The organism is Altererythrobacter sp. CAU 1778 (assembly GCF_054482795.1).
This window is the reverse complement of the sequence record NZ_JBTLRP010000001.1, coordinates 489990-545238: the sequence shown is the minus strand read 5'-3', so window position 1 is coordinate 545238 and position 55249 is coordinate 489990. Positions and strand designations below refer to the sequence as shown.

General features: G+C 64.8%; 57 protein-coding genes (2 of these 57 only partly in view). 27 read left to right on the top strand and 30 right to left on the bottom strand.

What is annotated here, in order from left to right:
- Positions 1-760, bottom strand: partial view of a S8 family peptidase gene (locus tag ACXYN8_RS02380; protein WP_458887697.1) — the start only. The gene continues 1640 nt to the left of window position 1, outside the view; only the first 760 of its 2400 coding nucleotides appear in the window; the start codon lies at positions 758-760; its stop codon lies off the left edge, out of view.
- A 146-nt stretch (positions 761-906) separates the two neighbouring features.
- Between ACXYN8_RS02380 and dapD the strand changes: the two genes are divergently transcribed.
- The 5 genes from dapD (at position 907) to ACXYN8_RS02355 (ending at position 2939) form a co-directional block, all read left to right on the top strand.
- Entirely contained in the window at positions 907-1746 is an 840-nt protein-coding gene (dapD, locus tag ACXYN8_RS02375) for a 2,3,4,5-tetrahydropyridine-2,6-dicarboxylate N-succinyltransferase (protein WP_458887696.1), read from the top strand.
- A gap of 91 nt (positions 1747-1837) precedes the next feature.
- A complete protein-coding gene (locus tag ACXYN8_RS02370) occupies positions 1838-2137 on the top strand; it encodes a hypothetical protein (protein ID WP_458887695.1) in 300 nt (99 codons plus the stop codon).
- 48 nt (positions 2138-2185) lie between these two features.
- A complete protein-coding gene (locus ACXYN8_RS02365) occupies positions 2186-2413 on the top strand; it encodes a hypervirulence associated TUDOR domain-containing protein (protein ID WP_458887694.1) in 228 nt (75 codons plus the stop codon).
- Positions 2413-2604: a DUF3008 family protein gene (locus ACXYN8_RS02360; protein ID WP_458887693.1), complete on the top strand. Its 192-nt coding sequence runs from the start codon at positions 2413-2415 to the stop codon at positions 2602-2604. The genes ACXYN8_RS02365 and ACXYN8_RS02360 overlap by 1 nt, the downstream gene beginning before the upstream one ends.
- A complete protein-coding gene (locus ACXYN8_RS02355; RefSeq protein ID WP_458887692.1) occupies positions 2604-2939 on the top strand; it encodes a DUF3140 domain-containing protein in 336 nt (111 codons plus the stop codon). The genes ACXYN8_RS02360 and ACXYN8_RS02355 overlap by 1 nt, the downstream gene beginning before the upstream one ends.
- A gap of 3 nt (positions 2940-2942) precedes the next feature.
- Here ACXYN8_RS02355 and ACXYN8_RS02350 read toward each other — a convergent pair whose 3' ends face one another.
- A complete protein-coding gene (locus ACXYN8_RS02350; RefSeq protein ID WP_458887691.1) occupies positions 2943-4208 on the bottom strand; it encodes a dipeptidase in 1266 nt (421 codons plus the stop codon).
- Positions 4209-4262: 54 nt separating this feature from the next.
- Between ACXYN8_RS02350 and ACXYN8_RS02345 the strand changes: the two genes are divergently transcribed.
- On the top strand, positions 4263-4700 hold the full coding sequence (locus ACXYN8_RS02345) for a DoxX family protein (protein ID WP_458887690.1): 438 nt from the start codon (positions 4263-4265) through the stop codon (positions 4698-4700).
- Here the strand turns inward: ACXYN8_RS02345 and ACXYN8_RS02340 are convergent.
- From ACXYN8_RS02340 to ACXYN8_RS02325, 4 genes are all read right to left on the bottom strand, one after another.
- The gene (locus ACXYN8_RS02340; RefSeq protein ID WP_458887689.1) at positions 4693-4938 is read right to left on the bottom strand and encodes an SWIB/MDM2 domain-containing protein; all 246 of its coding nucleotides are present in this window, start codon (positions 4936-4938) and stop codon (positions 4693-4695) included. The genes ACXYN8_RS02345 and ACXYN8_RS02340 overlap by 8 nt on opposite strands.
- Positions 4939-4961: 23 nt before the next feature.
- Positions 4962-5519 carry a YbhB/YbcL family Raf kinase inhibitor-like protein gene (locus ACXYN8_RS02335; RefSeq protein ID WP_458887688.1) on the bottom strand — a complete coding sequence of 186 codons (558 nt, stop codon included), beginning with the start codon at positions 5517-5519 and terminating at the stop codon, positions 4962-4964.
- A 138-nt stretch (positions 5520-5657) separates the two neighbouring features.
- The gene (locus ACXYN8_RS02330) at positions 5658-5873 is read right to left on the bottom strand and encodes a hypothetical protein (protein ID WP_458887687.1); all 216 of its coding nucleotides are present in this window, start codon (positions 5871-5873) and stop codon (positions 5658-5660) included.
- A gap of 89 nt (positions 5874-5962) precedes the next feature.
- Complete coding sequence (locus ACXYN8_RS02325; RefSeq protein WP_458887685.1) at positions 5963-6175, bottom strand: cold-shock protein; 213 nt, start codon at positions 6173-6175, stop codon at positions 5963-5965.
- Positions 6176-6467: 292 nt separating this feature from the next.
- On the opposite strand from ACXYN8_RS02325, the gene ACXYN8_RS02320 reads away from it, so the two are divergent.
- Positions 6468-7037: a hypothetical protein gene (locus tag ACXYN8_RS02320; protein ID WP_458887683.1), complete on the top strand. Its 570-nt coding sequence runs from the start codon at positions 6468-6470 to the stop codon at positions 7035-7037.
- Between the two features lie 9 nt (positions 7038-7046).
- Here ACXYN8_RS02320 and ACXYN8_RS02315 read toward each other — a convergent pair whose 3' ends face one another.
- Positions 7047-7664, bottom strand: coding sequence for a hypothetical protein (locus tag ACXYN8_RS02315; RefSeq protein ID WP_458887681.1), 618 nt, complete (start codon positions 7662-7664; stop codon positions 7047-7049).
- A 102-nt stretch (positions 7665-7766) separates the two neighbouring features.
- Here ACXYN8_RS02315 and ACXYN8_RS02310 point away from each other — a divergent pair, with 102 nt between their 5' ends.
- The 4 genes from ACXYN8_RS02310 to ACXYN8_RS02295 all read left to right on the top strand — a co-directional run bounded on the left by ACXYN8_RS02310 (position 7767) and on the right by ACXYN8_RS02295 (position 9705).
- The gene (locus ACXYN8_RS02310) at positions 7767-8033 is read left to right on the top strand and encodes a hypothetical protein (protein WP_458887679.1); all 267 of its coding nucleotides are present in this window, start codon (positions 7767-7769) and stop codon (positions 8031-8033) included.
- Positions 8034-8104: 71 nt separating this feature from the next.
- Entirely contained in the window at positions 8105-8554 is a 450-nt protein-coding gene (locus ACXYN8_RS02305; RefSeq protein WP_458887677.1) for a pyridoxamine 5'-phosphate oxidase family protein, read from the top strand.
- Between the two features lie 30 nt (positions 8555-8584).
- Entirely contained in the window at positions 8585-9043 is a 459-nt protein-coding gene (locus tag ACXYN8_RS02300; RefSeq protein ID WP_458887675.1) for a YaiI/YqxD family protein, read from the top strand.
- 86 nt (positions 9044-9129) lie between these two features.
- Entirely contained in the window at positions 9130-9705 is a 576-nt protein-coding gene (locus ACXYN8_RS02295; protein WP_458887673.1) for a DUF2726 domain-containing protein, read from the top strand.
- Between the two features lie 334 nt (positions 9706-10039).
- Here ACXYN8_RS02295 and ACXYN8_RS02290 read toward each other — a convergent pair whose 3' ends face one another.
- The 3 genes from ACXYN8_RS02290 to thiC all read right to left on the bottom strand — a co-directional run bounded on the left by ACXYN8_RS02290 (position 10040) and on the right by thiC (position 13159).
- The gene (locus tag ACXYN8_RS02290) at positions 10040-10633 is read right to left on the bottom strand and encodes a fasciclin domain-containing protein (RefSeq protein WP_458887672.1); all 594 of its coding nucleotides are present in this window, start codon (positions 10631-10633) and stop codon (positions 10040-10042) included.
- A 144-nt stretch (positions 10634-10777) separates the two neighbouring features.
- On the bottom strand, positions 10778-11185 hold the full coding sequence (locus tag ACXYN8_RS02285; protein WP_458887670.1) for a DUF6632 domain-containing protein: 408 nt from the start codon (positions 11183-11185) through the stop codon (positions 10778-10780).
- Between the two features lie 66 nt (positions 11186-11251).
- Entirely contained in the window at positions 11252-13159 is a 1908-nt protein-coding gene (gene thiC / locus ACXYN8_RS02280) for a phosphomethylpyrimidine synthase ThiC (RefSeq protein WP_458887668.1), read from the bottom strand.
- Positions 13160-13423: 264 nt separating this feature from the next.
- Between thiC and ACXYN8_RS02275 the strand changes: the two genes are divergently transcribed.
- From ACXYN8_RS02275 to ACXYN8_RS02250, 6 genes are all read left to right on the top strand, one after another.
- Entirely contained in the window at positions 13424-13549 is a 126-nt protein-coding gene (locus ACXYN8_RS02275) for a hypothetical protein (protein ID WP_458887666.1), read from the top strand.
- A gap of 345 nt (positions 13550-13894) precedes the next feature.
- Positions 13895-15766: a YadA-like family protein gene (locus ACXYN8_RS02270; RefSeq protein ID WP_458887665.1), complete on the top strand. Its 1872-nt coding sequence runs from the start codon at positions 13895-13897 to the stop codon at positions 15764-15766.
- A gap of 88 nt (positions 15767-15854) precedes the next feature.
- On the top strand, positions 15855-16481 hold the full coding sequence (locus ACXYN8_RS02265; protein WP_458887663.1) for an SOS response-associated peptidase family protein: 627 nt from the start codon (positions 15855-15857) through the stop codon (positions 16479-16481).
- A gap of 94 nt (positions 16482-16575) precedes the next feature.
- The gene (locus tag ACXYN8_RS02260; protein WP_458887661.1) at positions 16576-18609 is read left to right on the top strand and encodes a prolyl oligopeptidase family serine peptidase; all 2034 of its coding nucleotides are present in this window, start codon (positions 16576-16578) and stop codon (positions 18607-18609) included.
- Positions 18610-18700: 91 nt separating this feature from the next.
- Positions 18701-19150: a hypothetical protein gene (locus ACXYN8_RS02255; RefSeq protein ID WP_458887660.1), complete on the top strand. Its 450-nt coding sequence runs from the start codon at positions 18701-18703 to the stop codon at positions 19148-19150.
- Positions 19147-19464: a transcriptional regulator gene (locus ACXYN8_RS02250; RefSeq protein ID WP_458887659.1), complete on the top strand. Its 318-nt coding sequence runs from the start codon at positions 19147-19149 to the stop codon at positions 19462-19464. Before ACXYN8_RS02255 ends, ACXYN8_RS02250 begins: the two co-directional genes overlap by 4 nt.
- A 3-nt stretch (positions 19465-19467) precedes the next feature.
- On the opposite strand, the gene ACXYN8_RS02245 is transcribed toward ACXYN8_RS02250, so the two are convergent.
- Both ACXYN8_RS02245 and ACXYN8_RS02240 read right to left on the bottom strand, forming a co-directional pair.
- Entirely contained in the window at positions 19468-20352 is an 885-nt protein-coding gene (locus ACXYN8_RS02245; RefSeq protein ID WP_458887658.1) for a MipA/OmpV family protein, read from the bottom strand.
- Positions 20353-20424: 72 nt separating this feature from the next.
- Positions 20425-21021 (bottom strand): DUF2585 domain-containing protein, encoded by a 597-nt coding sequence (locus ACXYN8_RS02240; protein WP_458887657.1) that lies wholly within the window; start codon positions 21019-21021, stop codon positions 20425-20427.
- 161 nt (positions 21022-21182) lie between these two features.
- On the opposite strand from ACXYN8_RS02240, the gene ACXYN8_RS02235 reads away from it, so the two are divergent.
- From ACXYN8_RS02235 to ACXYN8_RS02210, 6 genes are all read left to right on the top strand, one after another.
- Positions 21183-22622, top strand: a complete 1440-nt coding sequence (locus ACXYN8_RS02235) for a hypothetical protein (protein WP_458887656.1) — start codon at positions 21183-21185, stop codon at positions 22620-22622.
- Between the two features lie 99 nt (positions 22623-22721).
- Positions 22722-23909, top strand: a complete 1188-nt coding sequence (gene crtY / locus ACXYN8_RS02230; RefSeq protein WP_458887655.1) for a lycopene beta-cyclase CrtY — start codon at positions 22722-22724, stop codon at positions 23907-23909.
- Positions 23910-23938: 29 nt separating this feature from the next.
- A complete protein-coding gene (locus ACXYN8_RS02225) occupies positions 23939-25447 on the top strand; it encodes a phytoene desaturase (protein ID WP_458888889.1) in 1509 nt (502 codons plus the stop codon).
- An 11-nt stretch (positions 25448-25458) separates the two neighbouring features.
- Entirely contained in the window at positions 25459-26040 is a 582-nt protein-coding gene (locus ACXYN8_RS02220) for an LOG family protein (RefSeq protein WP_458888888.1), read from the top strand.
- A complete protein-coding gene (locus tag ACXYN8_RS02215) occupies positions 26037-27140 on the top strand; it encodes a phytoene/squalene synthase family protein (RefSeq protein WP_458887654.1) in 1104 nt (367 codons plus the stop codon). The genes ACXYN8_RS02220 and ACXYN8_RS02215 overlap by 4 nt, the downstream gene beginning before the upstream one ends.
- A gap of 41 nt (positions 27141-27181) precedes the next feature.
- A complete protein-coding gene (locus ACXYN8_RS02210; RefSeq protein WP_458887653.1) occupies positions 27182-29119 on the top strand; it encodes an acetyl/propionyl/methylcrotonyl-CoA carboxylase subunit alpha in 1938 nt (645 codons plus the stop codon).
- 55 nt (positions 29120-29174) lie between these two features.
- Here the strand turns inward: ACXYN8_RS02210 and ACXYN8_RS02205 are convergent, their stop codons facing one another.
- Complete coding sequence (locus ACXYN8_RS02205) at positions 29175-30443, bottom strand: multidrug effflux MFS transporter (protein WP_458887652.1); 1269 nt, start codon at positions 30441-30443, stop codon at positions 29175-29177.
- A gap of 65 nt (positions 30444-30508) precedes the next feature.
- Between ACXYN8_RS02205 and dinB the strand changes: the two genes are divergently transcribed.
- Positions 30509-31648, top strand: coding sequence for a DNA polymerase IV (dinB, locus tag ACXYN8_RS02200; protein WP_458887651.1), 1140 nt, complete (start codon positions 30509-30511; stop codon positions 31646-31648).
- On the opposite strand, the gene ACXYN8_RS02195 is transcribed toward dinB, so the two are convergent.
- From ACXYN8_RS02195 to ACXYN8_RS02170, 6 genes are all read right to left on the bottom strand, one after another.
- On the bottom strand, positions 31634-32119 hold the full coding sequence (locus ACXYN8_RS02195; protein ID WP_458887649.1) for an NUDIX domain-containing protein: 486 nt from the start codon (positions 32117-32119) through the stop codon (positions 31634-31636). The two genes, dinB and ACXYN8_RS02195, sit on opposite strands and share 15 nt — an antisense overlap.
- Positions 32107-32730: a 6-phosphogluconolactonase gene (locus ACXYN8_RS02190; protein ID WP_458887648.1), complete on the bottom strand. Its 624-nt coding sequence runs from the start codon at positions 32728-32730 to the stop codon at positions 32107-32109. The genes ACXYN8_RS02195 and ACXYN8_RS02190 overlap by 13 nt, the downstream gene beginning before the upstream one ends.
- 74 nt (positions 32731-32804) lie before the next feature.
- Positions 32805-33266: a Dps family protein gene (locus ACXYN8_RS02185; protein ID WP_458887647.1), complete on the bottom strand. Its 462-nt coding sequence runs from the start codon at positions 33264-33266 to the stop codon at positions 32805-32807.
- 90 nt (positions 33267-33356) lie between these two features.
- Positions 33357-33920 carry a TMEM165/GDT1 family protein gene (locus ACXYN8_RS02180; RefSeq protein WP_458887646.1) on the bottom strand — a complete coding sequence of 188 codons (564 nt, stop codon included), beginning with the start codon at positions 33918-33920 and terminating at the stop codon, positions 33357-33359.
- A gap of 53 nt (positions 33921-33973) precedes the next feature.
- Positions 33974-35830, bottom strand: a complete 1857-nt coding sequence (locus tag ACXYN8_RS02175) for an AMP-binding protein (RefSeq protein ID WP_458887645.1) — start codon at positions 35828-35830, stop codon at positions 33974-33976.
- An 84-nt stretch (positions 35831-35914) separates the two neighbouring features.
- Positions 35915-37315 (bottom strand): DcaP family trimeric outer membrane transporter, encoded by a 1401-nt coding sequence (locus ACXYN8_RS02170; protein WP_458887644.1) that lies wholly within the window; start codon positions 37313-37315, stop codon positions 35915-35917.
- A gap of 169 nt (positions 37316-37484) precedes the next feature.
- On the opposite strand from ACXYN8_RS02170, the gene acs reads away from it, so the two are divergent.
- Positions 37485-39434, top strand: a complete 1950-nt coding sequence (gene acs / locus ACXYN8_RS02165; protein WP_458887643.1) for an acetate--CoA ligase — start codon at positions 37485-37487, stop codon at positions 39432-39434.
- A 4-nt stretch (positions 39435-39438) separates the two neighbouring features.
- Positions 39439-40071, top strand: a complete 633-nt coding sequence (locus ACXYN8_RS02160) for a LuxR C-terminal-related transcriptional regulator (protein ID WP_458887642.1) — start codon at positions 39439-39441, stop codon at positions 40069-40071.
- Here the strand turns inward: ACXYN8_RS02160 and ACXYN8_RS02155 are convergent.
- From ACXYN8_RS02155 to ACXYN8_RS02105, 11 genes are all read right to left on the bottom strand, one after another.
- On the bottom strand, positions 40054-43419 hold the full coding sequence (locus ACXYN8_RS02155) for a hybrid sensor histidine kinase/response regulator (protein ID WP_458887641.1): 3366 nt from the start codon (positions 43417-43419) through the stop codon (positions 40054-40056). The genes ACXYN8_RS02160 and ACXYN8_RS02155 overlap by 18 nt on opposite strands.
- A 104-nt stretch (positions 43420-43523) precedes the next feature.
- The gene (locus ACXYN8_RS02150) at positions 43524-45302 is read right to left on the bottom strand and encodes a sodium:solute symporter family protein (RefSeq protein WP_458887640.1); all 1779 of its coding nucleotides are present in this window, start codon (positions 45300-45302) and stop codon (positions 43524-43526) included.
- 10 nt (positions 45303-45312) lie between these two features.
- Positions 45313-45597: a DUF4212 domain-containing protein gene (locus ACXYN8_RS02145; protein ID WP_458887639.1), complete on the bottom strand. Its 285-nt coding sequence runs from the start codon at positions 45595-45597 to the stop codon at positions 45313-45315.
- Between the two features lie 143 nt (positions 45598-45740).
- Positions 45741-46433 carry an exonuclease domain-containing protein gene (locus tag ACXYN8_RS02140; RefSeq protein ID WP_458887638.1) on the bottom strand — a complete coding sequence of 231 codons (693 nt, stop codon included), beginning with the start codon at positions 46431-46433 and terminating at the stop codon, positions 45741-45743.
- 1 nt (position 46434) lies between these two features.
- Positions 46435-48324 (bottom strand): putative nucleotidyltransferase substrate binding domain-containing protein, encoded by a 1890-nt coding sequence (locus ACXYN8_RS02135; protein ID WP_458887637.1) that lies wholly within the window; start codon positions 48322-48324, stop codon positions 46435-46437.
- 57 nt (positions 48325-48381) lie between these two features.
- Entirely contained in the window at positions 48382-48786 is a 405-nt protein-coding gene (locus ACXYN8_RS02130; RefSeq protein ID WP_458887636.1) for a DUF779 domain-containing protein, read from the bottom strand.
- A gap of 2 nt (positions 48787-48788) precedes the next feature.
- On the bottom strand, positions 48789-49520 hold the full coding sequence (locus tag ACXYN8_RS02125) for a TorF family putative porin (protein ID WP_458887635.1): 732 nt from the start codon (positions 49518-49520) through the stop codon (positions 48789-48791).
- Positions 49521-49669: 149 nt separating this feature from the next.
- Complete coding sequence (adh, locus tag ACXYN8_RS02120; RefSeq protein WP_458887634.1) at positions 49670-51190, bottom strand: aldehyde dehydrogenase; 1521 nt, start codon at positions 51188-51190, stop codon at positions 49670-49672.
- Positions 51191-51333: 143 nt separating this feature from the next.
- Positions 51334-52281 (bottom strand): GAF domain-containing protein, encoded by a 948-nt coding sequence (locus ACXYN8_RS02115; RefSeq protein ID WP_458887633.1) that lies wholly within the window; start codon positions 52279-52281, stop codon positions 51334-51336.
- A 99-nt stretch (positions 52282-52380) separates the two neighbouring features.
- Positions 52381-53310 (bottom strand): alpha/beta hydrolase, encoded by a 930-nt coding sequence (locus tag ACXYN8_RS02110; RefSeq protein ID WP_458887632.1) that lies wholly within the window; start codon positions 53308-53310, stop codon positions 52381-52383.
- Between the two features lie 43 nt (positions 53311-53353).
- Positions 53354-54883, bottom strand: coding sequence for an alpha-N-arabinofuranosidase (locus ACXYN8_RS02105; RefSeq protein WP_458887631.1), 1530 nt, complete (start codon positions 54881-54883; stop codon positions 53354-53356).
- 108 nt (positions 54884-54991) lie between these two features.
- Here ACXYN8_RS02105 and ACXYN8_RS02100 point away from each other — a divergent pair, with 108 nt between their 5' ends.
- A protein-coding gene (locus ACXYN8_RS02100; RefSeq protein WP_458887630.1) for an aldose epimerase family protein crosses the window boundary here: on the top strand, positions 54992-55249 show its 5' end (the start). Its footprint extends 891 nt past the window's final position; 258 of the gene's 1149 nt are visible here — the first part of the coding sequence; the start codon lies at positions 54992-54994; its stop codon lies off the right edge, out of view.

The following is a 55249-nucleotide window of genomic DNA, read 5'->3' as shown; positions in this document are numbered from 1 at the left end:
GGTTGATCGTGGTGTCGTCGGTCGCGCCGTCATTTCCGGCGGATACGATAACCACCACTCCGCGCGAGGCGGCATTGCGGACCGCGTTCAGCACGGTGGAACTGGTCCGTCCGCCGCCGAGAGACAGGTTGACCACCGCCGCGCCGTTGCTGACGGCATGGTTGATACCAGCCGCAATGTCCCGGTCCTGGAACTTGCAGCCGCCATCCTCGTCATCGGTGCCTTCGGTCGCGCAGGATCCCGGTTCGTCGGCACGGATAGCGAGGATATTGGCCTGGAAGGCAATGCCCATGACGCCGGTGTTGTCGCGCGCCGCTGCGGCGACCAGGGCGACATTGGTGCCGTGATCGTCCTCCGCCTCGACCGTGCCATTGCCAGCGACATCGCGCGACGCCGAGGACACGCGCCCGGCGAATTCGGGACTGTCGGTGTCGATGCCGCTGTCGACGATCGCCAGCGTGACTCCGGCACCGGCATAGCCGCGCGTCCAAGCCTCGATCGCGTTGTGAAATTCCGGCCCGTCGCTGCGGCGGTATTCCCCGGTCTGGTAGGCAGCGGGATCGCTTGGTGGAGCGGCAGGCGCGGGCGTCGGGCTGGGGGCGGGTGTGGGTGCCGGCGGCGGTGGGGGCGGCGGCGGCGCAGGAGTGCTGCGGGTCGATCCACCGCCTCCCCCGCAGGCCGAAAGCACCGCCAGCGCAGTCAGCGCCGTTCCCAGCCGCAGACCGCGAAGGCCGCGCAAAATCGCCAGATTTGTCGTCATTTTGCCAATCCCTATACCGCAAGCTATGCCGAATCGCCTAAAGCTTTGCTGAACGGGCAAATCGGGTCCGCACGCGCTTGAACCGCTGCGCCTGTGCGATTAGTCGCAGGCGACCCGGCCATCGGGTGCCACCAACTGGGGAAGTTATGAGCGCAGAATTGCAGTCCGCCATCGACGCCGCGTGGGAACGCCGCGACGAGATCTCGCCCGCCGACCGCGAGACCGACCAGCTGGTGGACGAAGCGCTGGCGCTTCTCGACACCGGCGAAGCGCGCGTGGCGCAGCCAGACGGCAATGGCGGCTGGACCGTGAACCAGTGGCTCAAGAAAGCAGTCCTGCTGTCCTTCCGCACCAACAACAACGTCAGGATGGAAGGCGCCTGTGGCGGCGCGCCCGGTTTCGACAAGGTGCCGCTGAAGTTCGCCGGCTGGGGCGACGATCGGTTCAAGGATGCGGGCTTCCGCGCGGTTCCGGGCGCGATCGTCCGCCGGGGCAGCCACATCGGCAAGGGCGTGGTGCTGATGCCCAGCTTCGTCAACATCGGTGCCTTCGTCGACGAAGGCACGATGGTGGATACCTGGGCCACCGTGGGCAGCTGCGCGCAGATCGGCAAGAACGTGCATATCTCCGGCGGAGCGGGCATCGGAGGCGTGCTGGAGCCGCTCCAGGCCGATCCGGTCATCATCGGTGACGGCGCCTTCATCGGCGCACGCAGCGAAGTCGCGGAAGGCGTGCGCGTGGGCGAAGGCGCGGTCCTTTCCATGGGCGTCTACCTCGGTGCCTCCACCAAGATCGTGAATCGCGAGACCGGCGAAGTGCATCGCGGCCAGGTGCCGCCCTACTCCGTGGTCGTACCCGGCGCGCTGCCCGGAAAGTCGCCGGCGGACGGGAGCCCCGGCCCCTCGCTCTACTGCGCGGTCATCGTGAAGACCGTGGACGCGCAAACCCGCTCCAAGACCGGCATCAACGATCTGTTGCGCGACTGATCCTACCTCCGGCTTTGCGGAACCAAGCCGCCGAACGGCGGTTTTGAACCCGTAACAAGGGTCGCAAACCTTGCCCGGAGGGAAAGTCGTCATGCATAAAGAAAACAACGAAGTTCACATCAACGACACCGAGGCTAGCGGTGGCTCGAAAGAAGGCGTCGTTCGCTACATTCTGGCAATCAGCCTTGTGCTCGGCGTCGTGGTGTTGTCGCTCGTCTGGATCGTCCCCGCGCTGACCAACGATCCGGAGGCGGACTACGCCAACGTGACCGACCGCGTCCGCGCCGAAAGCAATGGCGAGTCGACCGACAGTGTCGTCGGCCTGGAAGACGACGCAGCGACGATCGATACGCGAAGCGACGATCCGGCCAACCTGCCGCCCGCGGACTGAACTGCCAATTCGGGAGGGACAAACGCCATCAATGCGAAGGACCTACCGATGAGCAATTCCAACAGTTTCCAGACCAGCCAGCACGTCGAGTGGAGCTGGGGCAACGGGTCTGCCAAGGGCCAGATAAAGGAACGCTTCGAACGTGAAGTGACCCGCACGCTGAAGGGCAACGAGGTCACGCGCGACGGTTCGGAGGACAATCCGGCCTACCTGATCAAGCAGGAAGACGGTGACGAGGTGCTCAAGCTCGGCTCCGAACTGAAGGCCGCGAACTGATGCCGGCCAAAAGCAAGGCGCAGCAGCGCGCCGCCGGGGCCGCGCTGTCTGCCAAGCGCGGCGATACCAAGGTCGGCGATTTGCAGGGCGCATCGAAGGACATGTATAATTCCATGTCCGAGGACGAGTTGGAGGACTTCGCCTCCACCGATCTCGACGGCCTGCCCGACCATGTCGACAAAGACGACTGATGAGCGAAGACGAGCAGGAGAAGGTCTGGTCCGATTTCCGCGATTGCGTGAACATGCAGCCGCAGGAACTGGAAGACTGGCTTGAAACGGATGAATCGAAGTCAGTCGGCGACAGCGATTCCGGCGAGAGCACGGGTCACAAGTCCGGCCGCAGGATCGTCGAGATCAAGCGAACCAAGAAGGCGGACCTGACGGACGGGCAATACGATCACATGAAAAAGGTCGTCGGCTACGTCCATCGCCATCTCGCACAGAAGCCATCGGGCGATGTCGAGGAGAGCAACTGGCGCTACAGCCTGATGAACTGGGGCCACGATCCGACCAAGAGCGACTGACCGCTATTCAGCGAAACTGTTGGCCGGATTTTCAATCGGCGGATCGACTCGCCGGGTTTCGGCAATCGCTTCCGCTGCGCGCATCGCGCGAAGAACGTTCCTCATGGAAATCTTCTCGAGGTCGGCCTGCGAATAGCCGCGCCGTGCCAGTTCGGTGAACAGCGCCGGATAGCCGGAGACGTCTTCCATCCCCACAGGACCGCTCGGCATACCGTCGTAATCTCCGCCGATGCCGATGTGATCGATACCCGCAACCTTGCGGACATGGTCGATATGGTCGGCCATGTCCGAAACGGTCGCGTCAGGTGTCGCATTGTCCGCATCCCAGGCGAGCATGAGCGTCGCAACCGCATCCGGCTGGCCCTGCCACAGGCTTTCGAGCCGCGCTTGCTCCGCCTGCCGGGCGGCATACCACTGCCGCTGCGCCTCACTGAGAAAGCCAGGGAGGCCGACCACCATCACGACCCCGCCATTCTCCGGCAGACGCCGCAGCACGCTGTCGGGCACGTTGCGGGCATGGCCGTTGACCGCGCGCGCGCCGGAGTGGCTGAAGATGACCGGCGCATCTGCCACGTCCAGCACGTCGAGCATCGTCGCTTCGCTGACGTGACTGAGGTCGACCAGCATCCCGAGCCGGTTCATTTCCCGCACAACGTCCCTGCCCAGATCGGTCAGCCCGTCATGCGCTGGCGTATCGGTGGCGCTGTCGGCCCAGGGCGTGTTCTTCGAATGAGTGAGCGTCATGTAGCGCGCGCCCAGTTCGTACATCTGGCGCAGCACGGCGAGGCTCGAGCCGATCGAATGGCCCCCCTCCATCCCCATCAGCGACGCAATCTTCCCGTTCGCCAGCGCGCTCTCCACCCCGTCCGCGTCAAGCGCCAGTTGCAGCGTGCCCGTGTTCTCGTCGATCAGGCGGCGGGTGACGTCGATCTGCTCCAGCGTGGCAAGCACCGCCTGCGGTTCGTTCAGCGATGCCGGCACGTAGACCGACCAGAACTGCGCCCCGACCTTCCCTTCGCGCAGCCGCGCGAGGTCGGTGTGCATCACGCCGCGATCCTCGCCGCCGGTATCGTGCGTGTCGGCGAAGTCGAAATCCGCGATCACGTTGCCGAACCGTCCGCGCAGCTGCCACGGCACATCGTTGTGCCCGTCGAACACCGGAGCGGCATCGAGCGCGGCAGCGGCAGTATCCTCCGCCGATTGCGCGGTGAGCGTCAGGGGAAAGAGCGCAGCGGAAGCGGCGAGTAGGGTAGCAAGGCGATGGGTCATGACGAAGGCTCCGGAAGCTGGCCGCGACAGTGCAACAGGATTACACGCGCTTCAATGACCCATACCTCTGAACCATCCCGCTGGCGCGCCGTCTGGCGCGTGGTGCTGGCGCTGCTTTACGGCTTGGCAGGCTACATGCACCTCGCCCGGCCGGAGCCGTTCCTGTCGATCACGCCTGACTGGGTGCCGCTCGCGCCGGAGGTGATCTTCTGGACGGGGGTGGCCGAGCTGCTCGGCGCCGCGGCATTGCTCCAGCCGTGGTCTGCGCCGGTTCGGCGCGCGGCGGCATGGGGATTGGCGGCCTACGCAGTCTGCGTGTTCCCTGCCAACATCAATCATTTCGCAATGGATATGGCGCGTCCGGACGGCGGGCTGGGCCTCGCCTATCATGTCCCGCGCATGTTCGCTCAGCCGGTCGTCGTGTGGCTGGCGTTGTGGAGCGGCGGCGTCACGGATTGGCCGTGGCGCCGCCGTCCGGATCAGATCAGCTGAGGTGCTTGGAAACCGCAGCAGTCATCTTGAACATCGAAATCTGGTCCTTGCCGATTACGGCGCCCAGCTTCGCGTCGGGATTGATCTGGCGCTTGTCCTTGCTGTCCTGAAGGTCGTTCGCCTTGATGTATTCCCACACCTTGGAGGTAACCTGAGCGCGCGTCATCGGGCCTTTGCCGACCACGTTTTCCAGGTCAGCCGACAGGGTGACGGGTTTCTGAAGTGCATTGCCAGCCATAGTAGTAGATCCTTTCCTCTGGCTTATTCGAATTCGATATCGTCTTCGTTCTCGTCCCAGCCGTCCTCTCCGTCGCCGTCCTGGCGCTGGTAGGTGGCGGTCAGTATCGCCGCAGACAGCACATGCCCTGCCATCGCGTCAATCAGTGTATCTCGGTCGATCCCCGGCATTTCCACAAGGGGGAGATCGAGGGCGAACAGCTGGAATACGTAAGTGTGCGGCTCGTCGCCCTTCGGCGGGGCGGGCAAAAGCCATTCCGAATTGCCGAATGCGTTCTTGCCGACGCGCGGGGGAACCTCCCCCTCGAGCAGTTTGCCCTGTTGCGGTGACAGCCCCCAGACCAGCCAGTGAACGAAGGGTTCGCCCTTGGGCCCGGCAGGATCTTCGACGATCAGGACCATGTCCTGCGTCCCGGGAGGCGGTGCCGTCCATTCGAGCGGCGGAGCGACTGCGTCTTCCTCGTCCGCGGTGAAGCATGGGTCTAGGTCGTCGCCATCGGCGAACGCAGGGCTGCTCAGCTTGAGCCCGCCCTTGCCGAGAAATTCACGGCCGCCAAGCCGTGCGATCGCCATTTCACCCATGACGCGCCGCCGTATCGTTATTCGAAGTCATGCGGGGGCCATAGACGGGGGCAGCACGCAGGGGCAATGCGTATGGCGGCAACTTGTGGATAGTGCGCGTCGAGGCACTATTTGAAAGTCCCGGCCGCGCAGGCCGGTTCAACCTTCTGCGGTCAGTTCCGCTTCGCGCTTCTCGGCCTTTTCCCGCTCCACCTTCTCGCGCTGCACGGCGACCGCGCGCGCCTGATCCGCAAGACCGCGCCAGGTCTTTTCCGCCCGCTCGTGCCGTTCGCGCACATTGGCGAGTTGGGCCTTCCCAGCCAAAACGGCAGCCTCGTCGGCGCGTTCGTTATAGAATTCGTAAGTCTGGGCCATGGGATGCTCCTGCCGGCGGGTGGGAGGTGACGGGGGCCGGATGTCCGGCCCCCGCAGATGAAAGTGACGCCCGAAAGCGTCTTTCAGGTTCAGTCAGCAGCCGACAGGTTGATGGCGCTTTCCTTGCCATTGCGGCCGGTTTCGACTTCGTAGTTCAGGCGCTGGTCCTTATCGAGCGAGTGCATGCCCGCTGCCTGGACCGCCGTGATGTGAACGAAGCTGTCGGCCGAACCGTCGTCGGGCTGGATGAAGCCATAGCCCTTGTCGGTGTTGAAGAATTTTACTGTTCCGGTCTTGCTCATGATTGTTTCCTTTCGAGAAACGAAGTTTCCGCCTGGCGAGATAGCCGGCGGATATGCGTAGAATCGTCCAATGAAAGGAAGTCGTCGTCAGGTTAGCGCCGGGGTCCGAACGGACAAACGGCGGTAGTCAAAACTAGAAGTCCGTCGCATATTTCGACGTCAGCAGCCGCAGCCCTAGCACAAGATCCCCGATTTACCTAATCGTACCCGCGACCAAGGGTCTGTCGGTCGGAACCCTGCGGCTCTCATGTCGTTGTTCGATCAAACGCAATTTTTGGAAATGGAGCGCACCATGAAGGTGACACCCGCGATTCTGGGTGCGATCGGTGCTGCCGTTCTCGGCGGAGCGGCGCTTGGAGCAACGACCAACACCAACCCCCTCGCCCGTGACGGCAGGACACTGGCCGACGCGATTGGCGAAGTGCCGCAGCACCGGCTCAGCTTCAGCGAAAGCGCATTGAACGATCGTCCGCAGCAGGATCAGTATGCGCTGGAAACGCGCCGTGGCACGGTGGAGGTCGGACATTTGCAGGATTACGGCCTTGGCCGGAACCGCGGGCGCGATGTCGATGCCATCTTCCGCGAGGACGAGGCGCAATACGCGTTCTACGCCCCCGCTTTGCCGTCCGAAGACCTGGGTGCACCGTCCATGCGCTCCGAGCCTGTGCGCGAGGATATCCTTGCACGCCAGCCTGCCGCAACGCCCGAACGTGCTGCCGTTGCGGCCCAGCGGGTGGCGCAGATCGTCGTGGAGGAAGTCCAGCAAGCACCCGCGCAGAACCCGCCGGCCCGCCTCAGCGTACTTAGCTCAGACGGCCAATTCCGCGTGATCGACGTCGCCGCGGAACTTGCCGCGCAGTAGCGCGCCGCCTCAGGCGCAACCCTCGACGTAGGAAAGTTCCGGCTCCATCCCGACGTGCACGTGCTGCACACGACCATTGGATCCCATCTCGAACATCAGGCGCGCATCGCCTCCCGGCTGCTTGAGGTATTTGGCCGGGGCTGCGACATATTTGTGATCGCTTGCGACGAAGCCGGGGAATGCCGCCGTCACCTCGGCTTCCGTGGAGCCCGGGCCGATCCCTTCGACCAGCTTGACGGGCGAGCCCTCCGACACGGTGATGCGTTTCACCACTCCTTCCGTGACCATCGCGTAAACGCTTGGATAGTCGGGCGAGGACAGGATGGTGCAGGCATCCGACACCTGTGCCCCGCGCGCGGCGAAGCTGCTGCCTGACGGAACGCGCTGGCCGACAGTCAGATCGCCAAGCCCTTCGAGTGCCAACGTCGTATCGGCGCCCGCCGGGCTATCGCTGGCGGAATCACCAGCCGGTTCGGAAGCCACCGGGGCGCTATCGGTTTCGGCGGCGGTCGCCTGCTCTGCATCGGTAGAAACCTCAGCATCCTCAGCGTTGTCGTTCGAACAGGCCGCCAGCAGCGCGAGGGCAGCCAGCGACACGAGACGGGGCGTGAGGAACTGTTTTGTCATGGCGTGCGAACGATTCCCCCCCTCCTCTTGTTCCGCGCCAGCACTTAACCCGATAGAAAGGAAAATCTGCCATCGTCATCCATGGAGTAATGGGAGAATAAAATGGTCGCCGCAGCTCGCAACATGCAGCTCGTCCCCCGCGCTCCGCGTGAGCAGTGCGATGTCGACACCGTTATCGTCGACGACTGCGGGCGCGAGCTCAAGGCTTGGGTCGGCAACATGTCGAACCACGGCTTCATGGCTGAGTGCGAGGAGAAATTCCCGCTCAACTGCGTCATCCGTATCGATTTGCCCGAACGCGGCTGGGTCACCGCCGAAATTCGCTGGGCCGTCGGCTGGCGTTTCGGCGCGCTGATCGTCGAGGACTGACGCCGCTCCGCAGGAACCCGTTTCTCCGCCATGCGCTTCTCCCGCAACGCATGACTTGCAGGAGAGATACCGTGGCCGACAAGACAGCAGCGCAGCACCTTACCCATATAGCCGAAGCGATGAAGGACATCGACTTCGTCATGCTCAACACCCACACCACGGGCGGCAATATCGGCGCGCGGCCGATGAGCAACAATCGCCAGGTCGATTACGACGGTGACAGCTACTACTTCACCTGGGCCGATTGCCGCATGACCCAGGACATCGGCAAGGATCCGAAGGTCGGCCTGTCCCTGCAAGGCAAGGGCGGTCCCGGCGGCAAACCCGGTATCTTCATTGCGATCGAAGGCGAGGCCGAGGTCGTCACCGATAAGGCGCAATTCGCCGAACACTGGGTCGACGAGCTGGAAATGTGGTTCAAGGACGGCATCGACACCGACGGGCTGGTCATGCTCCACATCCACGCCACGCGCGCTGCCTACTGGGACGGCGAAGAAGAAGGCGACTTCGACATCGCCTGAGCACAAGGCGATCTGCTAGCCGCTCCCTCCATGACCGCGCCCGTGATTCTCGTCGACGCCGATGCCTGCCCTGTGAAGGAGGAAATCTACCGCGTGGCGGAGCGTTACGGCGCCGAGGTCCGGGTGGTCAGCAACAGCCCCTTCCGCGTGCCGGTGAGCGAGCGGGTGAAGCGCGTGGTGGTCTCGGACGGTTTCGACGCGGCGGATGACTGGATTGCTGAAAACGCCGGGCCGCACACCGTGGTTATCACCGCCGACATCCTGCTGGCCGAACGCTGCCTCAAGGCAGGCGCCACCGTACTGCGCCACGACGGCAGGCCCTTCGACGCCGCCAGCATCGGCAGCGCCATCGCCACCCGCGCCATACTGGAAGACCTGCGCGCCGGAATGGACGGAGCAGGCGGAGGCCCGCCGCCATTCAGCAAGGCGGACCGGTCGAGCTTCCTGCAGGCGCTGGATCGCGTGCTTGTGGGGATGGGACGCAAGTGAGCGTAGCTTCAGAAGCGCGGTAAGTGTTACGACTTGCAAGTGTAGGCATGCCCTTCCATTCTGATCATGCAAAAAGGGGCAGTATCGTGGAAGCGTTTACCAATTCACCGCTTTTCTTTTTAGCAGCATTTGCTGTCGCCTTCTGGGTCCTCAAAGAATTGTTTGGCGACAAAAAGCCGCATCGGCGTAACGTTCGCTACATCAAAAAACGGGATTGGCGAAAGCCGGACGACCGAAGCGTGCTGGCAACCGACCAGTTGCAAAAGGTGATGGCCGCTGATTTCAAGCCGCGCAGCTTGCTTAATCGCGCCGAGGCAAATGTCTTTCGCGCGCTCGACGAAGCGGTGATCGCGCGCAATCCGAGATGGCAGGTAATGGCCCAAGTCTCGCTCGGCGAGTTCCTGTCATCGCCCGACAAGTCGGCTTTCCTGTCGGTCAATTCCAAGCGCGTCGACTTCGCGCTGATGGATGAGAAATGCTTCGTGCAGCACGCGCTGGAATACCAAGGCACAGGCCACCACCAAGGCAGCGCCGCAGCGCGCGACGCGGTCAAGAAGGAAGCACTGCGCAAGGCTGGCATTGGCTATCACGAGATCGTCGCAGGACATACCACGCCGAGCGAACTCAGGGCGCTGATCGAGAAGCTAGTTCCGGCGGCTTAGACGGTTCCGAACCGAATTGTGTTCTACTCAGCGATCCAAAACCGAAGGTCTGGCAAAGTGCTTCAAGCGTTGGTCGAATTGATGGACAGAACGTAAGCCATATCACCGCTCCATTACTGTTCTACGCAATCACGACTGCTCTCCGTTCTCGCGGTAAGCCTCACTCATGTCATCAAGCACTTGCGCGAATCCTCGGCCTGTATGGCTAACGATCCGCGCTGTATATTCCTGCCTGCAAGGTGGCTCTCGGAGTTCTGCTTGGCTGATTAAGCAAATCTAGACAAAAAAGGCGACCCTCTCGGGCAGCCCTTTTCGCCTTGTCGGTGCGTGTCGCTTACGAGGGCATCAGCACGGTGTCGATGACGTGAATTACGCCGTTGGAGGCGTCGACGTCGGTTGCGGTGACGGTGGCGGAGTTGCCTGCTGCGTCGGTCAGCACGACGTTGCCGCCTTCGATGGTCGCGGTCAGCGTGGCGCCGTTGACGGTGGTCAGTTCGTAACCGCCCTCGCCCGCTGCCTCGATCGCCTGCGTCAGCGTGGCGGCGTTCGTGTCACCCTCGACGACGTGGTAGGTGAGGATGTTGGTGAGATCCTGCTTGCCAGCTTCGCTCATCAGCTCGTCACGCGTGGCTTGCGGGACCTTTTCGAAGGCCGCGTTGCTCGGCGCGAAGACGGTGTACGGGCCGGTGCCCGACAGCGTTTCGCCCAGGCCGGCAGAGGTCACGGCCGAAACGAGGGTCGAGAAGTCGGGATTGCCCTGCGCGACTTCGACGATGGTGCCGGCGTCGGTCGCTGCGGTGTCGGTCATGGTGTCGTCCGCCATGGCGGTCGTGTCGGCGTCCGTCGTCGCGGTGTCGTCTGCACCGCTGCCGCAGGCGGCAAGGGCGAGCGAGGCGGCAGAGGCCAGTGCGATGGTAAGCTTGTTCATGGTATCGAGTCCTTCAAGCGGGGCCGGGATAGGCATTGGCGCACGAGATCGCTGGCATCGGCCAACCATCATCGGCCGTGCGCCTTCATCCGATCAATGAACACAAGCTGCAGCGGTTCCGAGAATGCCCGGATCCGCGACCCGTCAAATGCTTCCAGGCACGGTTCGGGGTGCGGCTTCCCTTTCGGCTCTGGGCAGGAGAACCGCAAAGGCCAGCGTTACCAGCAGCAGCGCCGGAACGTCTCCGATCAGATGTCCGCGCTGCATGGGATCGCCCATCGCCTGAATGGCCATTACCACGGCGTGGACTGCGCTCGACACGGCAGTGAACCAGATCAATGACTTATGCGCGAGCGGGTCGCGCGCAGCGGCGATCAGGAACAGGCCGAGCGTCGCGTACACCCCGACGATCATCATGAAGTAATGCGAAGCCATCGGCGGGCCGTCATGCCAGGACCAGCCCGCAGGCCAGACGATCGACAGCGGCCAGATGAGGCAGAAAACTGCCCCGAAGGCGACGAGCAGAAATTGCAGCAAGCGGGAGGCGTTCATGGCGACATACTCCTGGAAGGGTGTGGCGCGGCCCGATGGGGAGTGTCGGCCCCCCGCTTGTGCAAGTCAATCGTGTTCGCGGTCACCCTGCCCGATGTAGAGTTCCCGTCCGGTTTCCTCGTAGACCTTGCTCATTTCCTTCATGCCCCGCTGCGCTTCCTCGGCTTCTTCGGCGCTCGTTTCACGCTTGATGTTCTCGGTCGCGAGATAGCTGTCCGAGTTCTGCTTGGCCGCGAAGTCGCGCACTTCCTGCGTGATTTTCATGCTGCAGAATTTCGGCCCGCACATGGAGCAGAAATGCGCGGTCTTGGCGCCTTCCGCGGGCAGCGTCTGGTCGTGGTACTTCTCGGCCGTGTCCGGATCGAGCGACAGGTTGAACTGGTCGCGCCAGCGGAACTCGAAGCGCGCCTTGGATAGCGCATCGTCGCGGACCTTGGCGGCCGGGTGGCCCTTGGCAAGGTCGGCGGCGTGGGCGGCGAGCTTGTAGGTGACCACGCCCACCTTCACGTCGTCGCGGTCGGGCAGGCCGAGGTGTTCCTTGGGCGTGACGTAGCAGAGCATCGCAGTGCCGTACCAGCCGATCTGCGCCGCGCCGATGCCGCTGGTAATGTGGTCGTAGCCCGGCGCGATATCGGTGACGAGGGGGCCGAGCGTGTAGAACGGCGCTTCGCCGCAGGCTTCCAGCTGCTTGTCCATGTTCTCCTTGATCTTGTGCATGGGCACATGGCCCGGCCCTTCGATCATCACCTGCACGTCCTGCTCCCAGGCGCGCTTGGTCAGTTCGCCCAGCGTGTAGAGCTCGGCAAACTGCGCTTCGTCGTTGGCGTCGGCGATGGAGCCGGGGCGCAGGCCGTCGCCCAGCGAATAGGCGATGTCGTAAGCCTTCATGATCTCGGTGATCTCGTCGAAGCGCTCGTAGAGGAAGCTCTCCTTGTGATGCGCGAGGCACCATTTCGCCATGATCGAGCCGCCGCGACTGACGATGCCGGTGACGCGCTTGGCGGTCATCGGCACATAGGGCAGCCGCACGCCGGCGTGGATGGTGAAGTAGTCGACGCCCTGTTCGGCCTGCTCGATCAGAGTGTCGCGGAAGATTTCCCAGTTCAGGTCTTCGGCAATGCCACCGACCTTTTCGAGTGCCTGGTAGATCGGAACCGTGCCGATGGGGACGGGGCTGTTGCGGATGATCCATTCGCGCGTGTCGTGAATGTTGCGACCTGTGGAAAGGTCCATCACGGTGTCCGCGCCCCAGCGGATCGACCAGACCATCTTGTCGACCTCGCTCGCCACGTCGGACGCGACCGCAGAGTTGCCGATATTGGCGTTGATCTTGACGAGGAAGTTGCGCCCGATAGCCATCGGCTCGGCTTCTGGGTGGTTAACGTTGGAGGGGATGATCGCCCGCCCCCGCGCCACTTCGTCGCGCACGAATTCGGGGGTGACGTATTCGGGGATCTCGGCGCCCCACGAGTTGCCTTCGGGCATTTCGCGCAGCTTTTCGCGGCCGAGATTCTCACGTTCGGCGACGTATTCCATCTCGGGCGTGATGATGCCGCGACGCGCGTAGTGCATCTGGCTGAGGTTCGTGCCCGAACCGATGCCGCCCTTGGCGCGCAGGACGCGCTTGTGGACGTTGGGAAACGCCGGAACGCCGCCGGAGCGGTCGGGGCCGAGCTGGCCGTTATCCTCGGGCCGAACCTCGCGCGCGGCGTATTCCTCCACGTCGCCGCGGGCGAGCTGCCATTCGCGGCGCAACTGAGGAAGGCCGGCGCGAATGTCGATCTTCGCGTTCGGATCTGTGTACGGGCCGGAGGTGTCGTAGACCCGCACGCTGGGTTCGCCGCCCTCGAGGTCGATTTCGCGCATGGCGACGCGAATGCCGCTGCCGCTCTTTGCCGCGATATGGACCTTGCGGCTGCCGCGAATGGCGCCGGTGGTGACTCCGATGTCGAATTTGCTGTCGATGTCGGCCATGCGTGTACTCTCCAGTTTACGGATGGAGAGCGGTCCTGTCGCAAGCCCTATCGCAAGCGCAGCCACTCCCTCCGCCGATGCTAATCGGTTCAGGTTCGACGGGTCGTGGGGTGCGAAACCCACCTCTCAGCCTAGTCCGATCGAACAAGCGGCTCCCCGGGGATGGCAGGGGTTTAGAGCACCTCCTTCGTATCGTCCAGAGATGCGACCGAATTCGTGACATTGGTGCGAAGCAAGTTGCCTTCCGTCTGTGAATACAGGAACATGGCTCATGTCGTCGGCCTGACACACCGGCTCGACACCGACGGCCCGTTCGCCGTCTCGGCCAGTGTCAGTCACGCGGGTGGCAAGAGCACCGGCGCAACGGTAGGCTTTACCGGGGAATTCTAGCCAGACGCGTACTTGTTGTGGCGGGGTCGCGAGGCTCCGCCGTGAAGCCGCTTCGACCGGCCGGGAAAGGATCCCCGGCCGGTTTTTCGTTGCGGTTGTCCATTCCATACAAAACAAAACCGCACCGCGGGTCGGTTACATACAAGACCTGCCGGTTGGCGGCTCCTACCTAGCCCTCCCACGGGACGTCCCGCCAGAGGGCACCCGAACCGGAGGGCCGCGACTCAACCAGAGAGTCGCATCTAAATAGCGACCATTTCCATGCGGGCCGCAAACTCGATCGTCAATCGATCGCCCGGTTTGCCGTCCCCAATCCTAGGCGCCGGGCGTCAAGGAGAATGGAAAATGAAACTTACAGACATCTCGAACCGCGCGCTGATGATGGCGGGCGCAACCGGCACGGCAATCGCCGGTTCCGTCTTGCTCGCATCGCCTGCTCTGGCCGGCCCCGCCGCAGCTTGCGAAGAAAGCTCCGGATTGGAATGTGGGAGCGGATCAGACACTGGAACGCAGGTTCAGGCCACGGCTGTCGGGACCGATTCTACCGCAACGGGTGACGGAGCGAGCGCCTTCGGGCGTCTCAGCGTCGCATCAGGCTCACGATCCACTGCCATCGGGCGCGGCGCCAATGCCACCGGCGATCAGTCGACCGCCATCGGCAACGACGATTCCGACGGTGATACCGTTGGCGCGAATGCAGCCGGCCTGAGGTCGGTAGCCATCGGGACCGAGACGGACGCGATCGAGGCGGACAGTATCGCCGTCGGCTCCTACGCCACGTCGACCAGCGCAGGCGCCATCGCAATCGGCGGCGACGCAAGCGACGCGGACGCGCTCGGCGCGCAGGCGCTGGCAACTCAAGCGATCGCCATCGGAAGCGATACTGCCGCGAATGGCAGTTTGAGCATCGCCATCGGAACCCTCGCGAATACGGCGAACACCAACGACATCGCCATCGGTCGCAATACCCGGGCATCTGGCGGGCAGTCGACCGCCGTCGGCGGCAATTCCGATGCAACGGGTGCCAGCTCCGTCGCGGTAGGGAACAATGCCTTCGCCTCCGGGCAGGACTCGCTGGCTCTGGGCGCGTTCTCCGATGCCACGCAATCGGGTTCCATCGCGCTGGGCGATGCTGCGCAAGCCACGGCTGCAAACGCCATGGCTCTTGGACGCGATACCAGCGCCAGTGCAGCCGGAGCCATCGCGATCGGCGCCGACGGGATAGACGGAGATGCCCTCGGCGCACAGGCGCTCGGCATCCGGTCGATCGCCATGGGGGTCGATGCCGTCGCCAATAGCGAAAGCTCTTCCGCATTCGGCGATCGCGCTTCGACCATCGGAACGGAATCGACGGCGCTAGGCGCACGCTCGCGGACGAACGGCAATCTCGCCACGGCGGTGGGCGCAAGGGCTGTTGCGACGGCCAACGGCTCTGCCTCGCTCGGCACGACGGCCCGCGCGCAGGCGCTTAACGCGACGGCCGTCGGCAACTCCTCGCTGGTGACCGGTGGGTCGTCCTCCGCACTCGGCGCCGGCACGAACGTCAGCGCCGCCTCGGCGACTGCTGTCGGCTTTCAGGCGGGCGTCAGCGGTGCCGGCAGCGCTGGCACGGCGGTGGGCGCAGCGGCTTCGGTCACCGGCCAGGCAGGCACGGCGTTGGGTCGGCAGGCCAGTGTCTCGCACACCAATTCGACTGCAATCGGTTATCAGGCGAGCTCCACTGCGGCGAACCAGGTTACGCTGGGCGGCGCGAACTCGTCCGTACGCCTCGGCGATATCGTCGCTTCCAATGCAGCGCAGAGCGGCACCGAAAAGGTCGTGACCGTGGACGCCAATGGCACGCTGGGCACGCAGGAGGTCGCGAGCGCCGCGGCGATGGATTCCATCCGCACCAACTTCGCTTCGCTCGCAGCGGTATCGGACGCGCAGTTCGCAGCGCTGGAGGGGCAGGTCGACACGTTGGGTTTCCGGCTCGACGAGCTGGACGACAGCACGCGCGGCGGCATCGCGTCGGCCATGGCGATGGGGGGCATGATGGTGGTGCCCGACAGCACCGTCTCGGTCAGCGTCAACGGATCGACCTATCGCGGCGAACAGGGATTTGCCGGGGGCGTTACCGCGCGCGTCGCGCCGCGCGTGTACCTCTCGGCAGCCGTGGCCGGATCGACTGCGAAGAAGTCGACCGGAGGACGCGTAGGCGTCGCCTTCGGTTTCTGACGAAACCGGGGCTCCTGACGATCGGACTGGGGGGCGGGCGACCGTCCCCCTTTCTTATTTCGCCGCAGACGCGATAGTGGCCGCTCCGATGACCATGCTCTACCGTCTCGATGCCGACGCTGCGGCGATCGCGGAAGCTTTCGGCGCGAGAGCCGGCGACGACCCGTGGAGCGGCGGCCATGTCTCGCCCGGCCAGTTCGCGCCAGTGGTGACCGCGGGGCGGGAACTGGTCGCGGGACCGCGCCTTGGCCGCGGGCAGCGCCGGATCACCCCGCGAATGTGGGGCGTGCCGCCTCCACCATCCGCCACCGACGCGGCGCGCATGGTCGCCAGCGTCCGCAATCCGGACAGCCCGTTCTGGATCGGCAATCTGCGCAACAGCGAGTTTCGCTGCCTGATCCCCGCAACCGCTTTCATGGAATGGAGCGCCACGCCCGGCCCGGACGGAAAGCGCCGCCCGATCTGGTTCGGCGCATCCGACCAGCCACTGTTCGCCTTCGCCGGGGTGTGGAAGGACAGCGAGGTGCCGGGTTTTGCCATACTGAGCGCCCCGCCCAACGCGCTGCTGCGCGAGCAAGGCAGGGACGCCATGCCAGCGATCCTGCCGCCAGACCGCGAGGCGCAATCGCTCTGGCTGCACGGCGACTGGAAGCGCGCACGCGAAGTGCTGCAACCCTACCCCAGCGGGATGATGCGCAGCGTTACACGCGGCTGAGCGCGGGCAAATTTGCCAATGCGCGCTCACCCGTTATGACTGGCCGGCACTTCGTCACGACACTTCGCAGATAAGACAGAGGATCGCCCCGAACATGAAACGCATTCAGGTCGCAGCCGCCGCGCTGCTCGCCACCACGACGCTCGCCACGATGGCCGATGCCCGCCCGATGACGGCAGAGGATGTCGCCCGCCTCGAAACCGTGGGCGAAGTCGCGGTTTCGCCGGGCGGCAGTGCCATCGCCTACACCACACGCCGCCTGCCGGATGTCACCAAGGGCGAGGAAAACGGCAGCTCGGAAGATCAGCTGAAGGTGCTGAGCGGCCCCGGTCAGGCGCGCGACTTCCTGCCCGCCGACATGGACGTGTCCAGCATCGCCTATTCGCCCGACGGGCGGATGATCAGCTTCCTCTACAAGGCCGATGACGAGAAGCGCGCCGTCTGGGGCATTCCGGTCGACGGCGGCGCGCAGCGCAAGCTGGCCGCGGTCGAAGGCGCGGACGTGCGCGGCTACAACTGGGGTCCGGGCGGCACGACCATCTACATGCTCGCCAACGCCGAAGCCGACGAAGATCGCGAGGCCCAGTCGAAGGACGGCTTCAACGCCATCGTGTACGAGGAGGAAGCCCGCCTTACCCGGCTGTTCTCTGCGCGCCTCGGCCAGACGGTCGACGAAACGCCCGGCCAGATCACCGTTCCCGGCTATGTCAGCGCATTCAAGCTTTCGCCCGACGGGAAGACCGCGGTGATCGAGAGCGCCCCGACACCCCAGGTGGACGACAGCTACACGTCGAAGAAGGTCCACATCCTCGATCTCGCCAGCGGGACAGTGCGGCGGGTGATCGAGACAACCGGCAAGCTCGGCGATGTCGAAGTGGGGCCGGAAGGCAAGACTCTATCGATGATCGCGGGCGTCGATATCAACGATCCGGCCCCGACCACGCTCTACACCGTCGATGTCGCCAGCGGCACGATGACACCGCTCAATCTCGGCGCGGCGGAAGCGGCGGTGGATGCCGAATGGCTGCCAGACGGGCGGCTCGCAGCCGTGATTCACAAGGGCGCGCAGAGCCTGTTGCGGATTTATACCGGCACGCAGGCGCAGGAAATCGACGCAGGCGCGCTGATCCTCCATTCGGTCGAGGCGGCAGGGAATACCATCGCGGTGGAAGCCGACGCGCCGCAGCACCCGACGGAGCTGTTCACCCTGTCGGGCAACAGCTTCACCCGCTGGACGACTCACAATCCCTGGCTTTCGGAGATCGACTTCGGCCGCCAGCGGACCCTCACCTACACCGCGCGCGACGGTCAGCAGGTCGAAGGCGTGCTGATCGAGCCGGTAGGGCGCACCCCGCGCGGCGGCGCGCCCACCATCCTCAACGTCCACGGCGGGCCGGAAGCGCATGAAAGCAACGGCTGGCAGACTGCCTATTCCAAGCCGGGCCATGTCGCAGCGGGCCAGGGCTACGCCGTGTTCCTGCCGAACTATCGCGGCTCTACCGGTTACGGCACGGCGTTCTCGAAGCAGCACCAGGGCCGTTATACCGATCCCGAATTCACCGATATCGTCGACGCCAAGCGCGCACTGGTGGAAGCCGGCGTGGCCGATGCCGACCGCGTCGGCGTGACCGGCGGCTCTTACGGCGGATACGCCACCGGCTGGGCCGCCACCGCGCAGTCGGAGGAGTTTGCCGCGGGTGTGATGTTCGTTGGCATTTCCAACCAGATCAGCAAGTTCGGCACGACCGACATTCCGTACGAGATGTACAACGTCCATTCGCGCGCATGGCCGTGGGAAGACTGGCAGAAGATGCTCGACGTCAGCCCGATCGCGCACGTGCAGAACGCCAGCACACCGCTGCTGATCATGCACGGTCAGGACGACCCGCGCGTCTCGCCCAGCCAGAGCTACGAGCTGTACCGCAGCATGAAGGTGCGCAAGCCCGACGTTCCCGTCCGGCTCGTGCTCTATCCGGGGGAAGGCCACGGCAATGCGAAGGCCGCTGCGCGCTACGACTACAATCTGCGGATGATGGAGTGGTTCGACACTTACCTGAAGACCGGCGATCGCAAGGCCGCCCTTCCCGACCCGCGCCCGGACCTGAACATCGACGGTAGCGAGGACTGAGCGAGGAACTTTCCAGTTCGGAAAGTTATCTCTTGCCAATGTGGAAAGTGACGCCTATCACTTTCCGCATTGGAAAGAGAAGGACGCGCCGATGACACCCGACGAAGCAAGAGCCGCGCTGGAGCAGGTCGAGCAAACCGACAACAGGATGGCCCAGCGAATGCACTGGCCGTTCCAGCGGCACGCGATGTTCGGGCTGGCCGAAGCGATGATCGTCATGGGGCTCGGCATTTCCGGGTCGGAGGGCGTTGCCGCCTGCGGTGTGGGCGTGGCGCTCGTCCCGATCCTGATGTATCAGGACCGCTCGCGTTACGGCATGTTCGTGTCCGGCTGGTCGAGCCGAAAGGCACGCCCGCTGATGGTGGGACTGCTGGCGTTTCTGGTGGGTGCGATAGCGCTGTCGCTCTCCCTCCGGTGGGACGAAGGCACCAACCCGCTGGTGATCGGCCTGTTTGGAATTGTCCTGGCGGTTTGCACCTGGGCGAGCATCCGCTGGGAAAAGCTCTACCGCGAAGAGCTGTCCCGGAAGGCGCAGCGATGAGCGGCCCTGCCCCTTTCATCGACCCCCTGTTGCATCACCCCGCCCGGCTGCAGATTGCCGCGGTGCTGGCGCGCGCCGACGATGTCGAATTTGCGACCCTGCGCGATATAATCGACGTCAGCGACAGCGTGCTGTCCAAGCACCTGTCCGCCTTGTCCGACGCCGACTATGTCAAGTTGCGCAAGGCGAAGCATGACGGTCGCCAGCGCACATGGGCGGCATTCACCTCCGCCGGGCGCAAGGCGTTTGCGGCGCACATGCGGGCGCTGACCGAACTCGCGGCCAGCGCCGAAAACGCGATAGCCTCTACCTAGTTTTCAGAACGTGTAGCCGATGCCCCCGGCGACGAACCACTGGTCCGCGCTGCCGCGGTCGCTGGTGAAGGGCGTGTCCTTCGCATCGCCGACCATGCGCGAATAGCCGCCGATCCCGATCAGCGCGAGACCGCCGTTGAGCGCGTCGCCGTCCAGATCGTAGCCGACAAGCAGGTTCGCGCCGACCTTGGTGAAACCCGATCCGGCATCGAATTGCGACAACCCGCTGGTGAGGCTGTCCGCCGCATCGATCGAATAGTAATAGTCGGCATAATCGCCATCGACATATTCGGCGCTGAGCGAGAAGGAGGCGATCGCCCCGCGGCTGAGCGGGGTGAAATAGGTGACGCTGGGGTCGATCACCATGCCCTTGTGCGCGCCCGCGACGTCCCAACGCACATCCGTGCTGAAGCTGAGGCTGTCGTAACCGTGCAGCACGCCGGGGATGGAGACACCCGCCGTCGGCCCGACCTCGATCGCGGTCTTGAGTTCGCCGAGCGATGCGACGACCGGATCCTTGATGTCGCTTGCGCGGTTGCGGCGCAGGCGTGCAGCGACGCCGGCATCGAGGCCGATCTCGCCCGAACGGTCGGGAATGAAGTCCAGTGCGAGGCCGCCGGGCCGCGGATTGATGTCCACCCCGCCCAGCGATCCCTGGACGATCGGCAATATCGAGGTGACGTAATCGTCCGACCCGTCGTAGCTCGGGCTGTATCCTGCGCCCACGCCGATGCTGATCCAGTCACCCGCGAACACGCCGCTGTCGAGGCCCGGCTCGGTCGCCGGTGCCGTCTGCGAGGTTTCGAGCGGCGGGGAATCCTGCGCGATGGCAGGCGATGCGAGCGTTGCGGCGGCGGCCGCCACGGCGGAAAAGGCGAAATGTCTCATGGAAAGCGTCCCTGTATGCTTTGCCCGCACAACGGGCGGCATCAGGGGAGGTTCCTGCTTGCGGCGCGCCTGTCAGCCCATGCCCTGCCACTGCTTCACCGCCTCCAGCGGCCAGAAAAGCATCAGCACGTTCAGCGCCAGATTGTCGCGGATGGCCCATGCGGTGAAGAGTTCGAAAAACACAGCCAGGCCAAGGCTAAGCCGCCAGTCGATCCGCGCAGCGAGCAGAAACCCCGCCGTCATCCAACCGATGTCGGACATGGAATTGACGATGCTGTCACCCGAATAGCCCCAGCTGATCGTCACCTCGCGGTAGTGATTGATCACCGTGGGCGTGTTCTCCATGATTTCCCACGCGGCCTCCACCGCGATGGCGATGGGCAGCGCCCATTTCTGGAGAGCGCCGCCGAACAGGTTCCATTTCACCCACAACAGCCATGCGACGAAATACATGATCAACCCGTGGATGAAGTGGCTGGGAGAATACCAGTCGGTGATGTGCTGGCTGTTCTCTGCGGACTGGACCACGCCGTGCCACAGCTTCACCGTGCCGCATTCGCAGATCGGCGGGCGATCCATCGCGAAAAGGACCGCCAGCACGGCCAGCGCCAGCAACACGCTGGCGATGATGGCCTTGCCGTGGGGGAGTAGCTTCAGTTTTGCGACCATTTCCGACGCACCTTCCTGTAATGCCCAGTATTTTCCCACTTCCCAACGCCGCGATTTTGCATAATTCGGTGCTTGGGGGCCGGGGGGATACAGTTTCAGATCACACAACATGATGAGGCGCAATTTCACAATGCTCCGGCACCCTTTTCCGGAGACAAACAATGCAGACGAATACCAAACTACTGAAAGGCAATTTCCTGATCGGCTGCGGCCTTGCTGCCCTGGCCTTCGCATCCCCTGCCTCGGCGCAGGAATTCGTGGCGGATGCGCCGCTCAACGATACTTGCGTCTCGACACCCAACTTCACCTGTTCCGACCCGGTGAAGGGAACGCGGACCGTCACGACGATCCAGCCAGCCACGGTCACTGCGACGCCCGAAGGCACGTTGATCGAAGGCGCGGCCAACGTGCAGTTCGATGGGGAATTGCAGGTCAGCGGCTTTGCGACCTCCACGGTGCCGGAATTCGCCGTGCCCGGATACAGCCTCGACCTGATCGGACAGGACCTGACCGTGACGGCGACGACCGATTACGATGTCGACTACAGCCTGCTCTATCCGTCTTCGGCCGACCCCCGTTACGCGTCGTCCCCACTGGCTGACGGCACGAGCTTCGTCATCAACTCCCTCGACGTCAGCGAAATCGGCGTCGATGTCGTCGGTGCCTATTACGTCACGCCCGAGGGTAACGAGGGCGAGTTTTCGCTGTCCGCGATCGATTCGACCAATATCGTCGACAACGGAACCGCGCTGTCCGGATCGTTTTCTTCCACCGAAGGCAGGATCGTGTTCGGCACGCTCAGCGGTACGGCGACAGTCGTCGCGGGCTCGAACCCGACGACTATCCGGGACGAGTTTACCGGCCAGCCGGTCGACATCATCAGCCCGCTGGCACTCGAATTCGATGTGACGGCGACGGTGCTGACACAGCTCGACGAGACGGGCCTGATCACCCCGCGCATTGCGGTTACCGACGGCATCGAGATGAACGGTAGCCGCATCACCGGGCTGGCCGACGGGGTGGCAGCCACCGATGCCGCAACTTACGGCCAGGTCCAGGCAGAAGCCACCGCCCGAGCGGACGCCGACGCCACACTGGCAGCCGCTATCACCAGCGAGACTGATGCGCGTATCGCAGCCGATGCGCAGATCGTGACCGTGCTGGATCAGGAAATCCAGACGCGCACGGCAGCGGACCTTGCCCTGTCGCAGCGGATCGACAGCAATACAGCAAGCATCCAGGGCTTCGCCGCCGCCGATGCTGCGGAAACGAGCGCCCGGATCGCCGCCGATGCGGCGCTGGGGCAGCGTATCGACGGGCTCGACGACCGGCTCGCGACGCTCGAAAGCCGGATCGACCGTTTCGACGACCGGATCGCGAGTTCGGCCGCCGTCGCCACAGCCATGTCGGGCAATGCCTTCCTGCCGGACATGAACTTCAACCTGACCGCCAATGTCGCCACCTATGACGGGGCGCAGGCGGGCTCGATGCAGCTGGGAGCGCTCGTCAGCAAACACGTCGCGATCAACGCCGGTATCGCGAGCGGCTTCAACAAGGGCGGCAAGACCGCTGGCCGCGTCGGCGTGACCGTCGGCTGGTAAGCGACCGCTATCGGGCAGGCGGCGCCGGAGGTTCCCGGCGTCGCCTGCCTGTTCCTAGTTCTTGCCTCGCCCCGCCCATCGGGTAGAGCCTGTGGCGAGATGACCACCCGACCATGCGATATTGCGATAGCCGGGGGCGGATTGGCCGGAGGGCTGATCGCGCTGGCCGTGCAGCGCGCGCGGCCCGAACTCGACGTGCGCCTGTTCGAAGGCGGCGAGACGCTGGGCGGCAATCATCGCTGGAGCTGGTTCGATACCGACCTGGACGCGGATGGACGCGCCCTGCTGGCGCAATTCCGCACGACGCAATGGCCGCGAGGATACGATGTCGTCTTCCCCGAATACAGCCGCACGCTGGACGCCTGCTACAACTCGCTGTCGTCGGATGACTTCGACGAGGCTTTGCAGCGCGAGCTGAATCAGGGCGCCATCGCGACCGGTCGCCAGATCGTGGGCGTGGCGCGTGACGCAATCACATTCGAAAATGGCGAGCCTGTGGCCGCGCGCGCGGTAATCGACTGTCGTGGCTTTGCGACGTCGCCCTACCTCACTGGCGGCTGGCAGGTCTTCATGGGGCGGCATCTGCGGACAGCGACGCCGCACGGGCTGGAGCGGCCGATCATCATGGACGCCGCGGTGGAGCAGCACGGCGCCTATCGCTTCGTCTATACGCTGCCTCTGGGCGCGCATGAGCTGTTCGTGGAGGACACCTATTACGCCGATGCACCGACGCTCGATCGCAAGGCGCTGTCGCAGCGGATCGACGCATATTGCGCAAGTCACGGGTGGGAAGGCGAGATACTCGGCGGAGAAACCGGCGTACTGCCGGTCATCACCGGAGGAAATTTTGCCGTCCATCAGGCGGAGACGCGGGTCGATGGGGTGGCGCAGGCAGGCGCGCGCGGCGGCTTCGTTCACCCGCTCACCAGCTATACCGTGCCGCAGGCGGTGCGGATCGCGCAGCTGATCGCGGCCAATGCGGATTTGCCGGGCGACCAGCTCGCCGCTTTGCTGGAGGCGGAGGCGCGGCGCCACTGGCGCGCGACCGGCTTCTACCGGATGCTGGGCGCCATGCTGATGCGCGCAGCCGATCCCGGCCATCGCTATCGCATCTTCCAGCGCTTCTACCGGCTGCCCGAACCGTTGATAGAACGCTTTTACGCCGCACGTTCCACCACCGCCGACCGCGCCCGCGTGCTCGTCGGAAAACCGCCCGTCCCCATAACCCGCGCACTCGCCGCATTGACCACGCGCGGCAAACCGCTAACCCGTGACACAGTCGCATGAGCCAGAACGAACTCCCCCTGCCCGAAACCATGTCCCAACCCCGCCTGCCTACGGCTGGCAAACGCGCCTGCGTCGTCGGCGCAGGTTTCGGAGGGCTGGCGCTGGCCATCCGTCTGCAATCGGCCGGCGTGGCGACTACCGTGGTCGAAGGCCGCGACAAGCCAGGCGGCCGCGCCTATTTCTGGGAGCGTGAAGGCTTCACCTTCGATGCCGGGCCGACGGTCATCACCGATCCCGACTGTCTCGAGGAATTGTGGAACATCTCCGGCCACGACATGGCCGAGGACGTCGAACTGATGAAGGTCCACCCCTTCTACCGCCTCAACTGGCCGGACGGGACGAACTTCGACTATTCCAACGACGACGCGCAGCTGGCCGCCGAAATCGCCAAGCTCGATCCCGCCGATGTCGCCGGATACGAACGTTTCCTGCACTATTCCGCGCAGGTCTATCACGAAGGATACGTCAAGCTCGGCACCGTGCCGTTCCTCGACTTCAAGAGCATGATCAAGGCGGCGCCCGCGCTTGCCAAGCATCAGGCTTGGCGCAGCGTCTATTCGATGGTCAGCAAGTTCGTGAAGAGCGAGAAGCTGCGCGAAGCGCTGTCCTTCCACACGCTGCTGGTCGGCGGCAATCCGATGAAGACCAGCGCGATCTATGCCCTCATCCACAAGCTGGAAAAGGACGGCGGCGTCTGGTGGGCGCGCGGCGGGACCAACCGGCTGGTCGCGGGCATGGTGCGCCATTTCCAGCGGCTGGGCGGCGAGATGCGGCTCGCCGATCCCGTGAAGCGCGTGCACACCATGGGCAATCGCGCGACCGAGGTGGAAACCGAAAGCGGCTGGCGTGGCGCTTTCGATGCGGTCGCCAGCAATGCCGACATCATGCATACCTATCGCGACCTGCTGTCAGGCACGAAGCGCGGCGGCAGCTACGCTCGCAGCCTCTCGCGCAAGAGCTTTTCGCCATCGCTGTTCGTGGTCCATTTCGGGCTGGAAGGCAGCTGGCCCGGCATTCCGCACCACATGATCCTGTTCGGTCCGCGCTACAAAGGGCTGCTCGAAGACATCTACGACCACGGCGTTCTGCCGCGCGACTTCAGCATCTACCTGCACCATCCGACCGTGACAGACCCCAGCATGGCACCGCCGGGCAAGAGCACGTTCTACGCGCTGGTGCCCGTCGCCCACATGGGCAAGCTGGCGATCGACTGGGACGCCATCGGCCCGGTGCTCGAAAAGCGCATTCTCGACGAGATCGGGCGGCGGCTGGTGCCCGACATCCACGACCGCATCGTGACCAAGTTCCACTATGCGCCCAAGGATTTCGCGACCGATCTCAACGCCCACATGGGCAGCGCCTTTAGCCTGGAGCCGGTGCTGACGCAGAGCGCCTATTTCCGGGGGCACAACCGCGACGACGAGATCCGCAACTTCTACCTCACCGGCGCGGGCACCCATCCGGGCGCAGGCATCCCCGGCGTCGTCGGCAGTGCCAAGGCGACGGCGGGCCTGATGCTGGAGGATCTCAGCCAGTGAACGCCGCACCCCTGAAACGCCTTGCGGTATATTGCGGTTCGGCCACGCCGGCGGACAGCCGCTACATCGAACTGGCGCGCGAGGTCGGCGCGACGCTGGCACAGCGCGGGATCGGCGTCGTCTATGGTGGCGGGCGGCTCGGCCTGATGGGCGCCGTGGCGAGCGGGGCGCTGGACGCTGGCGGCGAGGTCATCGGCGTGATCCCCGATGCGCTCGCCAACAGCGAAGTCGCCAATCACGATTGCACCGAACTTCGCACCGTGGGCGGGATGCACGAACGCAAGCAGGCCTTCACTGACCTGTCCGACGGTTTCGTCACCATCCCCGGCGGGGTCGGCACGATGGACGAACTGTGGGAAGCAATCAGCTGGGCGCAGCTTGGCTATCACACCAAGCCGGTCGGCCTGCTCAACGCGTTCGGCTTTTATGACGAATTGATCGCCTTCAACGCCAAGATGGCGGAGGTCGGCTTCGTACGGCCCGCGCATCAGGGTATCATGATCGCGCGCGACGGCTTGCCCGACCTGCTCGACGCCATGGCCGACTATCGACCGCACACGCCGATCTTCCAGATGAAGGCATCGGACCTATGACCCCTTCGGACGGTACTGCCACCAGGCGGCCCGTCCGTCGTTTCACCAAGCGCCTGCTCGCGCCTTCAGCGATCCTGCGCGAAACGCCGCGCATCACCGGCGGCGGCCGCCCGCGCGAGGCGCTGGTCGAACGGTCGCGCGACATGATCCGCGACGGTTCCAAGAGCTTCCATGCTGCCAGCCTGCTGTTCGACCGCGAAACGCGCGAACGCGTGTGGCTGCTCTACGCTTGGTGCCGCCGCTGCGACGATATTGCCGACGCGCAGCAGCTGGGCGGGGAACTGGGCGACCAGAAAGGCGCGATGGACCGGGTGGAGGCGATCCGCATCCTCACTCGCCGGGCGCTCAACGGCGAACCGACAGCCGACGTGGCATTCGACGCCTTCGGACAGGTCGCTGCCGAATGCGGTCTGACCGAGGAAATGGCGGACGACGTGATCCAGGGCTTCGAACTGGATGCGAAGGACTGGCGACCGCGCGAGGAAAAAGACCTCATGCGCTATTGCTATCATGTCGCCGGCGCGGTGGGCGTGATGATGGCGCGCGTCATGGGCGTAGCTCGCGAGGACGAAGCGACGCTTGACCGTGCCTGCGACCTCGGCCTTGCCTTCCAGCTGGCCAATATCGCGCGCGACTTGCACGAGGATGACGCTGCGGGCCGCTGCTACCTGCCGATGCGCTGGCTCGTGCGGCAGGATATCGAGCCGGGGCAGCACATGAAGCCGCACCACCGCGAAGAACTGGTCGAGATGACGCAGCGGTTGGTGGAAATGGCTCGCGCGCATCGGCAGGCCGCGCTGGCAGGCACGCGGGCGCTCAGGTTCCGGCAGCGCTGGGCCATCCATGCCGCGGCGCGCATCTATGGCGAGATCGCGGAAGAAGTCGCACGGCGCGGGCCCAAGGCGTGGGATCACCGCGTCGTCGTCAGCCGCCCGGCCAAGCTGCGGCACATCGCAGGCGCGTACTGGGACGCTTGGCGCAAATCGCACCCCATGCCCTCGCCCCCGCCGGAATACACGCGGGGCGACATCCTGCTCGACGTGCGCATGGAAGGCCCGGTCGCCCCGGTCAGCATGGAGCCGCTGCCGGACGAGGATTGAGGTGCTTGCCGCATGGCGGCGCGCGGCCTAGTCCCCGCACCATGATTTCCAAGCTCCTCATCGCCAATCGCGGCGAGATCGCCTGCCGCATTATTCGAAGCGCGCGCGAAATGGGGATCGCCACCGTGGCGGTCTATTCCGATGCCGATGCCAAGGCGCTGCACGTGCGGCAGGCCGACGAAGCGCTGCATATCGGTCCCTCGCCCGCGGCTGAGAGCTACTTGGTGGGCGAGAAGATCATCGCCGCGGCCAAGCAGACCGGGGCCGATGCGATCCATCCCGGCTACGGCTTCCTGTCCGAGAATGCGGGCTTCGCGCAGGCCGTGATCGACGCAGGCCTGATCTGGGTCGGGCCGAAGCCCTCCAGCATCGAGGCGATGGGCCTGAAGGACGCCGCCAAGAAGCTGATGCGCGCGGCGGGCGTGCCGGTGACGCCCGGCTACGAGGGCGAAGACCAATCGGTCGAGCGCCTCAAGTCTGAAGCGGACGCCATCGGCTATCCCGTGCTGATCAAGGCTGTCGCAGGCGGCGGCGGCAAGGGGATGCGCAAGGTCGATACGGCGGCAGATTTCGAAGCCGCGCTCGAAAGCTGCCGGCGCGAAGCCAAGGCCAGCTTCTCCAACGACGAGGTGCTGCTCGAAAAGTGGATCACCTCGCCTCGCCATATCGAAGTGCAGGTGTTCGGCGACAGCCACGGCAATGTCGTTCACCTGTTCGAACGCGACTGTTCCTTGCAGCGCCGCCACCAGAAGGTGATCGAGGAAGCCCCCGCCCCCGGCATGGACGAGGCGACGCGCAAACAAATCTGCGACGCCGCCGTCCGCGCCGCCAAGGCGGTCGATTACGAGGGTGCGGGCACGATCGAATTCATCGCCGACGCCAGCGAGGGCCTGCGCGCCGACCGCATCTTCTTCATGGAAATGAATACCCGCCTGCAGGTCGAGCATCCCGTGACCGAGGAGATCACGGGGGTGGACCTGGTGGAGTGGCAGCTGCGAGTGGCGAGCGGGGAGCCGGTGCCGTTGAAGCAGGAGGAACTCAGGATCAACGGCTGGGCGATCGAAGCGCGGCTTTATGCGGAAGACCCGGCGAAGGGGTTTTTGCCGAGCACGGGGCGATTGGAATTCTTCTCACTTCCCAAGGCGGCACGCCCGACCCGCTGGAACGCCGTCCCGAGCGGCCGAGCGCTTGAATCCGAATTCGAGCAGTCGGTACGGATCGAAACCGGCGTCGAACAGGGCGATTCCATCAGCCCGTTCTATGACCCAATGATCGCCAAGCTGATCTGCCACGCTGAGACGCGAGAGGAAGCGGTCAATGGGCTTGCCAAAGTTTGCGGCGATAGCGCAGTGTGGCCGGTCAAGACCAATGCCAGCTTTCTGCATTCCCTGCTGGTCAACCCCGATTTCTGCAGAGCGCGGCTCGATACGGGCTTCATCGCGTCGCACGAGGACGATCTGGCACTTCAGGAATATGACGTTCCGCAATGGCTGCTCGATACGGCGGCGGTGCGCATGACTTCGGCCCAGACGGCGCTGGCCGGCTTTCGCCTGAATGCCGAGCCCAATACGCAGTTCCGCCTTTCCGTGAATGGGAAAGGTGCCGTGGCGCGCTTCGATCCCGAGCCAAGCTACGAACAGCAGCAGCAAAGCATCTATCGCGACGTGGGCGGGCAGATCTTCGCTGTCGAGCTTGGTACAACCTACCGGATCACGCGCGAGCGCCACGACGGCACGGGCACCCACTCCGCCCACGACGGCGCGATCCTCGCCCCTATGCCGGGCAAGGTCATCGCGGTCGATGTGGCCGAGGGCGATAGCGTCACTGCGGGCCAGCGGCTGATGGTGCTCGAGGCGATGAAGATGGAACACTCGCTCACCGCGCCCTTCGACGGGACCGTCACCGAACTCGCCGCCAGCGTCGGCGGACAAGTGCAGGTCGAGGCGGTGCTCGCGGTGGTGGAGCCTTCCGAAACGTGATCTGCGGCCTAAAAGCAGGCGAGGCTCGCCCTTCGCCTGCTTTTCGAGGGGAAGATCAGTCGCCGTCGTCCGGCTCGGGCGGGCCGAACAGCGCGCCGCGTTCACTGAACAGCACGAAGGCCAGCGTCAGCACCGCAGTGCATAGCAACGCCAGCGCGAGCGGGCGCGCCGTGCCGTCGTAGGCATAACCCACGAAACTGCCGAGAGCGGCGCCGCTGGTCATCCGCAGGAAACCCTGCGCGCTCGACGCGGCGCCGGCGATCGTCTTGAACGGCTGAAGCGCGATCGACCCGAAGTTCGCGCCGATGAAGCCCAGCAGGCTCATGTTCGCGGCCATCAGCGGCACGAAGGTCCACAGCGTTTCGTCCGGTCGTGTGGCGAACCACAATTGCGCGGCTGCCACCGCGATGAAGGCGAACAGCGCAACGTGGCTGACCCGCCTCGCGCCGTGCCGTTCCACGATCCGGCTGTTCGACCAGTTGGCGATTGCCATGCAACCCGCGCAGATCGCGAAGATCATCGGGAAACGGTCGCCCGCGCCAAAAGCCTCTCCGATGAGCTGCTGGCTTGAATTGATGAAGCCGAACAATCCGCCGAACACCAGCGCGCTGCCCAGCGTGTAACCGATCGTCTCGCGCAGAGTGACGGCGTGGCGCATGTTCCGCACGATCGTGGGCAGGTGGATGTCCTGCCGGTCTTCCTCGTGCAGCGTCTCCGGCAGGCGGAAATAGACCCACGCGCTCATCACCACGCCGGCCACGGCCATGCCGAAAAAGATGAACCGCCAGCTGCCGAAGATCGCGAGGATGCCCTGCCCGATGCTGGGCGCGACGGCAGGGACGAGCAGGAAGATCACGAAAATCAGGCTCATCATCCGCGCCATCTTGTCGCCGCCCACCCGGTCGCGGATGATCGCGGGCGGCAAGGCGATGATGCCTGCCGCGAAAAATCCCTGTGCCGCGCGCAGGGCCACCAGCATCTCGAAACTTCCTGCCAGCGCACACAGGATCGAAAGGCCGATATAGGCCGCCAGCGCCACGAACAGCACCGGGCGGCGGCCGTAACGGTCGGCGAAAGCGCCGGGCACCAGCGTGCCGATGCCGGCGGACAAGAGATAGGCGCCGACCACGAACTGGCGGCTGTTGCCGTTCGCGCCGAGATCGCCTGCCAGGGAATCGAGCGCCGGAAGAATGGCATCGATCCCGAAGGCGTTGCACGCCATCAGCAACGCCATCATCCAGATCAGCTCACGCTCTCCGATCGGTTTGCGACTTGCCGTGGCGGCGGGTGGGCGTTCTCCGCCGGCTGGCATTTCTGTTCGCATCTGCACAATATGCGAAGTGGCGCACAAGGTTCCGCTTTGCAACCCGCCGGACTATATTCGCCTGCGTGGAAGAACCCGATGCGATCGACGATCCAGACGATGACGACAGCGAAGCCGCCGGACTTCGCAAGATCATTCACGTCGACATGGATGCCTTTTTTGCCAGCGTCGAACAGCGCGACAATCCCGAACTTCGCGGCAAGCCGGTGGCCGTTGGCGGGTCGAGCGGGCGCGGCGTGGTTGCTGCCGCAAGTTACGAAGCACGCAAGTTCGGCGTGAAAAGCGCCATGCCCAGTGTCACCGCGCTGCGCCGCTGCCCGGACCTGATTTTCTGCAAGAGCCGTTTCGACGTCTATCGCGAGGTCAGCGGGCAGATCCGCGCGATCTTCCATCACTACACCCCGCTGGTCGAGCCGCTGAGCCTAGACGAAGCCTATCTCGACGTGACGGACGACATCCACGGCATTGGCAGCGCGACACGCATCGCGCAGATGATCCGCCGCGATATTCTGGAGACCACACAGCTGACCGCCAGCGCCGGGGTGAGTTACAACAAGTTCCTCGCCAAGCTGGCGAGCGACCAGAACAAGCCCGACGGCCTGTGCGTCATCCGGCCGGGCGAAGGTGCAGCTTTCGTCCAGTCGCTGCCGGTCCGGCGCTTCCACGGCGTCGGGCCGAAGGGGGCGGAGAAGATGGCGCGGCTGGGCATCGAGACGGGCGCGGATCTGGCGGCCAGGGACATGGTTTTCCTGCGGGCGAACTTCGGCAGCTTCGCGGATTATCTGTATCGAGCCGCTCGCGGCATCGACCTGCGCCCGGTCCGTTCCAGCAGGACGCGCAAGTCCGTCGGCGGAGAGCGCACCTTCCACGAGGACCAGCACGCGCCGGAGGAACTGCGCGAGACGATGGAACGGATTATCGACATCGTTTGGGAGAGGATCAAGCGCAACGAGGCGAGCGGACGCACGGTGACGTTGAAGCTGAAATACAACGATTTCACCATTCACTCGCGCGCCAAGTCCGTGCCGCAACTCGTCGAGACGAAGGATGCCTTTGCCGCGATTGCGCGGGATCTGCTGGAGGAGGAACTGCCGCTCCCGCGCCCCATTCGGCTGATGGGGCTGACGCTGTCCTCGCTAAGGGGCGTGGAGAAAGCCTCCCGACGTGAAAAGGCTGCGCGGGCGGCGCAGCTATCGCTGCTGTGACTGCCAGAAACGGATTCGCGCGGCGGCCAGTCTGCCAAGGTCGCCGGGAAGCGCATCGAGCGCGCACATCCGCGCTTCGGCGATTTCACGCCGGTCGGGGGTGACCCGCTCGAACTCGACCAGCACCTGCACCACTTGGGCGGTATGCGGAGAGCCGGACAGCACTTCGTCGAAGCTTCCGATCAGGCGCGGATTGCGGCCCCGCGTTCCAAGCTCCTCCTGCAACTCGCGTTGCGCGGTGGCCTCGGGCGTCTCGCCGCGCTTGGCGCCGCCACCAGGCAGCGCCCATACCGGCGGGCCGTAGCTGTGCCGCACCAGCAGCACGCGGCCCGCATCATCGGTGGCGACGATCGACACGCCAGACAGGGGCACTCGGCGCAGCACCCGCCAGCGATGGCGCGCCCTGTGTGCTATCCTCAGCGCGAGGCGATGCAGCCCGCGCGGCAGCAGTTGTTCGATCAGGCGAAGCACGTGACCGGCTGACGCGCCGCGCGCAGCAGGCGAGCAACCGGCAGATCGTTCTCGCCCCGCATCGCAGCTTCGAACACCGCGCGTTTCTCGGCGGAGCCGCCGAGCGTGAACAGCACGGCATCGCTCGCCAGCAGGCTCGGGATAGTCAGCGTAACGCGGTCGAAGGGCGCTTCGGGGGGCAGCGGGTCCGGTGTCAGCCGCACGATCGGCGCGGGCTCATCCACCTGCGGATCGGTGTTCGGGAAAAGGCTGGCAATATGCCCGTCTCCGCCCATGCCGAGCCACGCGAAGGCGAAATGCGGCACCTGTTCCATGATCGTCAACGTCACCACTTCGCCGCCCGCAGGTTCCACTGCCGCGCGGATCTTGCCGGTGTTGGAGGCGGGATGATCTTCGGGCACGGCGCGATCGTCGCCCGGCCAAACCAGGATGCGCGACCATTCTAGCGGACGAGCGACCAGCTGTTCCAGGATCGGAAAGGGCGTCGATCCGCCGGGCATGGTGAAGGCCACCGGCCCGTCGCTGGCTGCGAGCGCGTTTTCGAGATGGGCGGCGATCCATGCCGCGATCGCATCCGGCCCGGCATCGTCGATGATGTTCACATTATCCATGCAACACCCATAGCGAAAAGGCCGCGGCAGGCTATCCCCGCCGCGGCCTTGCAGGCGCTACGTGGTGGAGGGGATCACTTCAGCGTCTGTGTAAGGAACCAGACCCGTTCTTCTGCCATGTCGGTCCATTCGTCGAGCAATCCGTCGGTCGCGTTGTCGCCGGCCTCTTCGGCGAGGTCTTTCATGGCCTTCAGGCGCTTGACCATTGCTGCGTTATCGTCGCGGAGCTCCTCGACCATCGCTTCGGGCGACAGCGAAGTGCTGTCCTGGTCCTTCACCTGCGTGTGCTTGGCGACCGAGCCGATCGAGGTAAGCGTGTTCTGGCCGAGCTTGCGGACGCGCTCGCCCACGGCGTCGATCTGGTCGCGGATTTCCACGGCCTGTTCGTCGAACATCAGGTGCAGGTCGCGGAAGCGCGGTCCTGCAACGTGCCAGTGAAAGTTCTTCGTCTTCAGATAGAGCGCGAGATGGTCGGCCAGCAGGCCGTTCAGTTCGGCGACCAGAGCCTTGGTCGCATTGTCTCCGGCATTTGCCATTGATTTCCTCCTTGTGTGTACGAGGATCAAACGGACGCGGGATAAATCGGTTTCACCGCAAGTTCTGCCCTGAGTAATCGCTTCACCCGATCAACCAAGTGCGCCGCGTGCCGACATGGCCAGCAGCACCGCGACAATCATCAGCACAATGCCGAGCCCTGCCCGCAGCTTCCGCCATGGCAGCGCCTTTGCGAAATCCCCGGATATGCTCCACGCGAAAGCCGCGCCGATAAGGCTCGCTCCTGCCGCGCCCGCCCCGACCGTCCACGGATTGCCCTGGCTCGCGGCGAGGCCGACGATGACAAACCGGGCCGCATCGCCCGCTTGCCGCCAGACAAGCACCAGCAGGATCGCGGCGAGAGAGCGCGTGGGCTCGGTCGGAGAATCGCCGGCTCGCTCGATCAGCAGTTCGACCCCGGCCAGCGCCAGCGTAGCTGCGAGAAACATCCGCGCCCCGCCGGGCGAAAGCCAGTCGCTCAGCAAAGCACCGCTCGCGGTCGCGGCGCAGGCAGTCAGCAGCGACGCGATCAGCGCCATAGCCAGCAGCGGAACCGGCTTCGCCATTCGCTGCGACAGCACCGCCACCAGATGCTGCTCGCGCCCGCCCGCCGCCAACAGCAGCACTGCGCAGAAGGAGAGGAAGAAGCCGGGCATCGGGTTGCTCTAGCAGCCGCGAACCCGCAGGCAATCCGCGCGGGGGGCGCGGTTCAGGCGACCACGGCGGTCAGACTGTCGATGACGCCCGGATCGTCGATGGTCTGCGGCACCGTAATCGGCGCACCGTTGACAATATCGCGCAGAAGATTGCGGAGGATCTTGCCGGAACGCGTCTTGGGCAGGCTGTCCACGAAGTAGATCGCGCGGGGGCTGGCGATGGGTCCGATCTCGCTCCTGATAGCGTTGACCAGTTCCTTGCGGACCGTCTCGAAATCCTCGCAATTGGGACGAGTGACGACGAAGCCAGCGGCCATTTCGCCCTTCAGATCGTCCGCCGCGCCGACCACGGCGCATTCGATGACCTGCGGATGGCTGGCGACGACCTCCTCCATCTGGCCGGTGGACAGGCGGTGACCTGCGACATTGATGATGTCGTCGGTTCGCCCCATGATGTGAATGAAGCCGTCGGCATCGATCATGCCCGCGTCGCCAGTGGTGTAATGGCCGGGAAAGTCGGCGAAGCCCGCTGCGAACCGCTCCTGATTGTTCCACAACGCGCGAAAGGCTCCCGGCGGCAGGGGCTGTTCGATGAGCAGATTGCCCACCGTCCCTGTCGGAGCCGCAACGCCCGCGTCGTCCTTCACGCAGAAGCTGTATCCCGGAACGGCGTGTCCGGCGCTGCCCGCGCGGATGGAGGTTTCCCCCAGCCCGAAGCAGGTCGCGATGGCCGGCCAGCCAAGCTCCGTCTGCCACCAGTGATCGATCACCGGCCGGTCGAGCTTGCCTGCGATCCATTGCAGCGTGTCGGGGTCGGCCCGCTCGCCCGCAAGGAACAGCGCCTGCAGCGACGCGAGCGATGCCTCGTCGACGAAGCTGCCGTCAGGGTCGCTCCGCCGGATGGCGCGGATCGCGGTGGGCGCAGTGAACAGCACTTTGACCGCGTGCTTGTCGACCAGCCGCCAGAGGATGCCTGCATCGGGCGTGCCGACCGGCTTGCCTTCGAAAAGCACCGTCGCGCAGCCTGCCAGAAGCGGACCGTAGACGATGTAGCTGTGACCCACGACCCAGCCGATGTCGGAGGCCGCCCAGAAGGTATCGCCTTCCCGCACACCGTAGATACTGGACATCGACCAGTGCAGCGCGACGGCATGGCCGCCATTGTCGCGCACCACGCCCTTGGGCGTGCCGGTCGTCCCCGAAGTGTAAAGGATATACAGCGGATCGCCGGCGCCGATGGGCACGCACTGCGCCGGTTCTGCACTGGCGTAGCTTTCCTCCCAGTCCAGATCGCGGCCTTCGTGCAACTCCGCTGCCAGTGCGTCGCGTTGCAGGATGATCGTCGCGGCAGGCTTGTGCCGCGCGAGTTCGAGCGCCGCGTCGAGCAGGGGCTTGTAGGCGATCGTGCGTCCAGGCTCGAACCCGCAGGATGCGCTGAGTACGAGCGCCGGGGTGCAATCGTCGATCCGCTTGGCAAGTTCCGGCGCGGCGAAACCGCCGAACACGACCGAGTGGACCGCACCCAGCCGCGCGCAGGCTAGCATGGCAAAGACCGCTTCCGGGATCATCGGCATATAGATGATCACGCGGTCGCCGCGGCCCACGCCCTGCGCGGCAATCATGCCCGCCGTACGCGCCACCCGTTCCTGCAATTCGGCAAAGGTAAAGTTCCGCGCCGCCCCGGTAATCGGGCTTTCGTAGATCAGCGCAGTCGCCCCGCCCCGGCCCGCCGCGACGTGGCGATCGACGGCATTGTGACAGGTGTTGATCTCGCCATCGGGAAACCAGCGGTCGCTCGCCGCATCATGCGCTTGCGAAGGGAACCGGGCCCAATCGAGCGCGCGTGCCGCTCCTAGCCAAAACCCTTGCGGATCGTCCGCCGCCTGCATTGCGACGTTCTGGACTGACATACGATTGTCTCCCGCTCCAACAGCAAAGGGGTGGGCGCTACCCGGCATAATAGCGCCCACCCCCCGGAATGCGACCCGCCGGTATCAGAAGGCGTATTTCGCCATGAATTGGACCTGCTGCAGATTGCCGTCGAGCCCGGCCTCGTTGGTGCGTTCGGCGTACATGTATTCGATGCCCAGATCGAGTTTCGGCACCGGAGAGTAGATGAAGTTGCCGAAAGCGTTCCACACCTCGTCGGTCGGCGACCCGCCGGTCAGGTCGACCGGGTTGTCCGCTTTGAAATAGCTTCCGCCAATCGAAGACCGCGCCTTGGGGCTCCAGACATGGCGGAATGCGGCAGAGCCGGAATAGGTCGCGATTGCCTCCAGATCGCCGTCGGGCGTGATCGCCGCATCGTTGACGATGTTGGCGCCCATGTAGCGGCCAAGACCCTCGCCAACGGTCGCCATGACCCGCAGGTCGTCGCCATTGCCGCCGATCGGCAACTTGCCCGAGACGCTAACGCCATAGCCCAGCGTACTCGCGCCGTCCGTTGCACCCAGCACCGTATCCGAAGCGGTCAGCTGGCGCAGGATGCCTGCGACGGTGAAGTTCGAACCATCGTAGCGGACGGTGAAGTCCGGCAGCTTGTCGTCCGATGGCAGGATGCGACCGCCGGTGCCGGTGGTAAGCGTCGTTTCCGGGTTCTCCGCGGAGATCGAAAAACCGCTCTTCGTCTTGTAGCGGATCAGCGGCTGGCGAACGAAGACCGTGCCCGGCATGGTGCCGACGAAGTCGACCGAATCCGGCAGCGCGCCTGTGTTCTGGAAGTTCGACCAGGCCTGTCCGAAGGTCCAGCCGTCATACGTGATGAAAGCCTGCCGAACGCGCGGGCTGTAGCTGTTGGACACGCGCTGGTCGCCGCCTGCGGTCGCAAGGAAGTCCATCTCCAGATGCGTGCCGACCGCGCTGTCGCCAACCGGCGTGCTGGTCGAAACGATCAGCCGGGTCTGCCGCGCGTGGAAATGCGTGTCCCAGCCCGAGGATTCGCCACCCACCGGGATCAGGCTGGGGATGAGGAAGTCGCGCCCCAGCGAATCGCCGGGAAGCTGACCGGCGCTGGTCCGCAAGCTCTTCGCATCGAGCTTGGCATAGCCGCCGATCTTGACCGTCGTGTCGCCTACGCGAAAGCCGTTGGCATCGTTCTTTTCGACCTGCGCGACGCGTTCTTCGGTCGAGGCCTGCTGCGCGGCTATCGCCTGGTTCTGCGCCTTGGTCTCGGCCAGTGCGGCACGGAGTTCTTCGACCGTTTCCGCCTGCGCCGCACCCGTCTGCCCTGCCTGCATCTGCTGCTGCATGGCGACGATCATCGCTTCGAGCCGGTCGAGCCGATCCTCCACCGATTCCTTCGCCTGCGCCGCTGCGCTTACGGGGGCCAGCGTGCTCGCAGCCAGCAGCGCGATGGCCAGCCGTCGTGCGTGTTTCCCCATTGGTCCCGTGGTCATGGAACGATCCTCCCGTGTCGTTATCTGATGGCCGGGAATTTCGCAGTATGGCGGGGTCATATCTATGAGCGGATGGTCTATACGACTATGGTCGTAACGCATCCCGCCCACCCGATGGAGTAGAGGCGCGGGCGAAGAGAGTTGAACGCGAGAGGCAGGAGAGGCTCAAGTGAGCAGCACGGGACACGATAACGAGCGGGTGCCAATGCCCGCCAAGGCCGCAGAGGGGACGCACTGCACGGCCGCCGACTACGAACAGATGTACGCCCGCAGCGTGGACGACGCCGACGGCTTCTGGGCCGAGCAGGCGGAGCGGCTCGACTGGGTCGAAAAGCCGACGAAGATCGCCTTGTGGAGCTTCGATCCCGTCGACATCAAGTGGTTCGAAGATGGCAAGCTCAACATCTGCCACAACGCCGTCGATCGCCATGTCGCCGCCGGAAACGGCGATCGCATCGCGCTGATCTTCGAACCCGACGATCCGCAGGGAGAGGTCCGGCGCATCAGCTATGCCGAACTTCAGACCGAAGTGATCCGCATGGCGAACGCGCTGAAGAAGCTCGGCGTCGCAAAGGGCGACCGCGTCACCATCTATATGCCGATGATCCCCGAAGGCGCCTTCGCCATGCTGGCGTGTGCGCGCATCGGGGCCGTGCATTCGGTGATCTTCGGCGGCTTCAGCCCCGATGCCATCGCGGGCCGGGTCGAGGACTGCCGCAGCGACTGGATCGTGACCGCGGACGAAGGCTTGCGCGGATCGAAGGTCGTGCCGCTGAAGGCCAATGTCGACAAGGCGCTGGAGAAGGCCTCGGCCAGGGGCGTCATCGTGGTGCGTCACACCGGCGGCGAGATCGCCATGACCGAGGGCCGCGATCACTGGTATCACGAATTCAGCGCGGATGTCGGCACCGAATGCCCGTGCGAGCCCATGAACGCCGAAGACCCGCTGTTCATCCTCTACACTTCAGGCTCCACCGGCAGCCCCAAGGGCGTGCTGCATTCGACCGGCGGCTATGCCGTCTGGACCGAGACGACATTCCGCTATGTCTTCGATTACCGCGAGGGCGAAATCTACTGGTGCACCGCCGACATCGGATGGGTGACCGGTCACAGCTACATCGTCTACGGTCCGCTGCAGAACGGCGCGACCGCGCTGATGTTCGAAGGCGTCCCCAACTATCCCGACCACGACCGGTTCTGGGCCGTGTGCGAGAAGCACAAGGTCAACATTTTCTACACCGCCCCGACCGCAATCCGCGCGCTGATGCGCGAAGGCGAGGGCCACGTGGCGAAGCACGATCTTTCCAGCCTGCGCCTGCTGGGCAGCGTGGGCGAACCGATCAACCCGGAGGCATGGCGCTGGTACCACGACAACGTGGGCAAGGGCGAAGCGCCCGTCGTCGACACGTGGTGGCAAACGGAAACCGGCGGGATCATGATCACCACTCTGCCCGGCGCGCACGACATGAAGCCGGGGAGCGCGGGCAAACCGTTTTTCGGCATCTGTCCGCAACTGGTCGACAACGAAGGCGTCGTTCTGGATGGCGCGAACGAAGGCAATTTGTGTATCACGCGCAGCTGGCCGGGTCAGGCGCGCACGGTTTATGGCGACCACGAACGCTTCGTGCAGACCTATTTCAGCACCTATCCGGGCAAGTATTTCACCGGTGACGGGTGTCGCCGCGACGCCGACGGATATTACTGGATCACCGGCCGCGTGGACGACGTGATCAACGTGTCGGGCCACCGCATGGGCACTGCCGAGGTGGAAAGCGCGCTGGTGCTGCATGCCAAGGTCAGCGAAGCCGCCGTCGTCGGCTATCCGCACGACATCAAGGGACAGGGCATCTATTGCTACGTCACCCTCAACGCGGGAGAGGACGGTTCGGCCGATCTCACCACCGAACTGCGCCATTGGGTCCGCAAGGAAATCGGGCCGATCGCGTCGCCCGATCACCTGCATTTCACCCCCGCCCTGCCCAAGACGCGCAGCGGCAAGATCATGCGCCGCATCCTGCGCAAGATCGCGGAAAACGACTACGGCTCGCTCGGGGACACCTCCACCCTGGCCGATCCGTCGATCGTCGAGACATTGATAGAAGGGCGGCAGAACCGCTAGGCGGATGGCCCGCCGGATCGTCATCGCCGATGACCACCCGCTGATGCGCAGCGCCATTCGCGCGGCAGTCGAAAAGGTCTGGCCGGCCCACGCGATCGTCGAGGTTGGCGATGCAGGATCGGTGAAAGCGGAAATGGCGGCGGGCGACGTCGACCTGACGACGCTCGACCTGCACATGCAGGACAGCGCTGGCCTGACCGCCTTAATGGAGATGCGAAAGCTCTACCCCGCAGTGCCGGTGGTGGTGATCTCCGCCAGCGGGGAGGCGCGCGTCGTCGCGGGTGCGCGCGACCTCGGCGCATCGGGCTTCATCGCCAAGACGGCGTCGCTCGCGGACATGACCCTGAGCCTGCAACAGGTGGCGGACGGCGATCTCGTATTTCCCGAAGTCGACACGCCGGAAGACGACACCCCCACTCGTCTCGCCAGCCTGACCCCGGCGCAGACCCGCATCCTGCGCCTGCTGTCCGACGGCCTTCTCAACAAGCAGATCGCCTACGAGATGGACATCAGCGAGGCGACGGTGAAGGCGCATATCACCGCCATCTTCCGGCGGTTGGGCGTGACCAATCGAACGCAGGCGGTGCTGATCGCCAGGCAGATCGAAACGGGGGAGGGTTCAGGCCTCGATATGTAGGACTGAATTGACCAGCGCCCGCAGCACGGCGGGGCTGGCAGGCTTCAGCAAACGTTGCGCCCCGATCGCTTCCGCGGCCGCCTTGGTTTCGTCCGTATCCTCTGCCGTCAGCAGGATCGTCGCCTGCGGTCGCCCGAACCTTTCCACCACCAGCGGGTAGGCCTTGTCCCCCGTCAGCCCGTCGTCGAGGCGGTAATCCAGCACGAGCAATTGTGGCCGCGCGGTGCCGGTCACTTCCGCCGGATGGGCCGCGCCCTCGGCATCGAGCCCCCAGCGGCGCAACAGGGCGACCAGCCCTTCGCAGCCGGCGCGGTCGTTGTCGATGCAGAGCACCCTTGCCCCTGCCGGAGCGCTGGCTGGCTGCGGCTGGTCTGGCGGCACGACCGGCGCTTCCAGCGGCGTGGCGAGCGGCAGGCGGAAGGAAAACACGCTGCCTCGGCCGACTTGCGATTGCACCTGCACCCGCGTGCCGAGCATGGCGGCGATGCGGCGCACGATGGCAAGGCCCAGCCCCAGCCCCTCTCCGCCGCGCTGCCGGCCAATCTGGGTGAATTCCTCGAAGATACGCTCCCGGTCGGCAGGCGCGATGCCGGGGCCCTGGTCTGCGACCACTATCTCGACCGCCTGCCCGCGCCGCTTGCAACAGACCAGCACCTTGCCGCTGTCGGTGTAGCGCAAGGCATTGGTGACAAGGTTCTGAAGGACCGAGACGAACAGGCCCCGGTCGGTTTCCACCCAGAGCCCGCAGGGCCGGATCCGCAGCGCCAGCCCCTTCGCGGCCGCCTGCACCTCGAACTCGTTGCCGATTTCGGCCAGCGCCCGGTCGAGCGAGAAGCGCGTGCGGGTGATGTCGATCTTGCTGCCGTCGAGCCGCGAGATGTCGAGCAGCGCGCGCAGAAGCCGGTCGGCGGTGCCGATGGAACGGTCGATCTGGCCGAGCAGGCGCTGTTCCGCAGGACGTTCCGTATCGATCTCCTCCGCCAGTGCGCTTGCGAACAGGCGCGCGGCATTGAGCGGTTGCACCAGATCGTGGCTGGCGGCGGCGAGGAAGCGCGTCTTGGAACGAGTCGCCGCCTCCAGCGCGGCATTGGTTTCGACCAGCTGTTGCGTGCGCTCGAAAACCTTGGCTTCCAGCGCCTGTTCCGCGATGCGATCGGCGGTGATGTCGCTGTAGCTGGTAACGTATCCGCCATCGGGCGCGGGGTTGCCCATGACGCGCAGCACGCGCCCGTCGGACAATATCCGTTCCGTGCGGTGCCTGGAGCCTGCCCTGAGATAACTCAGCCGTTTCTCGATCTCCGCATCGATTGTCGCCTCGGCAAAGCCCAGCGCGCGCATGTTGAAGCGCAGCAGGTCCGCAATGGGGCGTCCGACCTCGACCAGTTCGGCCGGGAAGTCGAACATCTCGACATAGCGCGGGTTCCACGCGACCAGCCGCTGCTGCTTGTCCACCACCGAGATACCCTGGTCGATATGCTCGATCGCGATCTGAAGCAGCCCGGCACCGAACTGCAGGCGCTGGCTGGTTTCGTCGAACATCGCCACCACCCGCTCCAGCGAAACGGGATCGCCTTCCAGCGTGGAGGCGACCAGCATCCGGGCGGAAGAGCTGCCGATGATCGCGCTGATGGTCTTCTCCGTCGCATCGCGGAGCGCCAGGTCGGCGGCATCGCCGTCACGATAGTTGCGCCCATGTTGCAGCCGCACGGCATTCAGAACTTCACGCGCCCGCTCCTCTCCCACGAACTGTTCCAGCAGCAGGCGCAGGTCGGCGACGCGCACGTCGCTTGCCAGCGCGTCCGGGTGCGGGAGGGCGCGTTGCCGGCCGACATAGGCGATGGCCTGCACCCGGTCGGCCAGCGTCGTCTCCCCAACCATCGAGAAGACCACGAAGAACAGCGTGTTGGTGAGCAGGCTGAACGCCGCACCCGATACCAGCACATCGTCCCCGATCATGACCGGCGAGTAGTCCGGGAACATCGCGGGGGCGGCGAGCAGGACGAGCCAGCCGGTGAACCCAGCCAGCAGCCCGGCAATCATGCCGATGCGGTTCGCCTTGCGCCACCACATCCCCAGCAGCAGGCCCGGCGCGAACTGGGCGACGCCCGCGAAAGCGATCTCTCCCAAGGCAGCAAGCGTCGGGCCGGAGCCGACCGCGCGCGCGACAAGATAGGCGAGCGCAAGCAGGCCGACGACGGTCAGGCGGCGCACCATGATCAGCGCGGGGCCCATCACCTGCCGCCCGTCGCGCTGACGCATCCGCTCGCGCAGGACGACCGGCACGATCAGGTCGTTGGTCACCATGCTCGACAGCGCGATGCTGGTGACGATGATCATCCCGGTGGAAGCCGAAAAGCCGCCGATGAATGCCAGCAACGCCAGCCATTCCGCCTCGTTGGCAAGCGGCAGGCTGAGCATCAGCGTGTCCGCCGGCGTCTCGGCCGGCATCGTCAGTGCGCCGGCGACCACGATTGGGATCACTGCGGCGCTGATCGCGGCGAGATACGCCGGGAACAGCCATCGCATCGAGCCTTCGAGCCGGTCTTCCTGGGCCTCGACCACCAGCATGTGGAACTGCCGGGGCAGGCACAGGATCGCCATCGCCGCGAGAAAGGTGAGCATGGCGAAGCGCGCGTCGAGCTGCGCCGTCGGAAAGGTCTCTCCCACGGTCTCCCAGGCGACGGAGCCGAGATCTGGCCGAGAGAACAGGACCGTCACCGCCAGCGCCGCGACCGCCCCGATTGCGACGAACTTGACCACCGCTTCCACGGCGATCGCCAGCACCATGCCGCGGTTATGCTGCGTCAGGTCCAGCCGCCCGGTGCCGAACAGTACGGCGAAGGCCGCCATCGTGCCCGCCACCGCCAGCACGATCTCGCCATCGCGCAGGTAGGACGTAATCTCCGGCGAGAGCGCCACCAGCGTCTGGCTGACCGACCGCAGTTGCAGCGCCATGTAGGGCAACGCCCCGAACAGCGCGATCAGCGTGACCAGCGCTGCGACCCACGCGCTCTTGCCGTATCGCGCCGCGAGGAAGTCGGCGATGGAGGTGGAATGCTGCGCCTTGCCCAGCTCCAGCATCCGCGACACGAACGGCGCGAACACGGTGAACATGATGATGGGTCCAAGGTAGATCGGCAGATAGTACCAGCCGGATACCATCGCCGTGCCGACCGCGCCGAAGAAGGTCCAACTGGTGCAGTATACCGCCAGCGACAGGCCGTGGATCGCGCGCTGTCGACGCATGAACAGGCCGCCCGCCGGGGACTTGTCCCCGATATGCGCGATCCAGAACAGGAACGCGGCATAGGCGACGGCCATGATGATCGGAACGAACCATTGCGACACGTCGGTGCCTGCCCTCCCCTCGGCAAGATGCTAGCGCCAAAAGCGGTAAGGGGCGACAGTTTCCTGCCGCCCCCACCTCGAGGATACCTGCCCTAAGTGGAGAGCTAGTGGGCGTGGGCATCCCCGGCGCCGCGCGGCACGCGGATCGATTCGACCAAGCTGTCGATTTCGGCCGGAGGAGCCGCCGTCATCTTGGCCACCACGATCGCCACCACAAAGTTCAGCACCATGCCGACCACGCCGATCCCTTCGGGCGAAATGCCCAGAAACCAGTTGTCGGCCACGTTCATCGCCGGGTCCACCATCAGCTTGAAGTAGGCGATGTAGCAGAAGGTGAAGATCAGGCCGGTCAGCATCCCGGCGATCGCGCCTTCCTTGTTCATCGACTTGGAGAAGATCCCCATGAAGATGGCCGGGAAGAGCGATGCCGCTGCAAGACCGAAGGCGAAGGCCACCACCTGCGCCACCCACCCTGGCGGGTAGATGCCGAGATAGCCTGCCACCACGATCGCCGCCGTTGCCGCGACACGTGCTGCCAGCAGTTCACCCTTTTCGGAGATTTCCGGTTTGAAGGTGGACTTCAGCAGATCGTGACTGACGGCGGTGGAGATCACCAGCAACAGTCCCGCTGCGGTAGACAATGCCGCGGCCAGACCGCCCGCTGCCACCAGTGCGATCACCCAGCCGGGAAGATTTGCGATCTCCGGGTTGGCGAGCACCATGATGTCGCGGTCGACATAGACCTCGTTCGTATTGTCGGTCAGCACTTCGTTGGAGACGAGTTGCTGCCCCAGCGGCCCGGTTTCGCCGGTGTATTCGGGCGCTCCCTTGAAGGCATCGCCCGATGCCACCTGCATCACCCCGTCGCCGTTCTTGTCGCTCCACGCGATCAGCTTGTTCGACTCCCAGTTCTTGAACCAGGCGGGGGCATCTTCGTAGGCGGTCTGGTCGACCGTTTCGTTGAAGTTGATCCGTGCGAAAGCCGCGACCGCGGGGGCCGTGGTGTAGAGCAGGGCGATGAAGATCAGCGCCCAGCCCGCAGACTTGCGCGCGTCCGATGCCTTGGGAACGGTGAAGAAGCGCACGATGACGTGCGGCAGTCCTGCCGTGCCGATCATCAGGGCGGCGGTGATGCAGAACACGTCGATCATCGACTTGGTGCCGTCGGTATAAGCGGCAAAGCCCATGTCCTGTAGCGACGCATCCAGCTTTTGCAGCACGTACATCCCCGACCCGTCATTGACCGTCGCCCCCAGCCCCAGCTGCGGCACCGGATTTCCGGTTACGAGCAGCGAGATGAAGATCGCGGGCACGAGATAGGCGAAGATCAGCACGCAATATTGCGCCACCTGCGTATAGGTGATGCCCTTCATCCCGCCGAGGACGGCGTAGACGAAGACGATACCCATGCCGATGATGACGCCCAGGTTGACGTCCACTTCGAGGAAGCGGCTGAACACGATGCCCACGCCGCGCATCTGCCCGGCGATGTAGGTGAAGCTGATGAAGATCAGGCAGATCACCGCCACCGTGCGCGCGACGTTGGAATAGTACCGGGTGCCGATGAAGTCGGGCACGGTGAACTGGCCGAACTTTCGCAGGTAAGGCGCCAGCAACAGCGCCAGCATCACGTAACCGCCGGTCCAGCCCATCAGGTAGACCGAACCGTCATAACCCATGAAGGCGATCAGGCCCGCCATCGAGATGAAGGATGCCGCGCTCATCCAGTCGGCAGCCGTGGCCATGCCGTTGACGATCGGGTTCACCCCGCCGCCCGCGACGTAGAATTCCTTGGTCGAACCGGCCCGCGTCCAGATGGCGATGCCGATGTAGAGCGCGAAGCTCAGCCCGACGAAGAGATAGATTAGTGTTTGTGTGCTCATGACACCCCCCTCAATCGTCGAGATCGAATTCGCGTTCGATCTTCTTCATTTTCCAGGTGTAATAGAAGATCAGCGCGATGAAGACGTAGATCGAGCCTTGCTGCGCGAACCAGAAACCGAGCGGGAAGCCGCCGATCATGAACTGGTCCAGGAACGGACGGAACAGGATCCCGGCGCCGAACGACACCACGAACCAGATGACCATCAACGTCACGAGCAGGCGGATATTGGCGCGCCAGTAGGCGCCCGCCGACGTGTTCGCGGATGGGGTTGTCTTTTCTTCTTCGTCGGACATCGCTGGCCCTCCCCCTCTCGATTGAATCGAAGCTCCCGCGCAGCTCATGCTCCACGGTCCATCCTCCAGACTAAAGGGGTGGTCGCTGCGTCACAGAGCGACTTTGGTCTAATACGGGGTGAGAAAGCGGGATGTTGCGCGCGCTAATGCCGCAGCATCTGCCCGACCGGCACCTGCGCGCGTCCGGCATGGGCAATCTGCGCCAGCAGCAACTCCGCGCAGGCCAGCGCGTCCGTCAGCCCGTCATGCGCCCGATAGGCGGGCAGGCCGTATTGCGAACGCAGCTTGCCAAGGCGCAGTCCGTCCTCCGCACGCGGGCGCGGGAACCAGCGGTTCTCGATCTGCATGGTGCAGATGAAAGGCGCAACGAAGGGCGCGCCGAACACGCGGCGGCACGCGGCGTCGAGAAAGCCGGCTTCAATCTCCGCGAAATGCGCCACCAGCACGCGCCCTGCGCAAGCCTGCAAGACGCGCGCCAGCGCCTCCTCCGTCGGCAGGGCGTCGGACAGGTCATCATCTGTAATGCGATGGATCACCACCGCCTGCGGGTTGAGGGCCGCGTCGGCGCGGAAACGGAAACGTCGCGCGGTGGCGACCGCCACGGCCCCGCGCGCCAGCTCGACCATTCCGGCTTCGAGAATGCTGTCGTCCGCCGGTCTGAGCCCGTCCGTTTCGAGATCGATGGCCAGCAGGCGCGCCTCGCCCACCGATGCCTCCAGGTCGGCGAGGCCCGCGCCGTAATATGCGGCGAGCGGCCCGGAAGGAGCAGCCCGCGCGGCGCGCGCAAACTCCTTTTCCAGCCGTCGCCGCACACCTCCGAACAGCGCCGCGAACATGTCAGGTCAGCCCGCCGGCATAGGCGGATCGCAGACGGTCGAGCTGCGCCCTTATCAGCTTGAACGCATCGCGCAGGTGGTCGCGGTCGAAACGCGACAGCTCCTTGGGATCGAGCTTGTTGCTGGGCGCCTCGCCCCGCCGGATCTGCGCCGCCTGATGGCGGAAGCGCACGTCGCGCACGAATTCGAAACAGGCGGCAAGATCCCTCGCGGCCTCGGCGTCCAGCACGCCCGCCTCGCTCGCGGCGCGCAGCCGTTCGACCGTATTCGTCGCCTCGATTCCCTCGGCCACGGCGTAGCTGCGCGCAAGGTCGATGATCGGGGTGATCGCCTGAGCCTTCAGGTCGAGCACCTTGCCCTCCACAGCGTCCTGTTCGAGCAGGAAGTTGCGGAAAAACCCGAGCGGCACGGCCGTCGCCGCTGCCGCGCGCGCGACGAAAGAAGCGAAGATGCGGTTGCGGCTCGCCCGCCTGAAGGTCGCGCTGCGCAGCCGGTCGACCAGCGTCGCATCCCCGGCAATCGCGCGCATGTCGAAGAAGATACCGCTTTCGAGTATCGCCTGCGGATCAGGCGCGTCGATCCAGTGGGCAAAACGGCCGCTCCATTCCTGTACCGTCGCCCGGTAGGCGTGATTGGAGGCCATGATGTCGCCCGGGCAATAGCGGAAGCCCGCGCTGTCCAGCCCGTCCGCCAGACGCCGTCCGAGGTCGCTGAAATAACTGTCGTGATCGGCGCGGACGTAATCCTCTCCGAAGACGAACCCGTTGTCCTGGTCGGAACCGAGCGAAACCTCGTACCGCGCGAGCGAACCGAAGGCGACCAGCGCATAAGGCACCGGCGGCGGCCCAAGCTGCGCCTCGCAGATCGCCAGCATCCTGCGGTGCGTCATCTCCCCGATCGTGCTGATGTACCGCGCGACCGGCTCCGCATCGACGCCAGCTTCCACCAGCCCGGCGACTGCCCGCGGCAGCTGCGTGCTCGCCTCGACCAGGTCAGCCACGTTGGAGGCCTGCCCCACCTCGCGGGCGAGGTGGAAGGAATTGGAGCCGAGTTGCGCCAGGATGTCGCTGGATGAGACAATGCCCGTCACCTTGCCCGCGCCATCGGTGACGGGAAGATGCCGGATATGATGCGCGGTCATCGCCAGCAGCGCCGTCAGCACCGTCTGGCTTTCGCTGACGGTCACCGGATTGCGCGTCATCACTTCGGCCAGCGGCAGCGTCAGGTCGATCCCCGTCGCCAGCACGCGATTGCGCAGGTCCTTGTCGGTGAGGATGCCGGTCAGCTGTCCGTCGTCGAGCACCGGCAGCACCGAGACGTCGCAGCTCGCCATCAGCCGTGCCGCATCGCCGATCGGCAGGGAGGACGTACAATGCACGAGGCTGCGCCGCGACGCGATCCGGCCAAGCGGGATGTGGGTACCCAGGCTGTCGCTTTCGACCGCGTCCTGTCCCTCGGCACGAAAGGTGCCCACCGCACGCCGCAACCGGGCCGCTTCGTCTATGTCGAAGAAATTCCGGAATGCCTTGTTTCCGTCGCGAAGCTCGTAGAACGCCTCGGCAGGGAGGCGGTAGAGCAAGCAGTCCTCTTTCGCGAGGGCCTGGTTTTGCGCCGGGCCATGACGGATGAGCGATGGGTAACCGAAGCAATCCCGCTCCCCCAGCCGCGCGTGCAGTTCGCTGCCGCCGAGTCGCAACTCGACGCTGCCCGAACGGATGATCGAGAGGTGGGCGTTGAGGTCGCCAGCATCGGTGATGATCGTGCCACGGCGGAAATACTGGATCTCGATGCGGCTTGCAGCCGTCCGCCGGGCGCCCGGCCCCAATGTCTCGAACGCCGGGACTTCGGCCAGAAAGGCCGCGACTTCAGGCAGGACGGAAGCATCCATCATGCTAAGCTAGAGGAACAGCAGCGAAAGGGACAGATCGACACAAGTCTTAGGGCGTGATCAGTCGCCGCTCTCGTGTGACGGCGCCTCTCGCGCCTGATCCGCAGCATCCAGCGCGTCGAGTTCTTCCTGCGAGAATATCCTGCTGCGAACGAGGAACCGTCGCTCCGTCCCGTTGTCCAGGCTGAACATGCCGCCCCGCCCCGCCACCGCATCGAGAAGCAGCTGCGTGTGCTTCCAGGCGGCGAACTGGAGACCGCCGATATAGACCGGCGTGTCCCCGAGCTCGCCCAGGAGCACGTCGCCCTGCCCGATGCGAAACTCGCCGCGCGGGAAGCACATCGGGCTGGAGCCGTCGCAGCAACCACCCGACTGGTGGATCAGCACCTCGCCATGACGGGAGATGATCTCGTCGAGGAGTTGCCGTGCTTCTGGAGTGGCGGTGACGCGGAGCGGAGCGGACATGGTCAGAAGCTTACGCTGAAACTGCCGACAATACGAGAGTCGGCCAGCGTTCCGAAAGCGGACGTTTCGGTATCGTGGTAGCGCACGTCCACGTTGGCGCCCGGCAGCACGGCATAGGACGCGCCGAGGTTCCACGTCAGGTAGTCGCCGCCCGCACCGATCCACTGGTGACCGAGCGCGCCCGACACGCGCAGTTTGTCCGATACCGGCTGTGCGGCATTGATCTCGGCATAGAAGCCATCATCATCCGTGCCGAAGTAGTCGGGCGTCCAGTAACCCGCCACGCCGACCCCGGTGGATCCGAGCGCGCTCGACAGGGCGGCCTTCACTTCGACCGTGTCGATGTTCACCGGGCTGTCGATGTAGCCATAGCGCACGATGCCGAGATCGAGCGCGGTACCGCCACCAAGTTGCATGACGTATCCGGCCCAAAGGTCGTATTCCTGATCGATGCCGGGGAAGTCGACGTTCTCGGTCCCCGCGCCTGCGTAGAAGCCGCCGTAATTGACGGACACCGCTGCGAATACGGCGGGGTCTTCCGCGCTTTGGCTGATCCCGCGGAACACGTAGTCGGTGGCTGCGGACAGCGAGACGCTGACGTCCATGCCGCTCGCATCCTCGACCGGATCGGAGGCGGGGGGACCGCTGGATTCGTTCATCGCGTCCTGCGCCAGGGCGGGGGAAGCGGTCACACAGATCAGGGCGCCCGCGCCCAGCAAAGTAGCTTTCCTCATTAATATCTCCCGATTATCCGGACGTGATGATGCGCACACGACATCGCGCCCGATCGATGCCGGCTGTCAGTTCCAAAAAGGTATTGGGGTGGCGGGTGGCGGCCCGACGGTCGGAAGAGAGAAAAACGACCGCCGGGCGCGCGCTACCCTTAGAAGAAGCCGAGCTTCTTCGGGCTGTAGCTGACCAGCATGTTCTTGGTCTGCTGATAGTGGTCGAGCATCTTCAGGTGGTTTTCGCGACCGATGCCGGACTGCTTGTACCCGCCGAACGCGGCATGGGCGGGGTAGGCGTGGTAGCAGTTGGTCCACACGCGGCCGGCCTCGATGGCGCGACCGAAGCGGTAGCAGGTGTTGGCATCGCGGCTCCACACGCCGGCGCCGAGGCCGTAAAGCGTGTCATTCGCGATCTCCAGCGCCTCGTCGTGATCCTTGAAGGTCGTGACCGAGACCACCGGACCGAAGATTTCTTCCTGGAAGATCCGCATCCGGTTGTTGCCACGGAAAATGGTGGGCTGGACGTAATATCCGCCTGCCAGATCGCCGTCGAACTTCGCCGCGGCGCCGCCGGTCAGCACTTCGGCACCTTCCTGTCGGCCGATGTCGATGTAGGAGAGGATCTTCTCCTGCTGTTCGGAAGACGCCTGCGCCCCGATCATGGTTTCCATGTCGAGAGGGTTGCCGGCCTTGATCGCCTCGGTCCGGGCAATCGCCTTTTCCATGAAGCGATCGTAGATGCTCTCATGCACCAGCGCACGGCTGGGGCAGGTGCAGACCTCGCCCTGGTTGAGCGCGAACATGACGAAACCTTCGATCGCCTTGTCGAAAAAGTCGTCGTCCTCGCGCGCGACATCCTCGAAGAAGATGTTGGGGCTCTTGCCGCCCAGTTCGAGCGTGACGGGGATCAGGTTCTCGCTGGCGTATTGCATGATCAGCCGGCCCGTCGTCGTTTCGCCGGTGAAGGCGATCTTGGCGATGCGGTTGCTGCTGGCGAGCGGCTTGCCCGCTTCCAGACCGAAACCGTTGACGATGTTGAGCACGCCGTCGGGAAGCAGGTCGGCGACCAGTTCCATCCACACGAGGATGGAGGCCGGGGTCTGTTCGGCGGGCTTGAGAACCACGCAGTTGCCCGCGGCCAGCGCGGGGGCAAGCTTCCATGCCGCCATCAGGATGGGGAAGTTCCACGGGATGATCTGGCCGACGACGCCCAGCGGCTCGTGAAAATGATACGCGACGGTATCGTGGTCGAGTTCGGACAGGCTGCCTTCCTGCGCGCGGATGACGCCCGCGAAATAGCGGAAGTGATCGATCGCGAGCGGAATGTCCGCAGCCATCGTTTCGCGCAGCGGCTTGCCGTTGTCCCACGTTTCAGCGACCGCGAGCTTTTCGAGGTTCTGTTCCATCCGGTCCGCGATGCGGTTCAGGATGATGGAGCGTTCGGTCACGCTGCTGCGGCCCCAGGCCTGCTTTGCTGCGTGGGCGGCGTCCAGCGCGGCCTCAACGTCGGCAGCCTGGCTGCGCGCGATCTTGCAGACGGCGCGGCCCGTGATCGAAGAGATATTGTCGAAATAACGCCCGTCCTTCGGCGCAGTCCACTTTCCGCCGATGAAGTTGTCATACTTCTCGGCAAAGGGTGCGGTCATCGAAGCGGCAGGGCTTGTCTGTACGTCCATCGTGCTGATCCTCTCATATATCGCCGGGTCGTCCCGGTCGCGAGGGTCATGCTTCACCCGGTGCGGGCGATTGGGAAGAGGGGGCCGCAAAGGTACGGAACGAAACTGTCTCGGATGCGAGACAGTCGGCTTCGGGCGACGCGTCAGGCGCGCGAAATGCCGGCCTTGTCCATGCGGCGATACAGCGTTGCCCGCCCGATCCCCAGCGCCTTGGCAGCGCGCGTCGCATTGCCTTCCGCCTGCGCCAGCGCCCGGCGAAGAACGGCGCGATCCGAATCGACGAAACTTTCGGCGGACGGCCCGCCGAGCACGTCGGCGGCGCTGCGGCGGCCGGACAGGCATTCGTCGGTGAGATTGAAGCGGTGACGTGCGGCATGGGTCGCGCCGATCAGCAGGTCGTCCCGATCGACCGCAAGCAGCGCGGAATCGCCGCCGGGAAGGTTCGCATCGATGATCCGGTGCCCTTCGAAGAAGCGGCGGAACACGCCGCTTTCGATCCGACGGGCCGAATCCTGCACGATCTTCTGAACGAGCGCCGCCATCGCCGTGGTATGATCGTCGCGGCAACTCGAGATGTCGAGCGCGCCCACCAGCCGCCCGGTGGCATCGCGCACCGGTGCGTCCATGCAACTGATGCCGATGTTGCGGGCGGCGAAATGTTCGCTGCGGTGGATCGTCACCGGGCGCCCTTCCGCCAGACAGGTGCCGATACCGTTGGTCCCTTCGCGCCCCTCGCTCCACACCCCGCCGGGGGTCAGGCCGACCCGGTCGAACATCTCGCGATCGCCGTCCTGGCTGCGCGCTTCCAGAATGACGCCATCATTGTCGGACAGCATGACGGCGCAACCGGTCGCCGCAACGGTGAGATAAAGCTGATCGAGCAGTGGGCGGGCGACGTCGAGCATCAGGCCATGGCGCTGGCGCCGCTGGGTCAGGTCGCTTCCGGAGACCAGATCCGGCCCGCGGTCGTCTGCGGCATCGAGCCCGTATTTCAATCCCGACCGGCACCAGCTGGCTGCCACCATCGACTGCCCCGCGCTGGTGGGAGAGCGCAGGACCTCTTCGACCTTATCGGGATGCGGATGACTCATCCGGGCTGCAATACTCCATTTTTCGCCGCTTGGCGAATAGCTGCAATGAAGCGCCCCTCCCCACGCGCGATCAACCGCAAGGTCCGAATGTTCTCCTAGTCATTTCGACGTAAAGCCGTTCACGTCCAGCCAATGGGTAAATGCGTCGAACCAGCGATTGCTCGTTCGGTCGGGATTGCCCAGGCCGAAACCATGCCCGCCGTTCTGGTACAGGTGAAATTCCACCGGGCGCTTCGCCTCGTACCATGACTGGATCAGACCGGTCGTGCCGCCGTAGAGGAAATCGTCCGCGGCAATGGCGACGAACATCGGCGGCGCATCCGCAGGCACTTCGACCGCATCCATGCCGCCATAGATCGGCGCGATGAAGGCAAGGTCCATCTGTTCCGAATTGAGCGTGACGTGCATGGTCAGACCCGCCCCGGCGGAAAAGCCCATCATACCCAGCCGCGACATGTCGACGTTCCAGTCGTCCGCCCGCGCGGCGATCAGGGCGTAGGCCGCCTCGGCATCCGCCTGCTGGTTCGACAGGTCCCAGGCCATCCGGCGCGCAGGCCGCGTGTCCGCTTCCTCATCCTGCGTCGCTGCCGCATCTTCGAACGTCCGGTTCATCTGCGCACCGAACTGCTCGAGCGCAGGCTCGGTCGGGAACAGGCGGTATTTCAGCACGAAGGCAGCAATCCCGCGTTCGTTGAGGGCGCGTGCGACCTCCCAGCCCTCGTTCCCCATGGAAAGCCAGCGGAAGCCCCCTCCGGGCGCGACGATCACGGCCGAGCCATTGGCGATCGCCGGATCGGGCAGGAACGGCGTCAGCGTGGCGGTGGAAATGTTGCGCGCCATCGGATCGCCCCACTGCCGGAACCAGCTTTCTTCCGCCGGCTGATTTGCAACACCGCCCGTGTTCAGGGGAATGGCATCGGGTTCCGCGGGTGCATCCATGGGATACATCGTCCCGTCCTGCGCGGCAGCCGCTTGGAGCGGCGCTGCCAGCAGGCAGGCGGAGATCAGGGCACTGAAGATATTCCTCATCGAGATAATCCTTGCAGTAGGAGTTGGTTGATCGGCGCGGGGTTCAGCCGACGATCCATACGGACACGGACCGCGCGGGAAGTACGGCGGTGAAGCGGTTGCCTTCCGGCCGGATCGTGGCTGGCCGGGGGGCAACGGCATCGGGCGCGGCGGCGGTGTTGCGCGAATCCATCGCGTCTCCTGCCAGTATCCGACCCGTCGCGCGCTCTGCTCCGCTGCGGGGAACAGCGATGGCATGCGCGGTGGTCGGATCGGCATTGACCAGCGCAATCGCGAGCCTGCCGTCCTTCATCCGGGCCGCCGATGCGGAAAGCGCGGGAACGCTGATCTCGCCATTGCTGTACGTCGGCCCTTCCAACGCCACGCGCAGCGACTGCGCGTTCTGGAAGGGCACGTACATCTCGTAGACGTGGTAGGTCGGCGTCAGCGTCATCCTCTCTTCATCGACGAGGATCATCGCCTGCAGGACGTTCACCATCTGCGCGATGTTGGTCATCGGCACGCGGTCGGCGTACTTGTGGAAGATGTTGAGGTTCAGCGCGGCGACCACGCCATCGCGGATCGTGTTTTCCTGCCACAGCGAGGAACGACCTTCCGTCTCGTCGAACCAGGTTCCCCATTCGTCGACATACAGGCCGTAATCGTCGGGCAGCTTTTCGTGGCTGTCGATCATCGCGATCGAGCTGGCGATCAGCCCGTCCATGCGCAGCGTCCGTTCCAGCGTCGATGCCCACTCGTTCTCCGCGAAACCGGTCGCTGCGCCCTTGCGCGACCAGTCGCTGGTCGGGAGCGTGTAGTAGTGCAGCGAGATACCCTTCGATACCTCCCCGATCATCGGATGGTCGAGCACCTCGTCGGAAAACTCCGGATTTCCGTCGTGAGCCCCGGAGACGATCATCACGGGCTTTTCCCCGTCGACGGTCATGAAGCTCGCCCAGTGCGCGTAGAGGTCGGCATAATAAGCAGGCCGCATCCTGCCGCCGCAGCCCCAGGTCTCGTTGCCGACCGAGAGGTAATCGATCTTCCACGGCGCGGCGCGTCCGTTGCCGCGCCTTTCCATTGCCAGCGCGGTCTGACCGTTGCCGGTGATGTATTCCAGCCAATCGGCGGCCTCGTTCACCGTTCCGCTGCCGAGATTGACGTTGAGGTATGTCTTTGCCCCCAGCCGCTCGGCCAGGTTGAAGAATTCGTGCGTGCCGAAGGTGTTGGGTTCCGCCGTGCCGCCCCAGGCCAGGTTCACGCGCGGGGTGCGTTCGCCGATGCCATCGCGCCAGTGATAAAGGTCGGCGTAACACCCGCCCGGCCAGCGGATGACCGGAACCTTCAGCTTTTGCAGTGCGGCGAAAACATCGTCACGAACGCCGTCCGTGTTCGGAATGTCGCTATCCTCGCCAACCCACAGTCCGCCGTAAAGCTGCGTGCCCAGATGTTCGAGAAACTGGCCGTAAACTTCCGGCTGGATCGTGCCGATTTCGCTCTCGCGTTCGATGGTGATCGAAGTCTGCGCGGCGACCGGCATGGCCATGACCGCACAAACCAACGCACCCGCCAAGGCGCTGCCCAAACGCATCATACCCACTCCCTTTTTTCTCTCGCGGAGAACCCTGCCACTGCGGATGCAGGCTAGGCAAGGACGAATTTGTCGGACAAAAGAGTCGCGCTAGTTTTGGGAGGAAGAGAAATGACCAGAGCGTGGATATCGACCGCCGTTGCCTTGGGTGCGATGACCGTAGCGGCCCCGCCCGCGATCGCGGCGGAAGCGCATCGCACGATGGCCGGAGCGCTGGCCGATGGCACCCGCATCGAAGCGGTGACCCTGTCCAACAGCGCCGGCGTGTCGGCCCGCGTGCTCAATTACGGTGCCACGCTCCAGTCGCTGGTCGCGCCCGATCGGGAGGGGCGACCCGGCGACATCATTCTCGGCTACGACGATGCGGCG

What these genes read in the sequence shown, in the direction of transcription:
- dapD (WP_458887696.1), top strand. Translation starts at nt 907, where the DNA reads ATGAGCGCAGAATTGCAGTCCGCCATCGACGCCGCGTGGGAACGCCGC.
- ACXYN8_RS02370 (WP_458887695.1), top strand. Translation starts at nt 1,838, where the DNA reads ATGCATAAAGAAAACAACGAAGTTCACATCAACGACACCGAGGCTAGC.
- ACXYN8_RS02365 (WP_458887694.1), top strand. Translation starts at nt 2,186, where the DNA reads ATGAGCAATTCCAACAGTTTCCAGACCAGCCAGCACGTCGAGTGGAGC.
- ACXYN8_RS02360 (WP_458887693.1), top strand. Translation starts at nt 2,413, where the DNA reads ATGCCGGCCAAAAGCAAGGCGCAGCAGCGCGCCGCCGGGGCCGCGCTG.
- ACXYN8_RS02355 (WP_458887692.1), top strand. Translation starts at nt 2,604, where the DNA reads ATGAGCGAAGACGAGCAGGAGAAGGTCTGGTCCGATTTCCGCGATTGC.
- ACXYN8_RS02350 (WP_458887691.1), bottom strand. Translation starts at nt 4,208, where the DNA reads ATGACCCATCGCCTTGCTACCCTACTCGCCGCTTCCGCTGCGCTCTTT.
- ACXYN8_RS02345 (WP_458887690.1), top strand. Translation starts at nt 4,263, where the DNA reads ATGACCCATACCTCTGAACCATCCCGCTGGCGCGCCGTCTGGCGCGTG.
- ACXYN8_RS02340 (WP_458887689.1), bottom strand. Translation starts at nt 4,938, where the DNA reads ATGGCTGGCAATGCACTTCAGAAACCCGTCACCCTGTCGGCTGACCTG.
- ACXYN8_RS02335 (WP_458887688.1), bottom strand. Translation starts at nt 5,519, where the DNA reads ATGGGTGAAATGGCGATCGCACGGCTTGGCGGCCGTGAATTTCTCGGC.
- ACXYN8_RS02330 (WP_458887687.1), bottom strand. Translation starts at nt 5,873, where the DNA reads ATGGCCCAGACTTACGAATTCTATAACGAACGCGCCGACGAGGCTGCC.
- ACXYN8_RS02325 (WP_458887685.1), bottom strand. Translation starts at nt 6,175, where the DNA reads ATGAGCAAGACCGGAACAGTAAAATTCTTCAACACCGACAAGGGCTAT.
- ACXYN8_RS02320 (WP_458887683.1), top strand. Translation starts at nt 6,468, where the DNA reads ATGAAGGTGACACCCGCGATTCTGGGTGCGATCGGTGCTGCCGTTCTC.
- ACXYN8_RS02315 (WP_458887681.1), bottom strand. Translation starts at nt 7,664, where the DNA reads ATGACAAAACAGTTCCTCACGCCCCGTCTCGTGTCGCTGGCTGCCCTC.
- ACXYN8_RS02310 (WP_458887679.1), top strand. Translation starts at nt 7,767, where the DNA reads ATGGTCGCCGCAGCTCGCAACATGCAGCTCGTCCCCCGCGCTCCGCGT.
- ACXYN8_RS02300 (WP_458887675.1), top strand. Translation starts at nt 8,585, where the DNA reads ATGACCGCGCCCGTGATTCTCGTCGACGCCGATGCCTGCCCTGTGAAG.
- ACXYN8_RS02290 (WP_458887672.1), bottom strand. Translation starts at nt 10,633, where the DNA reads ATGAACAAGCTTACCATCGCACTGGCCTCTGCCGCCTCGCTCGCCCTT.
- ACXYN8_RS02285 (WP_458887670.1), bottom strand. Translation starts at nt 11,185, where the DNA reads ATGAACGCCTCCCGCTTGCTGCAATTTCTGCTCGTCGCCTTCGGGGCA.
- thiC (WP_458887668.1), bottom strand. Translation starts at nt 13,159, where the DNA reads ATGGCCGACATCGACAGCAAATTCGACATCGGAGTCACCACCGGCGCC.
- ACXYN8_RS02275 (WP_458887666.1), top strand. Translation starts at nt 13,424, where the DNA reads ATGGCTCATGTCGTCGGCCTGACACACCGGCTCGACACCGACGGCCCG.
- ACXYN8_RS02270 (WP_458887665.1), top strand. Translation starts at nt 13,895, where the DNA reads ATGAAACTTACAGACATCTCGAACCGCGCGCTGATGATGGCGGGCGCA.
- ACXYN8_RS02265 (WP_458887663.1), top strand. Translation starts at nt 15,855, where the DNA reads ATGACCATGCTCTACCGTCTCGATGCCGACGCTGCGGCGATCGCGGAA.
- ACXYN8_RS02260 (WP_458887661.1), top strand. Translation starts at nt 16,576, where the DNA reads ATGAAACGCATTCAGGTCGCAGCCGCCGCGCTGCTCGCCACCACGACG.
- ACXYN8_RS02255 (WP_458887660.1), top strand. Translation starts at nt 18,701, where the DNA reads ATGACACCCGACGAAGCAAGAGCCGCGCTGGAGCAGGTCGAGCAAACC.
- ACXYN8_RS02250 (WP_458887659.1), top strand. Translation starts at nt 19,147, where the DNA reads ATGAGCGGCCCTGCCCCTTTCATCGACCCCCTGTTGCATCACCCCGCC.
- ACXYN8_RS02245 (WP_458887658.1), bottom strand. Translation starts at nt 20,352, where the DNA reads ATGAGACATTTCGCCTTTTCCGCCGTGGCGGCCGCCGCCGCAACGCTC.
- ACXYN8_RS02240 (WP_458887657.1), bottom strand. Translation starts at nt 21,021, where the DNA reads ATGGTCGCAAAACTGAAGCTACTCCCCCACGGCAAGGCCATCATCGCC.
- ACXYN8_RS02235 (WP_458887656.1), top strand. Translation starts at nt 21,183, where the DNA reads ATGCAGACGAATACCAAACTACTGAAAGGCAATTTCCTGATCGGCTGC.
- crtY (WP_458887655.1), top strand. Translation starts at nt 22,722, where the DNA reads ATGACCACCCGACCATGCGATATTGCGATAGCCGGGGGCGGATTGGCC.
- ACXYN8_RS02225 (WP_458888889.1), top strand. Translation starts at nt 23,939, where the DNA reads ATGTCCCAACCCCGCCTGCCTACGGCTGGCAAACGCGCCTGCGTCGTC.
- ACXYN8_RS02215 (WP_458887654.1), top strand. Translation starts at nt 26,037, where the DNA reads ATGACCCCTTCGGACGGTACTGCCACCAGGCGGCCCGTCCGTCGTTTC.
- ACXYN8_RS02210 (WP_458887653.1), top strand. Translation starts at nt 27,182, where the DNA reads ATGATTTCCAAGCTCCTCATCGCCAATCGCGGCGAGATCGCCTGCCGC.
- ACXYN8_RS02205 (WP_458887652.1), bottom strand. Translation starts at nt 30,443, where the DNA reads ATGCGAACAGAAATGCCAGCCGGCGGAGAACGCCCACCCGCCGCCACG.
- ACXYN8_RS02190 (WP_458887648.1), bottom strand. Translation starts at nt 32,730, where the DNA reads ATGGATAATGTGAACATCATCGACGATGCCGGGCCGGATGCGATCGCG.
- ACXYN8_RS02185 (WP_458887647.1), bottom strand. Translation starts at nt 33,266, where the DNA reads ATGGCAAATGCCGGAGACAATGCGACCAAGGCTCTGGTCGCCGAACTG.
- ACXYN8_RS02180 (WP_458887646.1), bottom strand. Translation starts at nt 33,920, where the DNA reads ATGCCCGGCTTCTTCCTCTCCTTCTGCGCAGTGCTGCTGTTGGCGGCG.
- ACXYN8_RS02175 (WP_458887645.1), bottom strand. Translation starts at nt 35,830, where the DNA reads ATGTCAGTCCAGAACGTCGCAATGCAGGCGGCGGACGATCCGCAAGGG.
- ACXYN8_RS02170 (WP_458887644.1), bottom strand. Translation starts at nt 37,315, where the DNA reads ATGACCACGGGACCAATGGGGAAACACGCACGACGGCTGGCCATCGCG.
- ACXYN8_RS02160 (WP_458887642.1), top strand. Translation starts at nt 39,439, where the DNA reads ATGGCCCGCCGGATCGTCATCGCCGATGACCACCCGCTGATGCGCAGC.
- ACXYN8_RS02150 (WP_458887640.1), bottom strand. Translation starts at nt 45,302, where the DNA reads ATGAGCACACAAACACTAATCTATCTCTTCGTCGGGCTGAGCTTCGCG.
- ACXYN8_RS02145 (WP_458887639.1), bottom strand. Translation starts at nt 45,597, where the DNA reads ATGTCCGACGAAGAAGAAAAGACAACCCCATCCGCGAACACGTCGGCG.
- ACXYN8_RS02140 (WP_458887638.1), bottom strand. Translation starts at nt 46,433, where the DNA reads ATGTTCGCGGCGCTGTTCGGAGGTGTGCGGCGACGGCTGGAAAAGGAG.
- ACXYN8_RS02135 (WP_458887637.1), bottom strand. Translation starts at nt 48,324, where the DNA reads ATGATGGATGCTTCCGTCCTGCCTGAAGTCGCGGCCTTTCTGGCCGAA.
- ACXYN8_RS02130 (WP_458887636.1), bottom strand. Translation starts at nt 48,786, where the DNA reads ATGTCCGCTCCGCTCCGCGTCACCGCCACTCCAGAAGCACGGCAACTC.
- ACXYN8_RS02125 (WP_458887635.1), bottom strand. Translation starts at nt 49,520, where the DNA reads ATGAGGAAAGCTACTTTGCTGGGCGCGGGCGCCCTGATCTGTGTGACC.
- adh (WP_458887634.1), bottom strand. Translation starts at nt 51,190, where the DNA reads ATGGACGTACAGACAAGCCCTGCCGCTTCGATGACCGCACCCTTTGCC.
- ACXYN8_RS02115 (WP_458887633.1), bottom strand. Translation starts at nt 52,281, where the DNA reads ATGAGTCATCCGCATCCCGATAAGGTCGAAGAGGTCCTGCGCTCTCCC.
- ACXYN8_RS02110 (WP_458887632.1), bottom strand. Translation starts at nt 53,310, where the DNA reads ATGAGGAATATCTTCAGTGCCCTGATCTCCGCCTGCCTGCTGGCAGCG.
- ACXYN8_RS02105 (WP_458887631.1), bottom strand. Translation starts at nt 54,883, where the DNA reads ATGATGCGTTTGGGCAGCGCCTTGGCGGGTGCGTTGGTTTGTGCGGTC.